General features: G+C 71.2%; 36 protein-coding genes and 2 pseudogenes. 20 read left to right on the top strand and 18 right to left on the bottom strand.

The window, feature by feature from the left end:
- Positions 1 to 170: 170 nt before the first annotated feature.
- The 3 genes from narH to VFO68_RS06865 all read right to left on the bottom strand — a co-directional run bounded on the left by narH (position 171) and on the right by VFO68_RS06865 (position 6,885).
- A complete protein-coding gene (narH, locus tag VFO68_RS06875; protein WP_325157319.1) occupies positions 171 to 1,820 on the bottom strand; it encodes a nitrate reductase subunit beta in 1,650 nt (549 codons plus the stop codon).
- Between the two features lie 140 nt (positions 1,821 to 1,960).
- Positions 1,961 to 5,653: a nitrate reductase subunit alpha gene (locus VFO68_RS06870; protein ID WP_325157318.1), complete on the bottom strand. Its 3,693-nt coding sequence runs from the start codon at positions 5,651 to 5,653 to the stop codon at positions 1,961 to 1,963.
- Positions 5,650 to 6,885, bottom strand: coding sequence for an MFS transporter (locus VFO68_RS06865; RefSeq protein WP_325157317.1), 1,236 nt, complete (start codon positions 6,883 to 6,885; stop codon positions 5,650 to 5,652). Before VFO68_RS06865 ends, VFO68_RS06870 begins: the two co-directional genes overlap by 4 nt.
- A 197-nt stretch (positions 6,886 to 7,082) precedes the next feature.
- Here VFO68_RS06865 and VFO68_RS06860 point away from each other — a divergent pair, with 197 nt between their 5' ends.
- From VFO68_RS06860 to VFO68_RS06835, 6 genes are all read left to right on the top strand, one after another.
- Positions 7,083 to 7,847: an ABC transporter ATP-binding protein gene (locus tag VFO68_RS06860; RefSeq protein ID WP_325157316.1), complete on the top strand. Its 765-nt coding sequence runs from the start codon at positions 7,083 to 7,085 to the stop codon at positions 7,845 to 7,847.
- A 151-nt stretch (positions 7,848 to 7,998) separates the two neighbouring features.
- Positions 7,999 to 8,862: an ABC-2 transporter permease gene (locus VFO68_RS06855; RefSeq protein WP_325157315.1), complete on the top strand. Its 864-nt coding sequence runs from the start codon at positions 7,999 to 8,001 to the stop codon at positions 8,860 to 8,862.
- Complete coding sequence (locus VFO68_RS06850) at positions 8,859 to 9,776, top strand: ABC transporter ATP-binding protein (protein WP_325157314.1); 918 nt, start codon at positions 8,859 to 8,861, stop codon at positions 9,774 to 9,776. The genes VFO68_RS06855 and VFO68_RS06850 overlap by 4 nt, the downstream gene beginning before the upstream one ends.
- Positions 9,777 to 9,798: 22 nt before the next feature.
- Positions 9,799 to 10,512 (top strand): ABC transporter permease, encoded by a 714-nt coding sequence (locus VFO68_RS06845; protein WP_325157313.1) that lies wholly within the window; start codon positions 9,799 to 9,801, stop codon positions 10,510 to 10,512.
- A gap of 77 nt (positions 10,513 to 10,589) precedes the next feature.
- Entirely contained in the window at positions 10,590 to 11,369 is a 780-nt protein-coding gene (locus VFO68_RS06840) for a hypothetical protein (RefSeq protein WP_325157312.1), read from the top strand.
- Between the two features lie 45 nt (positions 11,370 to 11,414).
- The gene (locus VFO68_RS06835; protein WP_325157311.1) at positions 11,415 to 11,882 is read left to right on the top strand and encodes a hypothetical protein; all 468 of its coding nucleotides are present in this window, start codon (positions 11,415 to 11,417) and stop codon (positions 11,880 to 11,882) included.
- On the opposite strand, the gene VFO68_RS06830 is transcribed toward VFO68_RS06835, so the two are convergent.
- The 7 genes and pseudogenes from VFO68_RS06830 to VFO68_RS06800 form a co-directional block, all read right to left on the bottom strand.
- Positions 11,870 to 12,922, bottom strand: coding sequence for an ABC transporter ATP-binding protein (locus VFO68_RS06830; RefSeq protein WP_325157310.1), 1,053 nt, complete (start codon positions 12,920 to 12,922; stop codon positions 11,870 to 11,872). The two genes, VFO68_RS06835 and VFO68_RS06830, sit on opposite strands and share 13 nt — an antisense overlap.
- Positions 12,919 to 13,737: a molybdate ABC transporter permease subunit gene (modB, locus tag VFO68_RS06825; RefSeq protein WP_325157309.1), complete on the bottom strand. Its 819-nt coding sequence runs from the start codon at positions 13,735 to 13,737 to the stop codon at positions 12,919 to 12,921. The genes VFO68_RS06830 and modB overlap by 4 nt, the downstream gene beginning before the upstream one ends.
- Complete coding sequence (modA, locus tag VFO68_RS06820) at positions 13,734 to 14,519, bottom strand: molybdate ABC transporter substrate-binding protein (protein ID WP_325157308.1); 786 nt, start codon at positions 14,517 to 14,519, stop codon at positions 13,734 to 13,736. The genes modB and modA overlap by 4 nt, the downstream gene beginning before the upstream one ends.
- Complete coding sequence (locus VFO68_RS06815) at positions 14,520 to 14,918, bottom strand: helix-turn-helix transcriptional regulator (protein WP_325157307.1); 399 nt, start codon at positions 14,916 to 14,918, stop codon at positions 14,520 to 14,522. It lies immediately after the preceding gene.
- 81 nt (positions 14,919 to 14,999) lie between these two features.
- Positions 15,000 to 15,761, bottom strand: a pseudogene (locus VFO68_RS06810) (sugar phosphate isomerase/epimerase family protein); the annotation flags it as partial.
- Positions 15,762 to 15,863: 102 nt separating this feature from the next.
- Positions 15,864 to 17,765 (bottom strand): annotated as a pseudogene (locus tag VFO68_RS06805) (bifunctional sugar phosphate isomerase/epimerase/4-hydroxyphenylpyruvate dioxygenase family protein); the annotation flags it as partial.
- The gene (locus VFO68_RS06800) at positions 17,752 to 18,636 is read right to left on the bottom strand and encodes a shikimate dehydrogenase (RefSeq protein ID WP_325157306.1); all 885 of its coding nucleotides are present in this window, start codon (positions 18,634 to 18,636) and stop codon (positions 17,752 to 17,754) included. The pseudogene VFO68_RS06805 and the gene VFO68_RS06800, both read right to left, overlap by 14 nt.
- A gap of 177 nt (positions 18,637 to 18,813) precedes the next feature.
- Here VFO68_RS06800 and VFO68_RS06795 point away from each other — a divergent pair, with 177 nt between their 5' ends.
- The 5 genes from VFO68_RS06795 (at position 18,814) to VFO68_RS06775 (ending at position 24,200) form a co-directional block, all read left to right on the top strand.
- Positions 18,814 to 19,467 (top strand): TetR/AcrR family transcriptional regulator, encoded by a 654-nt coding sequence (locus VFO68_RS06795; RefSeq protein WP_325157305.1) that lies wholly within the window; start codon positions 18,814 to 18,816, stop codon positions 19,465 to 19,467.
- Between the two features lie 111 nt (positions 19,468 to 19,578).
- The gene (locus VFO68_RS06790) at positions 19,579 to 20,550 is read left to right on the top strand and encodes a ThuA domain-containing protein (RefSeq protein WP_325157304.1); all 972 of its coding nucleotides are present in this window, start codon (positions 19,579 to 19,581) and stop codon (positions 20,548 to 20,550) included.
- Between the two features lie 13 nt (positions 20,551 to 20,563).
- A complete protein-coding gene (locus tag VFO68_RS06785) occupies positions 20,564 to 22,663 on the top strand; it encodes a PQQ-binding-like beta-propeller repeat protein (protein ID WP_325157303.1) in 2,100 nt (699 codons plus the stop codon).
- 68 nt (positions 22,664 to 22,731) lie between these two features.
- On the top strand, positions 22,732 to 23,553 hold the full coding sequence (locus tag VFO68_RS06780; RefSeq protein WP_325157320.1) for a helix-turn-helix domain-containing protein: 822 nt from the start codon (positions 22,732 to 22,734) through the stop codon (positions 23,551 to 23,553).
- Positions 23,554 to 23,618: 65 nt separating this feature from the next.
- Entirely contained in the window at positions 23,619 to 24,200 is a 582-nt protein-coding gene (locus tag VFO68_RS06775) for a dihydrofolate reductase family protein (protein WP_325157302.1), read from the top strand.
- Positions 24,201 to 24,207: 7 nt separating this feature from the next.
- On the opposite strand, the gene VFO68_RS06770 is transcribed toward VFO68_RS06775, so the two are convergent.
- From VFO68_RS06770 to VFO68_RS06745, 6 genes are all read right to left on the bottom strand, one after another.
- Entirely contained in the window at positions 24,208 to 24,975 is a 768-nt protein-coding gene (locus VFO68_RS06770; RefSeq protein WP_325157301.1) for an ABC transporter ATP-binding protein, read from the bottom strand.
- Between the two features lie 91 nt (positions 24,976 to 25,066).
- Complete coding sequence (locus VFO68_RS06765) at positions 25,067 to 26,857, bottom strand: branched-chain amino acid ABC transporter ATP-binding protein/permease (protein WP_325157300.1); 1,791 nt, start codon at positions 26,855 to 26,857, stop codon at positions 25,067 to 25,069.
- Positions 26,854 to 27,723 carry a branched-chain amino acid ABC transporter permease gene (locus tag VFO68_RS06760; RefSeq protein WP_325157299.1) on the bottom strand — a complete coding sequence of 290 codons (870 nt, stop codon included), beginning with the start codon at positions 27,721 to 27,723 and terminating at the stop codon, positions 26,854 to 26,856. Before VFO68_RS06760 ends, VFO68_RS06765 begins: the two co-directional genes overlap by 4 nt.
- A gap of 8 nt (positions 27,724 to 27,731) precedes the next feature.
- On the bottom strand, positions 27,732 to 28,886 hold the full coding sequence (locus VFO68_RS06755; RefSeq protein ID WP_325157298.1) for an ABC transporter substrate-binding protein: 1,155 nt from the start codon (positions 28,884 to 28,886) through the stop codon (positions 27,732 to 27,734).
- A 42-nt stretch (positions 28,887 to 28,928) separates the two neighbouring features.
- Positions 28,929 to 30,665, bottom strand: coding sequence for a thiamine pyrophosphate-binding protein (locus tag VFO68_RS06750; RefSeq protein ID WP_325157297.1), 1,737 nt, complete (start codon positions 30,663 to 30,665; stop codon positions 28,929 to 28,931).
- A gap of 1 nt (position 30,666) precedes the next feature.
- Positions 30,667 to 32,136, bottom strand: a complete 1,470-nt coding sequence (locus VFO68_RS06745) for an aldehyde dehydrogenase family protein (RefSeq protein ID WP_325157296.1) — start codon at positions 32,134 to 32,136, stop codon at positions 30,667 to 30,669.
- 186 nt (positions 32,137 to 32,322) lie between these two features.
- Between VFO68_RS06745 and VFO68_RS06740 the strand changes: the two genes are divergently transcribed.
- The 3 genes from VFO68_RS06740 to VFO68_RS06730 are packed head-to-tail and all read left to right on the top strand — an operon-like array spanning position 32,323 to position 35,149.
- Complete coding sequence (locus tag VFO68_RS06740) at positions 32,323 to 33,153, top strand: IclR family transcriptional regulator (RefSeq protein ID WP_325157295.1); 831 nt, start codon at positions 32,323 to 32,325, stop codon at positions 33,151 to 33,153.
- Between the two features lie 8 nt (positions 33,154 to 33,161).
- On the top strand, positions 33,162 to 34,379 hold the full coding sequence (locus VFO68_RS06735; RefSeq protein ID WP_325157294.1) for a CoA transferase: 1,218 nt from the start codon (positions 33,162 to 33,164) through the stop codon (positions 34,377 to 34,379).
- Positions 34,376 to 35,149: a citryl-CoA lyase gene (locus tag VFO68_RS06730; RefSeq protein ID WP_325157293.1), complete on the top strand. Its 774-nt coding sequence runs from the start codon at positions 34,376 to 34,378 to the stop codon at positions 35,147 to 35,149. The genes VFO68_RS06735 and VFO68_RS06730 overlap by 4 nt, the downstream gene beginning before the upstream one ends.
- On the opposite strand, the gene VFO68_RS06725 is transcribed toward VFO68_RS06730, so the two are convergent.
- The gene (locus VFO68_RS06725; RefSeq protein ID WP_325157292.1) at positions 35,150 to 36,010 is read right to left on the bottom strand and encodes a peptidoglycan-binding protein; all 861 of its coding nucleotides are present in this window, start codon (positions 36,008 to 36,010) and stop codon (positions 35,150 to 35,152) included. It abuts the gene before it with no gap.
- Positions 36,011 to 36,194: 184 nt separating this feature from the next.
- Here VFO68_RS06725 and VFO68_RS06720 point away from each other — a divergent pair, with 184 nt between their 5' ends.
- The 4 genes from VFO68_RS06720 (at position 36,195) to VFO68_RS06705 (ending at position 40,255) form a co-directional block, all read left to right on the top strand.
- Complete coding sequence (locus VFO68_RS06720; protein WP_325157291.1) at positions 36,195 to 36,629, top strand: NUDIX domain-containing protein; 435 nt, start codon at positions 36,195 to 36,197, stop codon at positions 36,627 to 36,629.
- A gap of 59 nt (positions 36,630 to 36,688) precedes the next feature.
- The gene (locus VFO68_RS06715; RefSeq protein WP_325157290.1) at positions 36,689 to 38,089 is read left to right on the top strand and encodes a TrkH family potassium uptake protein; all 1,401 of its coding nucleotides are present in this window, start codon (positions 36,689 to 36,691) and stop codon (positions 38,087 to 38,089) included.
- 19 nt (positions 38,090 to 38,108) lie between these two features.
- Positions 38,109 to 38,744 (top strand): TrkA family potassium uptake protein, encoded by a 636-nt coding sequence (locus VFO68_RS06710; RefSeq protein ID WP_325157289.1) that lies wholly within the window; start codon positions 38,109 to 38,111, stop codon positions 38,742 to 38,744.
- Between the two features lie 233 nt (positions 38,745 to 38,977).
- Positions 38,978 to 40,255 (top strand): ferredoxin reductase family protein, encoded by a 1,278-nt coding sequence (locus tag VFO68_RS06705; RefSeq protein WP_325157288.1) that lies wholly within the window; start codon positions 38,978 to 38,980, stop codon positions 40,253 to 40,255.
- Here the strand turns inward: VFO68_RS06705 and VFO68_RS06700 are convergent.
- Positions 40,242 to 40,562, bottom strand: coding sequence for a hypothetical protein (locus tag VFO68_RS06700; protein ID WP_325157287.1), 321 nt, complete (start codon positions 40,560 to 40,562; stop codon positions 40,242 to 40,244). The two genes, VFO68_RS06705 and VFO68_RS06700, sit on opposite strands and share 14 nt — an antisense overlap.
- A 162-nt stretch (positions 40,563 to 40,724) precedes the next feature.
- Here VFO68_RS06700 and VFO68_RS06695 point away from each other — a divergent pair, with 162 nt between their 5' ends.
- Positions 40,725 to 42,776: a DNA topoisomerase IV subunit B gene (locus VFO68_RS06695; protein WP_325157286.1), complete on the top strand. Its 2,052-nt coding sequence runs from the start codon at positions 40,725 to 40,727 to the stop codon at positions 42,774 to 42,776.
- A gap of 21 nt (positions 42,777 to 42,797) precedes the next feature.
- Positions 42,798 to 45,275 carry a DNA topoisomerase (ATP-hydrolyzing) gene (locus VFO68_RS06690; protein ID WP_325157285.1) on the top strand — a complete coding sequence of 826 codons (2,478 nt, stop codon included), beginning with the start codon at positions 42,798 to 42,800 and terminating at the stop codon, positions 45,273 to 45,275.
- Positions 45,276 to 45,358 lie beyond the last annotated feature (83 nt).

The raw sequence follows: 45,358 nt of genomic DNA, 5'->3' as shown, positions 1-45,358 counted from the left end.
GAACGTCCGGATCGGGTCCCCGACGGCGGCCGGCAGGCCGTGGGAGGCGGAGCGGATCAGCTCGACCTGCTCGATCATGCCCTCGTCGGGGTAGTCGAGGAGCAGCGAGACCGACTGCCACGCGACCGTCAGCTGGGCCGGGCGGAGGGTCGGCTTCGGTCGTTGCCGGCTCACGAGCCGTCCCCCTTCGGGGGGAACAGGCCGGGCGGCGAGCCCTTGCCGTCCCAGTTCAGCAGGTTGACCCGGGCGCCCTTGTTCTCGGGACCGGCGAGAGAGTCGGCGGTCTGTCGGTCCTGGAGCATCCGGAAGTTCTCGACCGCGATGGGGGTGGGCGTGCCCGAGCCCTCGCCGAAGAGGTCGTGCTGCCCGCCGCCGTACTCGGAGACCGAGCACTCGGTGGCCAGCTCCTCCAGGGAGTGGGCCTGCTCGGCGTGCGCGGTCGGGATGACGTAGCGCTCGTCGTACTTGGCGATCGCGAGGAGCCGGTACATGTCGTACATCTGCTCCTCGGTCATGCCGACCGTGGCCGGGATCGACCCGTCGGGCTCGCGGCCCAGGTTGATGTCGCGCATGTAGCTGCGCATGGCCGCGAGCTTCTTGAGCACCCCGTCGACCGGGACGACGTCACCGGCCGTGAACAGCTCGGCGAGGTACTCCACCGGGATCCGGAGCGCGTCGATCGCCGCGAAGAGGTTGCCCTTGTCCTCCGCGTCCTCGCCGGTCTCGGCGACGACGTCGACGACGGGTGAGAGGGGCGGGATGTACCAGACCATGGGCATCGTGCGGTACTCCGGGTGCAGCGGCAGCGCGACCCGGTAGGTGTTGATCAGCGCGTGGATCGGTGACCGCTGCGCCGCCTCGATCCAGTCGCGGGGGATACCGGCCCGTTCGGCCTCGGCGACGACGGTCGGGTGGTTCGGGTCGAGCAGGACGCTCCGCTGCGCCTCGTAGAGGTCCTGCTCGTCCGGGGTGGACGCGGCCGCCAGCACCCGGTCGGCGTCATAGAGCACCAGTCCGATGTAGCGCAGCCGTCCCACACACGTCTCCGCGCACACGGTGGGGATGCCGACCTCGACGCGCGGGAAGCAGAACGTGCACTTCTCCGCCTTTCCGGTGCGGTGGTTGAAGTACACCTTCTTGTACGGGCAGCCGGACACGCACATCCGCCAGCCCCGGCAGCGGTCCTGGTCGACCAGCACGATGCCGTCCTCGGTGCGCTTGTAGATCGCCCCGGACGGGCAGGACGCCGCGCACGACGGGTTGAGGCAGTGCTCGCAGATGCGCGGCAGGTAGAACATGAAGGTCCGCTCGAACTCGAACTTGACCTTGTCGGAGATGTTGCGCAGCAACGGATCCTTGTCGCCGTGGTCAGGGGCGCCGCCGAGGTTGTCGTCCCAGTTCGCCGACCAGGTGATCTTCGTGTGTTCGCCGCTGATCAGCGACCGGGGCCGGGCGACCGGGGTGTGCTCCTGCAGCGGCGCGTTGGTCAGCGTGTCGTAGTCGTAGGTCCAGGGCTCGTAGTAGTCCTTGATGTTGGGCAGCTTCGGGTTGCTGAAGATGGTCAGCAGCTTGCGCAGCCGCCCGCCGCCGCGCAGCGCCAGCCGGCCACGCCGGTTCAGCATCCAGCCGCCCCGCCACCGCTCCTGGTCCTCGTAGGTGCGCGGATATCCCTGTCCCGGCCGGGTTTCCACGTTGTTGAACCACACGTACTCGACCCCGGACCGGTTGGTCCAGGCCTGCTTGCACGTCACCGAACAGGTGTGGCACCCGATGCACTTGTCCAGGTTCATCACCATGGCCAGCTGCGCCATAACCCGCATTACCGCCTCCCCGGATTTTTTATGCGGTAGTCGCGCTGGCAATGACCATGCCCGAGGTCCGGTTGATTGTGGTCGGCCGCCGTCACGGTCCCCTGAGGTCGAGGTGGCGGGTGGGTCACTGCCGCACAGTTCTTTGGCATTTAGTACTCCACCTCCTGGCTGCGGCGGCGGATCATGGTGACCTCGTCGCGCTGGTTGCCGGTGGGGCCGAGGTAGTTGAACGCGAAGGACAGTTGGGCGTAGCCGCCGATCAGGTGCGAGGGTTTGATCAGCAGGCGGGTCAGCGAGTTGTGGATGCCGCCGCGTTTGCCGGAGGTCTCGGCGAGCGGGACGTCGATGAGCCGGTCCTGCGCGTGGTGCATGTAGACGGTGCCCTCCGGCATCCGGTGCGAGACGATCGCGCGGGCGACGACCACGCCGTTGCGGTTGACCGCCTCGATCCAGTCGTTGTCCGCAACGCCGATCTTCGCGGCGTCCTCCTTGGACATCCAGATCGTCTGGCCGCCCCGGGACAGGCTCAGCATGAACAGGTTGTCCTGGTACTCGGAGTGGATCGACCACTTCGAGTGCGGGGTCAGGTAGCGCACAGTGATGCCCAGCTCGCCGTGTGCGCCGACGGTCGGCTCACCGAACAGCTCGGCCATGGAAAGCGGGGGCCGGAACACCGGGAGCTGCTCGCCGAGCTCGGCCATCCAGTCGTGGTCGAGGAAGAAGTGCTGCCGGCCGGTCAGCGTGTGCCACGGTTTGAGCCGCTCGACGTTGATGGTGAACGGGGAGTAGCGCCGGCCGCCGGTCTCCGAGCCGGACCACTCCGGAGAGGTGATCACCGGCACCGGCGCGGCCTGGGTGTCGGCGAAGGTGATCCGCTTGCCCTCGTGCTCGGCGGCCAGATCCGCCAGTTCGGTGCCGGTGCGCGCCTCCAGGGTGCGGAAGCCCTGGGTGGCCAGATGCCCGTTGGTGGTCCCGGACAGCGCCAGGATCGCCTCGCACGCATGGATGTCCCGGGCCAGCGACGGGCGGCCGTCGGCAGGCCCGCCGCGCACCGCGCCGTTCTTGTTCCGCAGGTACTCCACCTCGCGGCCGAGCTTGTACGTCACCCCCTTGGTGGTCGCGCCGAGCGAGTCGGCCAGCGGGCCCAGCGCGGCCATCTTGGCCGCGATCGCGGAGTAGTCCCGCTCCCGCACGGTCAGTGCCGGCATGGTCAGACCGGGTACCGGCTCGCACTCGCCGGCCTTCCAGTCCCGGACCCGGCCGTGCGGCGTGGCCAGCTCGTCGGAGGTGTCGTGCAGCAGCGGGGTGGCCACGATGTCCTTGCGCACCCCCAGATGTTTCTCGGCGAGGTGGCTGAACTCCTCGGCGATGGCCTGGAAGGCGGCCCAGTCGGTGCGGGTCTGCCACGGCGGGGCGATGGCCGGGTTGAACGAGTGCACGAACGGGTGCATGTCGGTGGTGTTCAGGTCGTGCTTCTCGTACCAGGTCGCCGCCGGCAGCACGACATCGGCGAACATGGTGGTGCTGGTCATCCGGAAGTCCAGCGCCAGCAACAGATCCAGCTTGCCGGTCGGGGCCTCGTCGTGCCACACCACGTCCTTCGGCCGGGCCTCGGGCGGGGCCTCGGTGGCCCGCAGCGAGGAGTCGGCGCCCAGCAGGTGTTTCAGGAAGTACTCGTTGCCCTTCGCCGAGGAGCCGAGCAGGTTGGCCCGCCACACGGTCAGCACCCGGGGGAAGTTCTCCGGCGCGTCCGGATCCTCGCAGGCGAACCGCAGCCGGCCGGCCCGCAGCTCGCCGACCACATAGTCGGCTGGGGACTGACCGGACCGCTCGGCGTCGTCGACCAGGTCCAGCGGGTTGCGGTTGAAGGTCGGGTAGGACGGCATCCAGCCCAGCCGGGCCGAAAGGGCGATCACATCGGCCGTGGTCCGGCCGGCCAGCTGGCCGTCCGAGGTGGCCGCGGCCAGGGTGTCCGCGCCGAACCGGTCGTAGCGGAACTGGTCGGTGTGCAGGTACCAGTACGCCGTCTGGATCATCTGCCGGGGCGGGCGGGCCCAGTCCAGGCCGAACGCCAGTTGGGCCCAACCGGTGACCGGCCGGCACTTCTCCTGGCCCACGTAGTGCGCCCAGCCGCCGCCGTTGACCCCCTGGCAGCCGGTGAGCGTGGTCAGCGCCAGGAACGCGCGGTAGATGGTGTCGGAGTGGAACCAGTGGTTGGTGCCCGCGCCCATGACGATCATCGACCGGCCGCCCGACTCCTCGGCGTTGGCGGCGAACTCCCGGCCGATCCGCGCCGCCGCCTTGGCCGGCACGCCGGTGATCGGCTCCTGCCAGGCCGGGGTGTACGGCTGGGTGGCGTCGTCGTAGCCGGCCGGCCAGTCGCCGGGCAGCCCATCCCGGTGCACCCCGTACTGGGCCAGCAGCAGGTCGAACACCGTGGTCACCAGATGCGGGCCGACCCGCCGGGCCGGCACCCCGCGGCGCAGTTCGCCGGGCGCGCCGTCCGGTGCGTCGAACCGGGGCAGCGTGATCGGCACCGAGTCCGCGCCGTGCAACGACAGTTGCGGGTCGATGGCGCCGAGGTCGAGGTTCCACTGGCCCATGCCGTCCGGGCCGAACCGGAAGCCGAGCGAGCCGTTGGCCACCACCGGCCGCCCGGTCGCGGTATCCAGCAGCACGGTCTTGAACGCGGCATTCTCGGCGTTCTCGGTGTCGTCGAGGTCGGCGGCGGTGAGGAACTTGCCCGGCCGGTAGGAGTCGCCGTGCTCGTCCAGCCGCACCAGGAACGGCAGGTCGGTGTAGCGCTTGACGTAGTCGGTGAAGTACGGCACCTGCCGCTCGACGAAGAACTCGCGCAGGATCACGTGGCCCATGGCCATCGCCAGCGCGCCGTCGGTGCCCGGCCGCGCGGCCAGCCACTCGTCGGCGAACTTGACGTTGTCGGCGTAGTCCGGGGCCACGGCGACCACCTTCTGGCCGCGGTAGCGGGCCTCGGCCATCCAGTGCGCGTCCGGGGTGCGGGTCACCGGCAGGTTCGAGCCCCACATGATCAGGTAGCCGGCGTCCCACCAGTCGCCGGACTCCGGCACGTCGGTCTGGTCGCCGAACACCTGCGGGGAGGCCACCGGCAGGTCGGCGTACCAGTCGTAGAACGACAGCATCGTCCCGCCGAGCAGCGACACGAACCGCGCCCCGGACGCATGCGACACCATCGACATCGCCGGAATGGGGGAGAAGCCGGCCACCCGGTCGGGGCCGTACTTCTTGATGGTGTGCACGTGCGCCGCCGCGACCAGTTCGGTCGCCTCGTCCCAGGACGCGCGCACCAGACCGCCGCGGCCGCGGGCCGACTTGTACTTGCGCGCGGTCTCCGGGTTCCCGGTGATCTCCGCCCAGGCCAGCACCGGATCACCGGTGCGCGCCTTGGCCTCCCGGTACAGCTGGAGCAGCACGCCCCGCACGTAGGGGTAGCGCACCCGGGTCGGCGAGTAGGTGTACCAGGAGAACGCCGCGCCGCGCGGGCAGCCGCGCGGCTCGTACTCCGGTCGGTCGGGACCCACGGACGGGTAGTCCGTCTGCTGGGCCTCCCAGGTGATGATCCCGTCCTTGACGTAGACCTTCCACGAACAGGAGCCCGTGCAGTTCACCCCATGGGTGGAGCGCACCACCTTGTCGTGGCTCCACCGGTCCCGGTAGAACTCGTCCGCCTGCCGGCCCCCGATCCGGTGCAGGGTGCGCAGGTCCTCGGAGACCGCCGTGTCAGTGAAGGGCCGGCGGGTGAAGAACCGGCGGGTGCGCACCAGGGCGTCGGTCAGCCCGCTGTCCAGACCAGGACTACTCATGCGGTCGCCTTTGCGTTGTCACGAGTGACCACCGCGCGGCGCACGGTGGTGGCGGTGAACGCCAGCGCGGCCAGCGCGACGACGCCGAGGGCCGCCAGCCCCAGGGCGTAGGAGGCAAAGGCCCCGTACAGGGCACCCATCACCAGCGGCGGCACGAACCCACCCAACCCGCCGGCGGCGCCGACTACGCCGGTCACCGAACCCACCTTGTTCGCCGGCGCCAGCAGGGCGACCAGCGCGAACACCGCGCCGCTGCCGGCACCCAGCGCGCCCGCCATGGACAGGAACGCGATCGTGCCCAGCGGCATCAGCCCCGGGGTGAACGCCTGCACGAATGCGCCCACGGTGACCACGCCCAGCGCGCCGACCAGCACCAGGGCCGGTCCGAGCCGGTCCGACAGCCACCCGCCGACCGGGCGCATCACCACCGCGACCAGCACGAACCCGGCCATCCGGTTCGCCGCATCGGCCTGGGTCAGCCCGTAGGCCGTCTTGAGATACGCCGGCAGGTACACCGAGAACGCCACATATCCGCCGAAGGCCACCGCGTACAGCGCCGAGGCCTGCCAGGTGACCGGGAGCCGCAGCGTGGCCGCCAGCCGGCGGCCCAGCGACTCGGTCGGCACCACCCGGCCCGGTGCGTCGCGCAGCAGCAGGTACGCCACGACGGCATAGACCGCCAGCACCACCGCGGTCACCACGAACGGCGTCGCCAGGCTGCCGGCGTTGACCAGCTTCACCGTGGTCAACGCGCTGATCGCGGTGCCGCCCATGCCCATGCCGAAGATCCCGATGGCCAGCCCGCGCCGCTCCGGCGGGAACCACGCGTTGACGAACGGCACCCCGACCGCGAACGCCGTGCCGCCGATGCCCAGGAAGAACCCGCCGACCAGCAGCGCGGCCAGGGACGAATGCCCGGCCAGCCCCAGGTACAGCACCGGCACGATCGTCGCCAGGCTCACCAGCGGAAACATCAGCCGGCCGCCGAACTTGTCGGTCAGCGCGCCCACCGGAATCCGCCCCAGCGAGCCGACCACGACCGGCACCGCCACCAGCAGGGCCTGCTGGAACGACGTCAGTCCCAGATCGTCCTTGAACCGCGGTCCCAGCGGGCTGAGCAACGCCCAGGCCCAGAAGTTCACCGCGAAGCCGACCGTGGCCAGCGTGAGCATCAACACCCGTTGACCGGTGGTCGGTACCCGGTCGTCTGCGTCCACCTGCGACACCTGCATCCCTGTCAAAGGTTCCCGCCGTTCCTGATCCTCGCGCTCATGGTCACCGTGATCGTCTCCGCCTGCATGTCGAGACGGCCAGGGACCACTTCCTCCACCTTCGTGGGACCTACGTCCCGCCCGCCTCGACCCTTAAGGGTGAGAATCAGGGAACCGCTCGATGCGGGCGGGCCTGGCGGGGTCCTAGGGTCTGGGCCGTGGTGGTCATCGAGACGGACGCGCTGGAGAAGCGCTACGACGGCGGCGTGACCGCGCTGGCCGGGCTCACCGTCGGGATCGAGCCGGGCATCGTCGGGCTGGTCGGCGCGAACGGCGCCGGCAAGAGCACGCTGATCAAGCTCGCGCTCGGCCTGCTCACCCCGACCGGCGGCGCGATCCGGGTGCTGGGGCTGGATCCGGTCACCGAGGGGGCGGCGGTGCGGGCCCGGGTCGGCTACATGCCGGAGCACGACTGCCTGCCGCCGGACGTCTCGGCCGCCGAACTGATCACACACCTGGGCCGGATGTCCGGGCTGCCGGCCCCGACCGCGCGGGAGCGGGCGTCGGAGACGCTGCGGCACGTCGGCATGTACGAGGAGCGCTACCGCCAGATCGGCGGCTACTCCACCGGTATGCGGCAGCGGGTCAAGCTCGCGCAGGCTCTGGTGCACGACCCGGAACTGCTGCTGCTCGACGAGCCCACCAACGGCCTGGATCCGGAGGGCCGCAAGGCGATGCTGGCCATGGTGGCGCGGATCGGCAGCGAGTTCGGGATCTCCGTGCTGGTGTGCTCGCACCTGCTCGGCGAGATCGAGCGGATCTGCACCTCGCTGGTGGCCATCGACGGCGGCCGGCTGCTCCGCTCGGCTTCGCTGTCGGCCGTGACCCGCCACCAGGACCTGCTGATGGTCGAGGTCGACGAGGACGCCGGGCCGCTGGCCGAGGCGCTGCGGGCCGCCGGGCTGACGGTCCGCCCGGCCTAGCGCGGGCTGCTGGTCGAACTCGACGGCGAGCGGACCTACGACGTCATCCGGGACGCGGTGGCCGACCTCGACCTGTCGCTGCACCGGGTGCAGCGGCGCCGGCACCAGGTGGCCGACCTGTTCCGGGACGCTCAACCCGTTCAGGAGAGCCATGTCGGGTAACGCGGCGCCGGGTGTCATTCACGACATCGGATACCAGCGCTACGCCGGGGTGCGGCTGGGCCGCGGGTACGCGGCGCGCTCCCTGTGCACCTACAGCCTGCGCGCCGCCTACGGGCTGGGCCGCACCGCCAAGGCGAAGATCCTGCCGCTCGGGCTGTTCACCCTGGCCTGCATGGCGGCGGTGATCCTGGTGATGGTCAACACCCAGTCGCCTGCCCCGGTCCTGAGCTATGTCGGCCTGGTGTCGACGTTCTCCTACGCGGCAACGGTTTTCGCGGCGATCGTGGGTCCGGAGCTGGTGTCCCGGGACCTGCGCAACAACGTGCTCGCGCTGTACCTGTCCCGGCCGGTCAACCGGTCGGACTACGCGCTGGCGAAGCTGGCCGCACTGGCCGGCGCGGTGTTCGTGCTGTTCGCCGGACCGATGCTGATCATGTTCGTGGGCATGGCGTTCAACACCAGCGACGGTCTCTCGGGGGTGCTCAGCGAGGCCGGCGGCCTGCTCGCCGGGCTCGCCGCCGCGCTCATCCACGCGTCGGTGTTCGCCGCGCTCGCGCTGCCGCTGGCCGCGCTGACCGGCCGCCGGATGTTCGGCACCGGCCTGATCATCGCCGTGTTCCTGATCCTGGCGCCGGTGTCCGGGGTGATCGGTGCGCTCGACGACGGCGCGCTCGGTCAGCTTGCCGGCCTGCTCGACCCGGTCAGCCTGGTCAACGGGGTGGACCGGTGGCTGTTCGGCGAAGGGCTGGTGCGGATCGGCCCGTACGGCGCGGTGTACGGCCTGGTGGCGCTCGCGCTCACCGCGCTGGGCACCGCCGCGCTGCTGTGGCGCTACCGGAGGGTGAAGGTATGACGTCTACTGTGGAGTTGGCTTCCGTGTCGCGCTGGTACGGCAACGTGGTCGCGGTCAACGACATCACGCTGACCGTCGGGCCCGGGGTGACCGGGCTGCTCGGCCCGAACGGCGCCGGAAAGACCACCGTGCTGCACATGATCGCCGGGCTGCTGCGGCCGTCGCAGGGCACGCTGGCCGTCGGCGGCGCGCCGAGCTGGCGCAACCCCGAGGTGTACCGCCGGCTCGGGCTGGTCACCGAACACGAAGGGGTACCGGGGTTTCTCACCGCCTGGGAGTTCGTGCTCGTCAACGCGAAGCTGCACCGGCTGCCCCACCCGGAGGCCGCGACCCGGCGCGCGCTGGACATCGTGGAGCTCGGTGACGCCGAACGCCGGCGGATCTCCACCTACTCCAAGGGAATGCGGCAGCGCACCCGGGTGGCCGCCGCGCTGGTGCACGATCCCGCGGTGCTGGTGCTGGACGAACCGTTCAACGGCATGGATCCCCGGCAGCGGCTGCACATGATGGACCTGCTGCACCGGATGGCCGACGACGGCCGGACGATCCTGTTCAGCTCGCACATCCTGGAGGAGGTCGAGCAGCTGTCCGGCATCGTGCAGGTGATCGTCGCGGGCCGGCTCGCCGCCTCCGGCGACTACCGGCACATCCGCCGGCTGATGACCACCCGACCGCACGTGTTCGTCATCCAGTCCTCCGACGACCGGCGGTTGGGCACCGTGCTGATGAACCAGGGCTCGGTGTCCGGTGTGGAGCTCGTCCCCGACACCGGGTTGCAGGTGCGCGCCAACGACTACGGCACGTTCACCCGCGCGCTGGCCAGGGCGGCCCGGGACGCCGACATCCGGCTGACCGGCGTGCTGCCCTCCGACGAGTCCCTCGAGGACGTGTTCTCCTACCTGGTGGCCCAATGAGCGAGCCCGCGAGCGAGGCAAAATGAACCTGACGATCGCGACCCTCACCGCCCGCGCCCTGTTCGGCCGCAGGCGGGTGCTGTTGCTGGTGCCCATGCCCGCGCTCCTGATCACCCTCACCCTGATCGCGCGGAGCACACCTGCCGACCTCGACGACTGGGGACCCATCGTGTTCGGCCAACTCGGCCTCGCCGTGGTTCTCCCGCTCACCGCCCTGATCATCGGCAGCAGCGTGCTCGGTCTGGAGATCGAGGACGGCACGATCACCTACCTGCTCACCAAACCGTTGCCCCGCCACGAGATCGTGCTTTCGAAGCTGGCCGTGGCCTGGGGTGTGACCACCCTGGCCGCCGCCGTTCCGATCGCGGTCGCCGGCCTGCTCACCGGTTCCGCAGCCCTCGCCGCCGGCCTCGCGATCGGCGCCACCGTGGCCGCCCTCGCCTACTCGGCCGTGTTCCTGGCGCTGAGCCTGCTGACCCGGCGCCCGGTCGCCGTCGGGCTGGTCTACATCATCCTGTGGGAGAACCTGCTCACCAACTTCATCGGCGGCACCCGGGTGCTGAGCATCCGCCAGTACGCCGCGTCCATCGCCGAATGGATCGCCGACACCCGCTGGCTACCCGCCAACCTGGCCCCGGCCACCGCCCTGATCCTGGCCGCACTCATCGCCGTCGCCGCCACCGCGGGCGCCACCACCCGCCTGCGCTCCTTCTCCCTCGCCGGTGAAACCAGCTGAAGCTGCCACCCCCAACGGGTGTGAAGATTCGGTGCAGATCGGCGCCGCGTCCGGGTTGCCGGCGTTAGTGTGCCGGCATGGGGATGTCCGGGGTCGTTGGTGCGGTCGTGCTGGGGAGTGTCGGCGTGCTGCTGGCCGGGTGTGCGCCGGGGAACGCGGAAACCGACCGGCAGGCCGACACGCTGGGGGTGGCGATCGGTTATCCCCGGCAGAGTTCGGCGATGGGGTTCGCGCGGGCCGCGCTGGCGACCACCCTGGGGCGCAGCGAGAACTTCAGCGTGTTGGAGGCCAAGGACTTCGACGCGACCGGGCCGCAGGATCCGAAGGCGCGCCTGGTGATCCGGATCCATCAGCCGGGTGGGCAGTCCCGGTTCGGGTACCGGGATCCGGTGAACGCCTGCTACGAGCTCACCTTCAACTACTACGGCATGATCGGCAAACCGGACCGGATCAACTGTCCGGCCGGCGCCGTGGCGATCACGCCGCCGCCCCAACCCCGGCACGAGATCCCGCGCGGCCATGACGCCGCCCTGCACGCGGTGCTGTCCGTGCTGCCGGCGAACCCGACCGAGACGGAGGTGCGGGCCGCGCTGGACCGTGGTCTGCCCGCCCCGCCGGTCGACCCGGAGACCAACCTCGCCGGGATCCCTCCGGACGTGCTGTCGATGGTCCGGGGCGGCGACGTCGGCGTGGCGGTTCGCGTGATCAGGTCCGGCGATGTGCAGTGCCTGTTCGGCTCCCGGGTGGGCGGCGACGTCCTGGTCTGGTATCCGCCCCGCGTCCTCGTCCAGCCCGGCGAAACCTCCTGCGACGCCGAGTCCGCCCTGGCCCGGCTCGCCACCCGGCCACCGCACTGAAGCCCGGTAGCCTGCACCCGGCGTAGAACCGAGGCGGAGGAACCGATGCGCAACACCGAACTGGAGAAGCTCCACGGTCTCGTCGGCGAGTGGACCACGACGATGTCGAACGCCTGGTTCCTCGATCCGCCCGGCCAGGAGGTGCGCGGCACCACCACGATCGAGCGGCTGGGCGAGTCGCTCCTGGTCGTGCGGACGACCCTCGGCGAGACCGCGCACCACACCGAGATGAGCCTGGTCATCGGACGCAGCGATCCGAACGACGCCTACTTCGTGCTCTACCAGGACGAACGCGGCGTGTGCCGGCTGTACGCCATGACCTTCGGCGACGGGCACTGGACCATGAGCCGGACGGACCCGGACTTCCACCAGCGCTTCATCGGCGACGTCGAGGCCGACCGGATCGTCGGCCGGTGGGAGGCATCCGAGGACCAGGGCCAGACCTGGCGCAAGGACTTCGACCTGACCTTCGAGCGCAAGCCGGAAGCGGGCGCAGCGGCTCAGGCGGGGTAGGTGGTGGTCTCGGTCGCCTTGACGGTGGCCCACAGCCGGGTGCCGGGGGTGAGGCGGAGCTCGGCGAGGGTGGCCGGGGTGATGTCGGCCAGGACGGCGGGGGTGCCGTCGAGCCGGACCCGGATCGTGTGGGCGTGCTGTTCGATGGCGGCGATGGTGACCGGCCAGCTGTTGCGCGGGCTGCCGGTGGGAGGCTGCGGGTGCAGGCTCACGGCGGTGGGGGGAAAGGCGACGTGGACCGGGCCGGTGGCGGGTTCGGCGATGCTGAACCGGCCGCCGTCGCGCAACTCGACGGTGGTGCCGGTGGCGCTGCCCCGGTAGAGGTTGAGACCGACGAGGTGGGCGACGTAGTCGGTGCGGGGCTGGCGGGCGACGCCGGCGGGCGGTCCACTTTGGACGACCCGGCCGTTCTCGATGATGACCAGGTGGTCGGCGAGCACCATGGCGTCCAGCGGGTCGTGGGTGACCAGCAGGGTGTGGCCGGGATAGTCGTCGAGATGGTGGGCCAGCTCCGCGCGGATCTGGATGCGGGTGCCGGCGTCGAGCGCGGCGAGCGGTTCGTCCAGCAGCAGCAGGGCCGGTTCGGTGGCCAGTGCGCGGGCGAGCGCGACGCGCTGGGCCTGGCCGCCGGACAGGGCACGGGGTTTGGCCTGCGCCTGGCCGGCGAGGCCGACCTGGTCGAGCCAGCGCCTGGCGAGCGCGCGGGCGGTGCTGCGGTCGGCGCCGCGGGCGCGCGGTCCGAACGCGACGTTGTCCAGTGCGGTCATGTGGTTGAACAGCAGGTAGTCCTGGAACACCACGCCGGCCCGGCGGCTTTCGGCGGGGACGAACACCTCCGGCGGCCGGTCCCAGGTTTCGTCGTCGAGGCGGATCCGGCCGGCGGTGATCGGCAGCAGGCCGGCGAGGGCGCGCAGCACGGTCGTCTTGCCGGCGCCGTTGGGCCCGAGCAGGGCGACGACCTGGCCGGGCTGCACGCACAGGTCCAACTCCACGTGGAACCCGGTGTCGCGGGTGACGGTCAACTCGGCGTGCAGGGTCATGACGGCGTGGAGATCCAGCGGTCGCGCAGGCTGACCAGGACGGCGATGGACAGGGCGAGCAGCACGAGGGACAGCACGATGGCGGCGCCGGGATCGGTCTCCAGCGCCAGGTAGACGGCCAGCGGCATGGTGGTGGTCTCGCCGGGGAAGTTGCCGGCGAAGGTGATGGTGGCGCCGAACTCGCCCAGCGCGCGGGCCCAGCACAGCACGGTGCCGGCGACCAGACCGGGCGCGATCGACGGCAGCGTGACCCGGCGGAAGGTGAGCCAGCGGGACGCGCCGAGGGTGGCGGCGGCGTCCTCGTACCGGGGGTCGGCGCCGCGCAGCGCGCCCTCGACGGAGATCACCAGGAACGGCATGGCGACGAACGCCTCGGCGACCACGACGCCGGCGGTGGTGAACGGCAGCGAGATGCCGAACCAGGCGTCCAGGTACTGGCCGAGGATTCCCCGCCGGCCCAGCACCAGCAGCAGCGCCACGCCGCCGACCACGGGTGGCAGCACCAGCGGCACGGTGACCAGCGCCCGCAGCACGCCGCGGCCGGGCAACCCGCTGCGGGCCAGCAGCCAGGCGAGCGGAACGCCGAGCACGAAACAGATCGCGGTGGCCGTGGTGGCGCAGACCAGCGACAGGACCAGCGCCTGGCCGACCTCGGGGCGCAGCAACTGGTCGGTCAGCGTGCCCCAGGGCGCCCGCACGACCAGCCCGGCCAGCGGCACGACCAGGAACGCCAGGCCGATCAGCGCCGGGACGGCGAGGACGAGCGGGGCCCGTGCTCGCCGTCGCCGGTCGCGCCGGGCGGTGGACACGGTCATGGAGCGGCGAAACCGGCGTCGGTCAGCACCGCCCTGCCCTTGTCGGAGAGCACCCAGTCGATGAATGCCCGGGCGCCGGACACGTTGGGGGCCTTCACGACCGGCGCGACGGGATAGTCGTTGACCGCGCTGTCGGCCTCGGGGAAGGGCAGGCCGGTGACCTTGTTCCCGGCGGCCCTGACATCGGTCCGGTACACCAGCGCGGCGTCCACCTCACCGAGGGAAACCTTGGACAGCACGGCTTTCACGTCCTGTTCGAGAGTGTCCGGGGCCGGGGTGACGCCGGCCGTCTGGAACACCTTCTTCGACGCGGCGCCGCACGGCACCTGCTCGGCGCACAGCGCGATCTTGAGCTCCTGCCTGGCGAAGTCGGGCAGGCCGGTGACCTTGGCGGGGTTGCCGGCCGGGGTGGCGATCTCCAGCCTGTTCCGCACGAACACGACCGGGGCGGCGGTGACCGCGCCGGTGTCGGTGACCTGCTTCATGTTGGTGGGCGCGGCGGAGGCGAACACGTCGGCCGGCGCGCCCTGGTTGATCTGCTGGGCCAACGCCGAACTGCCGGCGAAGTTGAACCGCACGTGGGTCCCGGGGTTGGCCGCCTCGAAGTCCTTGCCGATCCGGGTGAATGCCTCGGTCAGCGACGCGGCGGCGAACACCGTGACGTCCCCGGTGACGGCTTCCGGGCCGGAACCGGCCGGCGCCGCCGGGGTTTCGCCGCTGCCGCATCCGGCCAGCAGGGCGGCGGTCGCGGCCAGTGCGACCGCTCGGGACGAGCGCGGCATTCACGCCTCCGGGATCTCGACGACGACATGGGTGGACTTGATCGAGGCGACCGCGACGCTGCCGACCTCCAGCCCGAGTTCGTCGGCGGCCTCCCGGCTCATCAGCGAGACGATCCGAAACGGTCCGGCCTGCATCTCGACCTGGGCCATCACCCCGTCCTTGCGCACCCGGGTGACGATCCCCCGCATCCGGTTGCGGGCCGACCTGGCGATCGAGACCCCGGCCTCCGGCGCCTCGGCCTGCCGCTGCACGAACGCGGCCAGTTCGCTGCCCTCCACCGCCATGCGGTTGTTGTCCCCCTGCACGACCGGCAGCCGCCCCTGATCGACCCACCGGCGCACGGTGTCGTCGCTGACGCCCAGCAGGCTCGCGGCCTCACTGATCCGCAACTTCGGCATAGCCGACGAGTCTAGTCACGCGAACACGGCGACCGGTCCGGCAGATGGGGGTTTTTGCGGATCCTGCCCTGGCCCCGCCGGTCAGGGGGATCCGGTGGGCTGGAGCACGGCGCGGTCGAGGTGTGTCCGGCATGCGGTGATCGCCAGCCGGACGTAGTCCGGCGCGCCCATCCGGGCCGTCCGCACGGCGTGCGGGATCTCCAGGGCGTAGGGGATGCCGGGCGGCAGGGCGGCGAGGATGCCGCGGGTGTCGATGCCGCCCTCGCCGGGCAGCAGGCGTTCGGCGCGGGCGGTGTGGATGAGGCCCGCGACGGACTCGGGCACCTCGGCCGGCGCGTCGCAGACGTGGGCGAAGTGGAACCAGCTACGGGGCAGCCCGCCCAGGTCGGCCACGCTCGAGTCCGAGCGGGCGAAGTGCAGCAGGTCGACCAGGATGCCGGCGTTGGGGCGGTCCGCGGCGCGCAGCACCGCCACGGCGGCGGCGAGGTCGGGAGTCTCGGTCCAGGACGGGAACTCCAGGTCGATGGTGAGCCCGAACGGTTGGGCGAGATCGCACAGCGCCGCGAAGTTGTCCGCCTTGCGGGCCGGGTCGGGGTCGGGTAGCTGGGTGATCACGTGCCGGGCGCCCAGCTCGGCGCCGGTCTGCAGCACCGGCAGGAAGTCGCGCGGGTCGTCGTCCGGTCCGATCCGGGCAAGCTCCACGTCCAGCACCTCGACCCCGGTCGCGGCCAGCCGGAGTTTGGTCTCCCGCAGCAGGACCGGGTCGGTGGTGAGCGGATGGTGCGGCTCGTCCGGGGTGACCCGGGTCAGGCGCAGGCCCACGTACCGGTAGCCGGCGCGGGCGGCGGCGTCCACCAGCCGCGGCGGCGAGAGGTGCAGCGCCGTGAGGTGGGCCAGTGAGTAGTGCTGGCGCCGGGCGACCGGCCGGTGGTCGCCGAGCCTGCCGAGCCGGCGCTGCCGGTGCGCGGCCATCCGGACCGGGGCGCTGGTGGCCGACCCGTAGCCGGCGTAGCCGCCGATCCGTTGCACCACCTCGAAGAACACCCGCGAACCGAAGATGTCGGTGTAGAAGTGCAGGTACTCGCCGTGCTCGTCGCGGTCGTAGAGCACGGAGCTCTCGCGCAGCTCGGCCAGCACGCCGGGCGGGATCGCCAGCCGGGCGTCGAGATCGTCGTAGTAGTTGCCGGGAATGTCCAGTAACGGTGCGCCCATCTCCCGCATGGCCCGGGCGGCGGCGATCGCGTCGGTGGTGGCGAAGGCGATGTGCTGCGGGTTGGGTACGGCCGGCGCCCAGCCGCCGCGGCGCAGCAGCGCGGTGTTCATCGTGATCCGGACGTGCTGGGCGAGGTCGGCGACGGCCTGGCTGCGGATCAGCCCGAACGGTGCGGTGAGCTCGGTCGGCGGCTGCGGTCGCAGGCCGAGCACGGTTCGGTAGAACAGCGCGGTCTGGTCGAAGTCGTCCAGGGACTCGGTGAGCGAGACGTGGTCGGTGCCGGTGAGCAGGATGGGTGCCTCGGGTTCGGCGCCGGTGCCGAGGAAGTCGCGCAGCCAGCTGTCCGGCCGGTCGTCGGTGCGGCAGAAGAAGACCTCGGTGCCGTCCGGGGCGGCCACCGAACACAGTTCGGCCTCCTCGGAGGTCCGCGCCCGGGGCAGGACCGGAGCGAGCAGCGCCTCGGCCCGCCGCGCCGAGGCGGCCGGGTCGGCGCTTTCCACGGCCAGCGCGCTGATCGCGGCCGCACCCCGGTCCGCCGCGGCCGGGTGCGGGGTGAGGTTGAGCAGCACCCGGGCCTGGCCCTGCTGCCAGAGCTGCACCGGCTTGGAGCGGTGCTGGCCGACGTGGGTGAAGCCGAGCGTGCGCAGCGTGTGCGCCAGCGCCGGCCCGGAGACCTCGTCCACGGCCAGTTCGGTGAACACGTGGCCGCCCAGGGGTGGCGCAGGCGGCAGGCCGGCCGCGACCCGTTCGCGCACCGGCCCCGGTCCGCTGGTGGCGACCGTGTCCTCCAGCGCGACCAGCGAGCGCATCGCGTCCACGGCGGCCCGGTGCGGATCGGCCTGCCGGAACACGTCGTTGAACACCTCGAGGGAGAGCGGGCCGGTGTACCCGGTGCCGAGCACCAGCCCGACGAACGTGTCGAGGTCGAACGTGCCCTGGCCGGGGAAGAGCCGGTGGTGCCGGCTCCACTCCAGCACGTCCATGGACAGCTTCGGCGCGTCGGCCAGTTGCAGGTGGAACACCTTGTGCCCGGGGATGACCCGGATACCGGTGGGGTCGCTGCCCCGGGAGAGCACGTGGAAGCTGTCCAGGCACAGCCCCAGGGCGGGATGGTCGGCCCGCCGCACGATCCGCCAGGCGTGGTCGTAGGTGTTGACGAACCGGCCCCAGGCCAGGGCCTCGTAGGCGATCCGCAGCCCGCGCCGGGCCGCCCGGTCGGCCAGGCCGTGCAACTGCTCGGCGGCGAGGTCGTCGTCGTCCACCGCGTCCGGCGAGACCGACGAGCAGACCAGCATCGTGTCGGTGCCCAGCCGCTCCAGCACGTCGAACTTGCGCTCGGCCCGCCGCAGGTTGGCCGCGAGCACGTCCGGCGGCACCGCCTCGAAGTCCCGGAACGGTTGGTAGAGGTCGATCGCCAGGCCGAACTCGGTGCACTGGCGGCGGATCTGCTCCGGCGACCAGGGCGAGACGACCAGGTCGTTCTCGAACAGTTCGACGCCGTGGAAACCGGCGGCGGCCGCGGCGGCGAGCTTGTCGGCGAGCGTGCCGGACAGGCACACGGTCGCGATGTCCAGGCGCGGGCCGGTGCGCGGTGCCTGGTGCGTGAGCGGGGCCTGGGTTTCAGCGGTGCGCATGGGTTTCCCGCCTTTCCGGCATGATCGCGTCGAAGTGGCGCAGCATCCGGTCGACGTCCGGTGCGACGCCGGTGAACAGCTGGAACGCGGCGGCGGCCTGGTAGACCACCATCGGCCCGCCGTCGAGCACCCGGCAGCCCCGGGCCCGGGCGGCCCGGACCAGCGCGGTGTCCAGCGGCCGGTAGACCACGTCGGTGACCCAGAGCCCGGGCCGCAGCAGGTCGGCCGGCAGCGGCAGGCCAGGGTGCCCGCGCATCCCGGTCGGTGTGGCGTGGGCCAACCCGTCCGCCGCGTGCACGGCTCCGGCGAGCGTCGCCCCGCCGTCGTCCAGCCGACCGGCGCCGGCCCGGTTCGGTCCGAAGTGGACGGACAGCGAGTCGGCCAGCGTCTCGGCCCGCTGCGGTGCGGTGTCGAAGATCGTGACGGTGCCGGCGCCGAGGGACAGCAGGGCGTGCGCGACGGCGGCCCCGGCGCCGCCTGCGCCGAGCAGCACCACCCGGTCGAGCGCGGCGTCCGGCAGTCCGACGCTGAGGCTGCGGGCGAAGCCCGGCAGGTCGGTGTTGTGGCCGATCGCCCGGCCGCCGCGGAACACCACGGTGTTGACCGCGCCGAGGGCGGCGGCGTCGGGGGAGAGCGCGTCGAGTTGGCCGAGGACGAGTTGCTTGGCCGGATGGGTGATGTTGAGCCCGTCGTAGCCGGCCAGCCGGGCGGCGGCCAGGATCTCGCCGGCCGGCCGGCCGAGCACCTCGAGGTCGAGCAACCGGTACTGGTAGCGCAGTCCGAGCCGGTCGGCCTCGTGCTCGTGCAGGGCGGGGCTCGCCGAGGTGCCGATGTCCGCGCCGATCAGTCCGATGAGGTACCGGTCGGGCACGACGCACCTCCGCTGCTATTAACTCACTAGATAGTTACTTATACGCCGGTCGAGCCCGGCTGGGAAGAGGCCTGACTACAGTGGGCACCGCTAATGGGGCCAGTCGGCAGGCACGCCGGTTGGTCTCCCGGGTCACCCACCGGGACCGCATCCAATCCCGGGAGAGGGGAGCGGGTCATGGTCGCTCGGCCGTCCGGTGCCACTCCGGCGCCGCCGACCCGCGACGCCGACCGGACCCGGGCCGAGATCCTCGCGGTGGCCACGCGCGAGTTCGCCGACAAGGGGTACGACGGTGCCCGGGTCGACGAGATCGCCGCGCGGATGAGCACCACCAAGCGAATGCTCTACTACTACTTCGGCAACAAGGAACGGCTCTACATCGCGGTTCTGGAGCATGCGTACTCGGGAATCCGCGCCCTGGAACGGGAGCTCGACGTCGAGCACCTCGACCCGGCCGACGCGATGCGGATGCTGGCCGAACTGACCTTCGACCACCATGAGGCGCACCCGGACTTCATCCGCCTGGTCAGCATCGAGAACATCCACCGGGCCGAGCACATCGCCCGGTCCGAGGCGTTGTCGGGCCTGGCCAACCCGGCGCTGGACGTGCTGACCCGCATCCTGGAGCGGGGCCGGGCGGCGGGCGCGTTCCGCTCCGACGTCGACCCCCTCGACGTGCACATGGTGATCAGCGCGTTCTGCGTGTTCCGGACCGCCAACCGGCACACCTTCAACGCGATCTTCAAGCGGGACATGCTGGAACCCCAGCGGCGCGGCCATTACCGCGCGATGCTCGGCGACCTGGTGCTGGACTACCTGACCGCTCGCTGACTCCGGCCGGCGTATTGCGCCCGGGTGAAGTCCGGGCCTATCGTGCGTTCCGTTGAGTGGTTCATATGGTCCGTCTAGCGGACCTCCGCCGATGACGAGAGAGGCGGACCCATGAAGGCCAGCCACAAGTCGATCATCGCTGCCGTGGGCGCCGCGGCCGCCACCGCGCTCGTCATGACCCTGGGCGGGCTGGTGCCCTCCGGCGTCGCCCCGGCGAACGACCACGGGGACCGGGGCGCGCGCAACCTCGGCGAACCCGACTACGGCGTCTGCCGCGGCACCGACCCGCGGTGCTACCACGACTGGAACAACTTCAACCCCGCCAACGGTTATCGCGTCCTGCTCTACACCCGGACCGCCGGCCCCCGGCACGCCAACCTCGGTCCGGCGCTGCCCGCCGGGCTCAACCCGCCGCTGGCTCCGGCCAACGTGGTGCAGAACGCGATCGTCGCGATGGGACAGCGCAACGGTTTCGCGGTCGACTGGACCGAGGACCTCGCCCAGATCGCCACCCCGGCCCGGTTGTTCAACTACAACGCGGTGGTCTTCTACAGCACGTCCCGGGACACCCTGGACGACGCGGCGCAAACCGCGCTGCGCCAGTACATCCGTGGCGGGGGCGGCTTCGTCGGCGTGCACAACGCGTTCGGCACCGAGTACAACTGGCCGTGGTACGAAGGACTGCTCGGCAACGCCAACTTCTACGACCACGGCCCGAACCAGGCCGCCACCGTGCGGACCGTGGACCGGCGCGACGTCTCGACCGCGGACCTGCCGGCCCGCTGGACCTTCACCGACGAGTGGTACAACCTCGTGCCGTTCCCGTCGCAGGTGCGGTTCCTGGCCACCGTCGACGAGGACTCCATGGCGGAACGGAAAACCGACGGTCACCCCGGGCACGGCGACTTCCATCCCGTTGCCTGGTGCCAGTACTACGACGGCGGTCGGGCCTGGCTGACCACGCTGGGCCACGACGCCAAGGCGTTCAGCACCGATGGGTCGTTCCCCGGTGCGGAGCAATTCCAGCGGATGCTGCTCGGCGGGATCACCTCCGCCATGGGCAGGTCCCCGTTCTGCCGCTGACGGAGGTCACAGCATGGCCCGGATCCAACGACGCGACCTGATCAAGGGTGCGGCGGCGACCGCGGTGGGAGCGAGCGTGCTGCCCGCCGCCCTGGCCGCCCCGGCCGCGGCCGCACCGCCCCGGTGCGACCTGCCCGGCGGGCGTGATTTTCCCAAGGTGGGCGGGAATCTGGGCAACCAGAACTACTCCGCGCTCGGCGGAATGCACCGGGGCAACGTCCGGCGGCTCGGCGCGGCCTGGGTGAACCGGATCGAGGGCGGGCTGTCCACCGGCACCAACCAGAGCACGGCGGTCGCCGTCGGCGGCGTGCTCTACATCGAGTCCGCGCCGGGCAACGTGTTCGCGGTCGACGGCGCGACCGGCGTCACCAAGTGGGTCTACCGCCAGACTCGCGGGACGCTGACCCGGCGCGGGGTGGGTGTCGGCGGGGGCAAGGTGTTCACCCACGGCCGCGGAAACTGGATCATCGCACTGGACCAGGAGACCGGCGCGGTGGTGTGGGAGAAGCAGATCACCGGGTTCGGCAACATGGAGAAGGTCGCCGTCACCTATCACGACGGGCGGCTCTACTGCGGGACCCACGACGGCGACCGGGGCGCCGGGCTCGCTCTCGACGCCGGCACCGGAGACGTGGTCTGGCACTTCTGGGGGGCGCCCGAGCCGGGCGAGATCGGCAACGACACCTGGGAGGGCGAGTCCTGGCGGACCGGCGGCGCCACCCCGTGGCTGCATCCGGCCATCGACCCGGAGCTCGGCCTGGTCTACTGGGCGTTCGGCAACGCCCGGGGTAGCCGGTCCTCCCAGGACGGTTCGCAGCGCGCCGGACTGAACCTGTTCTCCAGCTCCCTGGTGGCGATGGACCTGGAGACCGGGCAGTACCGGTGGCATTTCCAGTCGATCCACCACGGCATCTGGGACATGGACAACACGATGGCGCCGGTCCTGGCGGACGTGCGCATCCGTGGCCGGATGCGCAAGCTCGTGGTCTACGGCAGCAAGTGCGGCATGTACTACATCCTCGACCGGCGGGACGGCTCCGCCCCGCTGGGCATCGACGAGCGCCCGGTGCCCCAGGACGAGCGGCAGAAGACCTGGCCGACCCAGCCGTTCCCCCGGCAGGGCCCGTGGACCGAGACCCGGGTCGTCGACCAGCCACTCGGCACGGCGATCCCCGGCGACCCCAACCGCGCCGTTCCCAACTACGTCCAGGGCGCGCTGTACGACCCGCACTGGGACGTCCCGGTGCTGTCCATCCCCGGCCACGGCGGCGGTGCGGACTGGTCGCACCAGTCGTTCAGCCACAGCACCCGGCTGGTGTACACCGGCTTCGGCTATGTCGCCGCCGCGCACTCCCTGACCGAGGCCAGCAACGGCCTGCGCCCGCCCGGCGAGTACCAGACCGGCGGCATCGTCGCCGTCGACCCGAGCACCAACCGGGTGCGCTGGAAGAAACACATGCCCTACTCGCTGGCCCACGGCAACGGCATCCTCACCACGGCAGGCGACCTGCTGTTCATCGGCCAGCCCGACGGCAACCTGCTGGCCCTGGACGCGCGCAACGGCCACGAGCTGTGGCGGTTCCAGACCGGCGCCGCGATCAGCAGCAGCCCGATCATGTACGAAGTGGACGGTCAGCAGTACCTGGCCGTCTACGCCGGCGGCACCGGCATTCCCTACGGCGACAGTGCCCCGCGCGGCGACTTCCTCTGGGCGTTCAAACTCGGCGGCAGCGTTGCCCCCGCCCCCACCCCACCCCCGCCCGTGGTGCGCCGCCCGGTCTCCGGCCCCCCGGTCGACGGCACGGCGGTCAACAACACCGTCGTCATCGGCCGCACCTACAACCCCGCCACCGGCGCCATCGGCGCCACCGAGTCCACCGCCGTCAACGCCATGGCCCCCACCCACCTCCGCGTCCCCGCCGGCACCACCGTCACCTTCACCAACCACCCCGACAACGCCGGCCCGCGCGGCGCCACCCAGTTCTTCGAAGGATTGTTCAACATCCGCCTGATCCCCGGAGAGTCCTACCGACACACCTTCCCGAACCCCGGCGAGTACTTCTTCAACGACCCCGCCAGCCCCCGCTCCACCGGCAAGATCGAGGTCTACTGACCGACCATCCCGGCGCGCGACGCCGGCGGGGCGTCGGCGATGCTGTGGGCGTGGAGTACGTGTCCAGAGTGCCGCGACCGCCGCTGGACGGGCTGATCGACGACCTCTACTACCTGGAGGGTGCGTCGCCCTACGCCCGGCTGACGCTGCCGCCGAGCCCGTCGGCGTTGCTCATCGTCACCCTCGGGGCGCCGTTCCGCATCCGCGCCGGCGCCGACATCGAGACGGCCGAGTACGCCGACGGCTGCGTGATCACCATGCCCACCCGCGCGGTGGAGTTCGGCTATCCACTGCGGACCCGGTCCGTCGGCGCGCACGTCAAGCCGTGGGGGCTGGCGCCGTTCCTGCCGATGCCCGCGGCCGAGCTGTGTGACCGGCCGGTGACGATAGAGCAGGTGTGGGGCCGGCCCGCCGTTGCCGAGCTGCGAGACCGGCTGGCCACGGCGGACGGACCGCACCAGATGCTGACGCTGCTCGAGGAGGAGCTGATGCGCCGGCTGTGCGAGACCGCCGGTCTGGGGCTGGTCCGCCATACGAGCAGAGTCATCGCGGCGAGACGCGGGGCGGTGGCGATCGGCGACCTGAGCGTGGCGGCCGGAGTCAGCAGCACTCATCTGGCACAGCGGTTCAAGGAGCTCGTCGGCGTCACGCCGAAGCGGCTGGCCCGCACCTACCGCTTCACCGCCACCGTGTTCGCGATCGACCCCGTCGGACCGGTCGACTGGGGCGAGCTCGCCGGTGGCGCGGGCTACTTCGACCAGGCCCACTTCGGCCACGAGTTCCGGGCGTTCACCGGGCTCACGCCGACCCGGTACCTCGAAGTCCGGCGGCGGTTCCTGCGCGAACATCCCGGCCACGCGCTGGACGGCTGGCCGCTGCCGGCCGATTGATTTCGTACAAGAGCGACAGCGCACGACACGCTAGTTTGGGGCACCCGCAAGCAGAGGAGAGCCCCGTGGGCAAGGTGGTCATGTACGGCTCGGTGTCGGTGGACGGCTTCATCGCCGACGAGAACGATCAGCCCGGACCGCTGTTCGCCTGGCTGTCCAGCGGCGACGTCCCGTTGGACGAGAGCGGCGAGCTGACGGTGTCGCAGACCACCTACGACTACACCCGGGCGTACTGGGACCAGATCGGGGTGACGATCGCCGGCCGCCACGTCTTCGACATGACCGACGGCTGGGACGGGAAGCCGCCGAGCGGGATCGACCACGTGGTCGTCGTGACGCACCGGCCGGCGCCCGAGGGCTGGGACCCCGAGGCGCCGTTTCACTTCGCCGGCGGCGTCGAGGCGGCCGTGGCCAAGGCGCAGGAGCTTGCGGGTGACCGCATGGTCGAGGTCGCCGCCGGCGACGTCGGTGGCCAGGTGCTCGCCGCGGGTCTGGTCGACGAGGTGCGCATGGACGTCGTGCCCGTCGTGTTCGGGTCCGGCAAGCGCTACTTCGGGTCGGTCCACGCGCAGCACCTGTTGGAGGACCCTGACGTGGTGATCGCGGGCAACCGGGTGCTTCACCTGCGCTACCGGGTGCGCCGCTGACCGGTCGCTACAGCCCCAGGTAGATCTGGCGGACCCGATGGTCGGTCTTGAGGTCGGTGGCGGTGCCGGTCATGGCTACCTCGCCGTTCTCCATGACCAGACAGGTGGCGGTGGCTTCGAAGGTGAGCTTGGCGTTCTGTTCGACCAACAGGAGAGCGTGGCCGGCGGCGCTGAGTTTTTGCAGCACGGTGAGGATGTCGTCGATGAGTTTGGGGGACAGGCCCATCGAGGGTTCGTCGAGCAGGATGAGCTTGGGGTTGGACATGAGGGCGCGGCCCACGGCGAGCATCTGTTGCTGGCCGCCGGAAAGCGCGCCGGCCAGGCGGTGGCGCATGTCGGCGAGCATGGGGAAGAGGGTGAAGACCTCGGTGAGCGTGTCGCGGGTGGAACCCTTCCAGGGGCGGACGTAGGCGCCCAGGAGGAGGTTCTTCTCGACCGACAGGCCGGGGAAGACGTGCCGGCCTTCGGGGACGTAGCCGATGCCGTGCCGGACCACGTCGTTGGGGCGCACCTTGGTGAGATCCACCTCGCCGAACCGGATGGTTTCGGCGCGGCGGGGGACCAGGCCCATGAGCGCCTTGAGGGTGGAGGTCTTGCCGGCTCCGTTGGCACCGATGATGCCGACGCACTGGCCGGCGCCGACGGTGAAGCTGACCGAGTTGACCGCCCGGACACCGCCGTAGTGCACGGACAGGTTGGACACGACGAGGCCGGCGGTCTCTGCCTCGTCGCCTCGCGGGCTCAGCGCCTGGGCACTACCCGATGGCTCGCTCACGACACCACCTCGCAAGCTCGGTGGCGCCGAACCCCATCGCCTCGCAAGCTCGGCGACGGGGCAGTGCCCGATGGTTCGCTCGCACGCTCGCTCACGACACCTCCACTTCGGCGGCGATCTCGGCGGTGTTCATCGAGTCGCCGAGGTATGCCTCGATCACCTCGGGGCGCACGGCGACCTCGGCCGGCGTGCCGTCGGCGATCACGCTGCCGCTGGCCAGCACGGTGACCCGGTCGCACAGCGACATGACCAGACCCATGTTGTGTTCGATCAGCACGACGGTGACCCCACTGTCCCGAATGGACTTCACGATCTCCCTCAGCTGACCGACCTCCTGACCGTTGAGACCGGCGGCCGGTTCGTCGAGCAGCAGCAGCACCGGATCGCCTGCCATCGCGCGGGCGATCTCCACCCGGCGCTGGATCCCGTACGGCAGCGAGCCGGGCGCGGCCTCGGCGAAGTCGGTCAGGCCGAACCGGTCGAGCAGCTCGTCGGCGCGCGTGCGCAACTCCCGCTCGTGCCGCCAGATGCCGACCGGCCACACCACGTACCGCCACACCGACCACATCGACGACCGGTCGAGCGCCACCAGCAGGTTCTCCCGGACGGTCATCTGGCGGAACAGCCGCAGATTCTGGAAGGTGCGCGCGATGCCGAGCCGGGAGATCTGGTACGGCCGGCGCCCGGTGACCACGGTTTCGTCGACCGAGGCGCGCCCGGCCGACACCGGGTAGATCCCGCTGACGATGTTGAACAGCGTGGTCTTGCCGGAACCGTTGGGTCCCACCACGCCCCGGATCTCGCCGGGCGACACCGACATCGACACGTCGACCAGTGCCTTCAGCCCCCGGAAGTGCTTGCTGATACCGGAGATCTCCAGGGCGGCGCCCGGCCGGGGCGCGGACCCCCCGGACTGGAACGGCCGGAGCACGGCCCGTTCGCCGGCCGTCCGCCCGCGGCGCACGACAGCCATGACCCGGGCCGGCACGCCGGCCAGGCCAGTCGGCGCGAACACCACCATGAGCACGACCACCACGCCGAACCCGAGTTGGGCGTAGACCGCGAAGTCGACCAGCACCTCGCGCAGCAGGGACAGCGCGAGGGCTCCGACCACGCAGCCGATGATGCTCTGCCGCCCGCCGATGATGACCATGGCCAGCAGCAGGAACATGTTGGCGATGCTGAACGTCTCCGGCGCGACGTAGCGGATCAGCCCGGCGTAGAGCACCCCGGCCACCCCGCCGTAGAGGCTGGCCAGCACGAAGGCGGTCATCCGCAGCACCGGCACCGGCGCCCCGACCGCGCCCGCGGCCAGCGAGTCGTCCCGCATCGCGCGCAGCCGCCTGCCGAGCCCGGTCCGCACCAGGAACAGCGCGAACGCCAGCGCCAGCCCGAACACGACCAGTTCGACGTAGTAGTACAGGTACTCGCTGGACAGGTCGATGCCGAACAGCGGCGGCACCGGAACGCCGGACACCCCGTCCGCGCCACCGGTGATCGAGGCGTTGGTCACCCAGTTGGTGAACGCCAGCGCCAGGCCGAGCGTGACGATGCCCAGGTAGTGCGACTGCATGCGCAGCGCGGGAATCCCGACGAACAACCCGACCAGCGCCGCCGCCACCACCGCGAGCACCGCCGAGGTCCAGAAGCCGAATCCGGCTTTGGTGGTCAGGATGGCCACCGCGTAGGCGCTCACCCCGAAGAACGCGACCTGCGCCAGGTTGATCTGCCCGCCGATGCCCATCGCCAGCCCCAACCCGATGGCCAGCAACGCGAACACGATGGCGATGTCCACCACGTGGATGCCGTAGAGATCCAACTGATAGGGCAGGTACCAGGCGACGCCCGCCAGCACGGCCACTCCGGCCACACGCAACCTCATGCCCGGTTCACCGTCCGCTCGCCGAACAACCCGGTCGGTTTGACCATGATGATCACCGTGAAGGCCAGGAACACCACCAGTTCGGAGTACGCCTGGAACTTCCCGGCGGCGAACGAGTCGAGCACCCCGATGGCCAGGCCGCCCACGATCGCCCCCGGGATGTTGCCGAAGCCGCCCAGGATCGCCGCGGCGAACCCCTTGATGCCAAGGGATCCGCCGAGCGTCGGGTTGACGTAGAGCATCGGTGCGACCAGTGCGCCGGCCAGCGCGGCCAGTCCGGCGCCGATCGCGAAGGCGATCGCGTTGCTGCGTCCCACATGGATGCCGACCGCCGTGGCCGCCTCGTGGTCCATCGCCACCGCCTGCATGGCCGCGCCGCGCTTGGTGCGCTGGAGGAACAGCATCAGCGTCACGGTCGCCACCGCGGCGATGAGCAGCACGACGAGACTGTAGGTACGGATCCGGATGCCGAACAGGTCCAGGGGAGCGGTGTCCACCGGCGTCGGCACGGCATGCCCGGTGGCCCCCCAGATGATCGTCGCCACCGACTCGAGCACCACCCCGAAGCCGATCGTGCCGATCAGCATCAGGTCGAAGTCCTTGTTCTCCAACGGACGCAGCACCCGCTCGATGACCAGCGCGATCGCCCCGGTGACCGCCATCGCGACGACGATCGCCAGGGCGAACGGCAGGTGCGCGGACATGTAGAACGTCGACGCGGCATAGGCGCCGATCATCACCACCTGCCCGTGCGCGAAGTTGACCAGACCCATCGTCCGGTACACGATCGAGAACCCCATGGCCACCAGGGCATAGACGGCGCCGAAGCTCAGACCGCCGACCAGGGTCTGGAAGAAGACCTCCATCGGTGTGCTCAGCTGGCCTGTTCGGCGACCAGCTTGCCGGACTTGATGATGCCGATCGCGGTGGCGTGGATGCCGACGCCGGTCTCGTCGTAGGCGAAGTTCCCGAGCAGCCCCGGGTACTTGGTTCCCCGGATCGCGTCGGCCAGCCCGGATCCGGTCGCGACGTTGCTGTTCTTCAACGCGGTGAACACGATGTTGGCCCCGTCGTAGGCCTTGGCCCCGTGCAGTTCGGCCTCCTCGTTGAAGGCCTTCTGGTAGGCCTGCGCGAAGGCGCGGGAGGCGTCGCTGGTGTCGTTGCTGAGGTACGGCGAGCTCACCACGGTGCCCTCGACGTTCGCGGTGCCGGCGGTGGTCAGGTAGACCGGGGTGCCCATCGGCGCGGCGCCGGCGATGGTCGCGGTCAGGCCGAGTTCGCGGGCCTGCTTGACGATCAGACCGGCCTCGACCTCCTCGGTGCCGACGAACAGCACGTCGGGAGCCTTCTGCCGGATGGAGGTCAGCGCGGCGCTGAAGTCCTTCTGGTCGGTGGTCACGATCTGGTCGTCGACCGGGGTGACCCCGCGCGCGGCCAGCGCCTTGGTGAAGGCGTCCCGCTCGCCCTTGCCGAACGAGCCGTTGTTGGTGATCAGGGCGATCTTCTTCAGGCCCTTCCCGTCGACCAGGTACTTGGCCAGCGTCTCGTCGTAGGTCGTGCTGGTCGGCCCGTTCAGGAACGCGAACGGGCTCTTGGCGGCCACGATCGCCGGGGACTGGCCGGAGGTGATGTTGGGGATCTTGGCCTGCTGCAGGATCGGGATCATCGCGACGGTGACCGCGCTCTCCGCGGTGCCGATCATCGCGAGGTAGCCCTCGCTGGAGATCTTGCGGGCCAGGTTGGTGCCGACCGTCGGGTCGCCCTGGTCGTCGAACACGTCGAGCTGGATCTGCCGCCCGTTGATCCCGCCCTTGCCGTTCCACTCGTCGGCGGCCAGCTTGGCGCCCTTCCACTCCCACTGCCCGAGGGAGCTCAACTGTCCACTTTGGGCGTTCACCACCGCGATCTTGATCGGACCTTCGGTGCTGGTGTTGGACGACGTGCTACCCGGGGCACTGCATGCGGTGCCCACCGCGGCCAGCAGCGCCGCGCACAGTGTGAACCTTCGCGCTATCCGTGATACAGCCATGAATCGTCACCTCGTTGTGCGGGGGGTTTACTCGGGGAGGGATTACTCGAACACGCCTTGGTAGATGTCCTTGATGTTCCAGTGCCCGGGGGTCGGCACCGGCTCGTTGACCATCGGCACGTCCAGCACGGCCGGCCGGCGGCGGTCGACCGCCGTGCGCAGCGCGGCCGCCAGGTCGTCCGGTGCGCTGATCGCGTAGCCGTCCGCCCCACACGCCCGGGCGTAGCCGGCGAAGTCCGGCGAGTACGGCGCGCCGGACGGGTCCTGGAACTCGCAGCCGTAACTGCGGCCGAAGCTCGCCGCCTGCAGGTCGGCGATCGTGCCGTGGGCCCGGTTGTTCATCACCAGGAAGATCACCGGCAGGCCCTGCTCGACGGCCATCGGAACGGCGGGCAACTGGGCGCTCATGCCGCCGTCACCGACCAGCGCGAGGACCACCCGGTCCGGTTCGGCGAGCGCGACGCCGATCGCCGCGGCCGGACCGAAACCCATCGTGGACAGTCCGCCCGGGGTGACGAACCGGCCCTCCGGCGGCAGTTCGTAGCACTGCGCCACGCCGTTCTTGTTCCAGCCGACGTCGGTGACCAGCACGGCGTCGGCCGGTAGCACGTCCCGCACGTCGGCCAGGATCCGTTCCGGGCGCAGCGGAAAGTCCGTCGCACGACCGCGGTCGCGGCTGTCGGCGAACAGTTGCCGGCGTTGCGCCGCGATCGTGTCGCGCAGCCCACCGCGCCGGGACGGTAGCTCCGCGGCGGCCTCGGCGATCGCGGACACCGCATCGGCGGCGTCGGCCACCGCACCGATCTCGACCGGATAGTTGCGCCCGATCTCGGCCGGGTCGATGTCGATCTGGATCAGCCGGCTGGGTGGGATCCGCCAGGTGTAGTCCGGGTTCCAGGAGCTCGCGTCGGTCTCGGCGAACCGGGTGGCCACAGCCAGCACCACATCGGCGTCCAGCGCGTACTTGTTGGTGAACTCCAGCCCCCAGAAGCCGGTCATGCCCAGCACGAGCGGATGCCGGTCGGCGACCGTCCCCTTCGCCATGAGCGAGTGCGCGATCGGGATGTCCAGGTGCTCGGCCAGCCGCAGCAGCGACTCCCGGCCGCCTGCGCCGCGCAGCCCGCCGCCCACGTAGATCAGCGGCCGGTCGGCGGCGGCGAGCAGCCCGGCGATCCGCCGGGCGACCTCGGCCGGCAGCACCGGCGCCGCGGCCTGGCCGACCAGTGGGTGGGCGGTGGCCGAACCGGCCGGAACCGGGCGGGAGAACAGGTCCATCGGCACGTTGAGCAGCACCGCGCCGGGTCGCCCGGATGCCGCCGTCCAGAACGCCCGCTCGGTGAACCGGGCCAGGTCCTCGGCGCGGCGCACGTGCCAGGCCCGCTTGACGAACGGCCGGAAGATGGCGGTCTGGTCGGCGTCGGCGTGCAGGTTCACCTCCTGGTGCGGGTGCCGGCCGGTGAAGTAGGACGGGATGTCGCCGGCGATGGTGACCAGGGGAACCGAGTCCAGCGCGGCCGTGGCGACCCCGGTGACCGCGTTCATCAGGCCGGGCCCCACGTGCACCAGCAGCACGCCGGGTTTGCCGGTCATCCGGGCGTACCCGTCGGCGGCGTGGGCCGCGGCCTGCTCGTGCCGGGCGATGACGAACCTGATGTCACTGCGCCCCAAGGCATCCAGCAACGCGATGTTGGTGTGCCCGCAGGTGCCGAAGACGTACTCGACGCCGTAGGAGGCAAGCTGGGCCACCAGTGCCTCGGCGGCCGTTCCGGTCGTGTCCATCTCAGCGGCCCTCGCCCCACACGGACATTCCGCGCAGTATCAACGTTTTGATCACCGTGTAGTCCTCGATCATCTGGGCCGGCGACTCGCGGCCGAAGCCGGAGTCCTTGACGCCGCCGAACGGAACGTGGTCCAGCCGGTAGTTGGAGGAGCCGTTCACCACCAGCCCGCCGACCCGCAGGTCCCGCCAGGCGGTGATGACCGTGCCGAGGTCGGTGCTGAACAGTCCGGCCTGCAACCCGTACCGGCTCTGGTTGCAGGTCTCGATCACCCCGGCGAGGTCGTCGAAGGGCAGCACCGCGACCAGGGCGCCGAACACCTCCTCGCGCACCACCGCACTGTCCGGCGACGGGGCGGCGAGGATCGTCGGGTGCAGCGTCGCGCCGTCCCGGGTGCCGCCCAGGACGAGCCGGGCGCCCTGGTCCACCGCCTCGCCGGCCCACTTCTGCACCCGCACGGCGGCGTCCTCGTCGACCATCGAGCCGACGTCGGTTCCCGGATCGAGCGGGTCACCGACCCGCAGGCTGTCCACTTCGGACCGGAAGGCCGCCAGGAACTCGTCGAACCGGGACCGCTGCACGTAAATTCGCTGCACCGAGATGCAGCTCTGTCCGGAGTTGGTGTAGCCGGTGCGGGCACAGGTTCGCGCCGCGTGCGCGAGATCGGCGTCGGCGCACACGATCGTCGCGGCGTTTCCGCCCAGTTCCAGCACCAGCCGGGTGGCGCCGGCCGCACGGGCGACCGCGGCCCCGGTCTCCGGGCTGCCGGTGAAGCTGATCACGCTCACCTCGCGGGCGGCGCACAACGCCGCGCCGACCGCGCCGCCGCCGTGCAGCAACTGGACCGCCTCGGCCGGCATCCCGGCCTCCAGCAGCAGTGCGACGACCGCGGCGCTGCTGGCCGGCGCCTGTGGCGGGGCCTTGACCAGGGTGCTGTTCCCGGCGGCGAACGAGGCGCCCAGCTTGTGCGCCAACAGGTTCGCCGGGGCGTTGAACGGGGTGATGGCCAGCGCCACTCCGGCAGGCGCGCGGTAGGTCAGCGCGGTGTTGCCCACGCCCCGGTCCCACCCGGCCACCGGCAGCATCGCGCCGCCGATGCGGCGGGTCTCGGCGGCGCACACCGCGAAGGTGTCGGCGACCCGGTCCAGTTCGCCGAGCCCGTCCTTGACCGGCTTGCCCAACTCCAGCGCGATCAGCCGCGCGATGCCGGCCCGGTGCTCGACGGCCAGTTCCGCGGCGCGGTCCAGGATCCCGGCCCGGGTGGCCGGCGCCAGCCGGGCCACGGCAGTCGCGTTGGCGTCGGCGAACCGCACGGCAGCGGCGATCTGGTCCGGGGTCGCGGGGGTGAACTGGCTGACCACGGAGCGCGTGTAGGGCCCGGTGCGCGGCGCCCGGGTTCCGTCCGCGGTCCACCGCCCGCCGACGTAGGCGGGGGCCAGTGCGGGCTCCCCGCTGAACAGCTCACGTAACACCAGACCGCTCCTCGGACCACTAAGCGGTACATCTGGACCGCTCTACGGACTGCGTGTAACGTACGGCCAGCCACCATCACTGGCAAGCCTTCGAGGCGAAGACGTTACGGCGGACGACCGCCGCGACCGGCGGGCCCGTCGAACCTGGACGGACCCGAGGGCAAGCGGCAAGGATGTGGGAACGCAGTGGCCAAGGGGAACAGCGCGGTGAAGCCGACCAACCCGGATCGGGCCGCCCTGCAACGGGAGTACACCGCCGGTGACTCCGCCGAGACGCAGGGCGTGCGCAGCGTGCAGCGCGCCTTCGAGATCCTGGGGCTGCTCTCCGAGACGCAACCCGTGATCTCCATCGCCGAGATCGTCCGCGCCACCGGGCTCGCCAAGACCACCGTGATCCGGCTGGTGCAGACGCTGGAACAGAACGGGCTGCTGTGGGCCACCGCCAAGGGTTACATGGCCGGACCCGGCCTGTGGCGCTGGGCCCATCTGGCCAAGGCCACCTGGGAGCTTCCCCCGGAGACCAAGGAGCTCATGCGCTCCCTGGCCCAACGCCAGCGCGAGACGGTCAATCTCTATGTGCTCCGCGACATCTGGCGGGTCTGTGTGGCACAGCAGGAAAGTCCGCAGCCGCTGCGGCACGTGGTCGGCGTCGGCGACGAACTGCCGCTGTGGGCAGGCGCCTCGTCGAAGGTCCTGCTGCGCGACGCCGACCGGGCCCTGCTGGCCCGCGTCGCGCGCGGTTCGCCCTACGGGCCGGGACACGCGGCGACCCTGAAAGACCAGATCGACGAGGCCACTGTGCGCGGCTTCGCGGTCAGCCACGGCGAGCGCGAGAACGGGCTGTCGGCGGTTGCCGTGCCGGTCACCGGTCGTACCGGCGCCGTCGTCGCGGCGCTGTCCCTGAGCGGCCCCACGGTGCGGTTCCCCGACGAACGGGTCGACGAGTTCGTCGCCGCGCTGCTCGAGGTCGCGGGCCACATGTCGGAACGGGGATTCGACCACCCATTCCGAGGCTAGGAGCACGCATGCGCAACCCACCACTGCGCGGTATCCGGGTGCTGGACCTGACCAACGTGCTGGCCGGCCCGTACTGCAGCTACCAGCTCATGCTCTTCGGCGCCGAGGTGGTCAAGGTCGAGGTGCCCGGATCCGGTGACCTGGCCCGGCATCTGGGTCCCGAGCCGGAGCTGAACCGGGCCGGCATCGGCGCCTCGTTCCTCGCCCAGAACGCCGGCAAGAAGTCCATCGAGCTGGACCTGAAGGACCCCGGCCAGCGCGCCGCCTTCGAGGACCTGGTGCGGGGCGCCGACGTGCTGCTGGAGAACTTCCGGGCCGGGGTGTTGGCCCGGTTGGGGTTCAGCGCCGAGCGGCTGCGCGCCCTGAACCGGGGTCTGGTCTACTGCGCCATCTCCGGGTTCGGCCAGACCGGGCCGATGAGCCAGGCGCCGGCCTACGACCAGATCATCCAGGGCCTGTCCGGAATGATGAGCATCACCGGCACCGAGGAGACGGCCCCGCTGCGGGTCGGGTTTCCGGTCTGCGACACCGTCGGCGGCCTGATGGCGGCACTGTCCATCTCGGCCGCACTGGTCGGCCGGAACCGGACCGGCGAAGGATGCTTTCTGGACCTGTCCATGCTCGAGGCGTCGATCTCCGCGATGGGCTGGACGGTGTCCCACTACGTGATCAGCGGGGTGCCGCCGGCCCCGACCGGGCGGGAGAACTCCACCGCGGCGCCGTCCGGCACGTTCCACGCCGCGGACGGGCCGCTCAACATCGCCGCCAACCGGCAGAGCCAGTTCGAGAAGCTGTGCCAGGCCATCGGCCGCCCCGATCTGGTGACCGACCCGCGGTTCGCCGACCGGGAGGCGCGCAAGCGGCACCGCGACGAACTGGGTCTGGAGGTCAACGCCGCGTTGCGGGCCCGCACCGCCGCCGACTGGGAGCGGATCCTGCCCGCGGTCGGCGTTCCGGCCGCGCGCATCCTGTCCGTGCCGCAGGCGGTCGAGTCCGCGCAGTTGGCGCACCGGGGCTTCTTCACCGAACTGCCGTTTCCGGGCGACCCCACCCGCCGGGTGCGCGCCAGCGGCAACGGCGTGCTGGTCGACGGAGCGCCGCTGCGGCCGGGCGGGCCGCCGCCGGCGCTCGGCGAGCACAACGCCGAGACCGGCGCCCTGATCGACCAGTGGCTGCCCGGCTATGACCCGCCCGTGCCGGTTCCGGCGACCGAGGACGAGCGATGACCGGCTCCGAGGCGGCGGACTGGTGGGCCACCGGCATCTGCCGGATGGAGCCGGGAGTGGTGGAACTGCGCGGAATTCCGGTCCAGGACCTGATCGGAACCACCGGGCTGGTGGCCACGGTCTGGCTGCTGACCCGGGGCAGCCTGCCCGATCCGGCCGAGGCGGCGCTGCTGGAGGCCGCCCTGGTGGCCGCCGTCGACCACGGTCCGCAGGCCCCGTCGATCGCCATCGCGCGGATGGCGGTGACCTGTGGCGTCGGGCTGAACAACGCGATCGCCTCCGGCGTGAACGTGCTGGGCGACGTGCACGGCGGCGCGGGGGAGCAGTGTGTCGCGTTGCTCAATGAGATCGTCGAGGCCGAGGCGTCCGGCCGGAGCCTGACCGACGCCGTCGCCGCCGCGATCGCCGGGTACCGCTACGTCCCGGGGTTCGGCCACCGCTTCCATCCGGTGGACCCGCGCCGCGACCCGTTGCTGGCCCTGGTCGACCAGGCCGTCGCGGACGGGGTGGTGGCCGGCCGGCACGCCCGCGCCGCCCGGGCGGTGGAGTCCGCCCTGAACGCCGGCCGGGCCACCCCGGTGCCGATGAACATCGACGGCGCGACCGCGGTCATCTACGCCGAACTCGGTTTCCCGCCGCCCCTGGCCCGCGGCCTGTTCGTCCTGAGCCGAAGCGTGGGCATCCTGGCCCACGCCTGGGAGGAGTCCAACCAGGGGCGGCGCAACAAAGGTCCGATCCCGCCGTCGATCCTGCCGACCTACCGGCCGTGATCAGCCGCGCTGGTAGCGCTCCCACCAGGTGAGCGGGACGCGGTACTGCTGGGGGGTGTTGTCCGCGGCGTTGTTGGCCAGCCCGTTGCGGCCGAAGTAGTAGTCGTTGACCTGGTCCCGGCCGGTGCGGGACATGTCCGGGTCGGAGATGGCGTTGGCGTGGATGTGGTAGGCGAAGCCGTCGCTGGGGGTGCGTAGCCAGGCGGCGAAGCCGACGGTGCGCAGGGCGCGGACCAGTTCCCAGCGCTGGGTGGTGGTCAGGTTGATGACGCGGATGTCGACCACGCCGCCGCCGTCGTGGGTGCCGGCCGAGTCCGGGTTGTCCGAGGTGTAGGAGCCCTGGGTGAGCACGATGCTCGAGGACACCAGCTGGTCGGCGGCGCGGAGCATGTTGGCGGTGCGGGTGTTGACGCGCATGCCGCCGTAGGAGTCGGTGCGCGAGCCGGCGGTGACCAGGTTGGTGACGGTGAACCGGCCGGAGCCCAACGCGGTGAGGCTGGTGCGGCCGGGCACCCCGTTGGCGTCGATGCCGGTGAAGCCGAGGCTGCGCTGCCAGGCGGCGTACGCGCTCAGGGTGGCGACGCCGTAGTGGCCGTCGACCTGTGCCGCGGCGAGCAGGCCCTCGGCCCGGAGCGCCTGTTCCACGATGTTGGCGTGCGGGGCGGCGCCCGGTGTGAGGTCGGAGTTCGGCTTGGGCGGGTCGACCTGGCAGGCCAGCAGCACCTGTTCCATGTCGACCGTGGCCAGCGCGGCCGAGGCCGGCAGGGCGCCCAGCGTCACCGGCACCGTCACCGCGGCGCCCGCGGCCAGTCCCCGGGAGAGCAGCCAGCGCCGGGAATGAGTCCGCAGCGGTTCGTCCATGATCGCTCCGTTCGCTCAGGGTCGGTGCGATCTTGGCACACAAGGTGTCCGATTGGAAACTTTCCGTCTTCACTTCGAGTGTGCCGTGTTCGGAGTCCCCCGGGTGGTCCCGCATCCCGGGAGATGCCGGCGGGCGCCGTCGCACGGATCATGAATCGGCGGACCGGAAGGAGCTCTGATCGAGATGGCTGCCCTTGTCACGGCTGGCACGCTGTTCGTCGATGACGACCGCGTGCTCCTGGTCCACCGGTCCGGCCGCGAGCACGAATGGGACATCCCCGGAGGGCCGGTGCTGCCGGGCCGTTCGCCGGCCGTGACGGCGTCCGCCGAACTGTACGAGGACCTGGGCGTCGACCGGTTCGTCCGGAACCTGCTGGTCGTCGACTGGGTACCGGGCCCGGAGTCCGACGAGTTCGGGTTCGTCTTCGACGGCGGCCGGCTGCGCGCCGCCGACGTGCGGCTGGCGTTGGGGCGCAACGGGTTGGACCGCTGCGAGTGGGTGCCGCTCGACCAACTCGCGGACTACGTGCCGGAGAGTTTCGCCCGCCGCCTCGCCCGGGCCGTCAAGGCGCGCGCCGACGCAACCGTGCTCACGCTGGAGCACGGCGAGACGATCTGAGGCGCCGGTCCCGGTAGCATCCCTCCGGAATGGACGGCGTGCTGCCTGGGGGTGACGACGTGGCGGCTGGAATGGCCGGGCGGCCGCGGTCGCCGGTCGTTCGGGCCGCGGGCGCGGTGGGCCGTTCGCTGTTCCACAGCCGGCATCCGGCGCGCTCGGTCGTGCTGGGGTTCGCGCTGGCCGTGCTGGTGGGCACCATCCTGCTGATGCTTCCGGTCGCGGCCGAGTCGGGCCGGGCCACCGCACCGCTGACCGCCCTGTTCACCGCGACCTCGGCGGTGTGCGTGACCGGGTTGGCCCTGGTCGACACGGCCGGCTACTGGTCCGGGTTCGGCGAGGTGGTGATCCTCGGGCTGATCCAGATCGGCGGGTTGGGGATCATGACGCTGGCCACGCTGCTCGGCCTGCTGGTCGCCCGCCAGTTGGGGCTGCGCATCCGGTTGTCGGCGCAGGCCGAGACCAGGGCGGTGGGGCTGGGGGAGCTCCGCCGGGTGGTCTACGGCGTCATCGTCCTGAGCCTGGCCGTCGAGGCGGTGATCGCGGCCGCGCTCACCGTCCGGTTCGCCACCGGCTACGACCTGCCGTGGGACCGGGCCGCCTACGAGGGCGTGTTCCATGCGGTGTCGGCGTTCAACAACGCCGGGTTCGCGCTGTATGCGGACAACCTGGTCCGGTTCGCCACCGATCCGGCGATCGTGCTGCCGGTCATGCTCGCGTGGATCCTCGGCGGCCTGGGCTATCCGGTGCTGTTCGAGATCGGCAGGCGGCTGCGCGGCCGGCGGCGGCGCTGGTCGCTGCACGCCCGGTTGACCCTGGCGACGTACTTCGGGCTGGTCGGGGTGGGGGTCGTCGCGGTGACCGCGATCGAGTGGGCGAACCCGGCCACCCTGGGGCCGCTGGGAGTCGGCGACAAGCTGCTGGTCGGAGGGTTCCACGGGGTCACGCCGCGCACGGCCGGCTTCAACACGCTGGACGTGGCGCAGCTGCGCCCGGCCTCGTTGCTCGTCAACGACGTGCTGATGTTCATCGGCGGGGGCAGCGCGGGCACCGCGGGCGGCATCAAGGTCACCACGTTCGTGTTGCTGGCCTTCGTGATTCTGGCCGAACTGCGTGGCGAGCCCACCGTGCACGCGCTGGGCCGCCGGATCACCGGCGACGTCGTGCGCCAGGCGGTGACCGTCGCGCTGCTCGGGGTCGGCGCGGTGATCGCCGGCACCCTGGTCCTGCTGCTGACCACAGCGCACCGCCTGGACGCGGTGCTGTTCGAGGCGGTGTCGGCGTTCGGGACCGTGGGGCTGAGCACCGGCATCACCGCCGGTCTGCCGGCCGTCGCACAGCTCGTCCTGGTCGTGCTCATGTTCGTCGGCCGGCTCGGCCCGATCACGCTCGGGTCCGCGCTGGCGCTGCGCGAGCGCGCCCGCCGTTTCGAACGACCGAAGGAGCGACCCATCATTGGCTAGGTCAGCACAGTCCCGCGTGGTGGTCATCGGCCTCGGCCGGTTCGGCGGCTCGGTCGCGCGGGAGCTCGCCGGCCGGGGCTCGGAGGTGCTCGGGATCGACTCCGATCCGCGGATCGTCCAGGACTACGCCGACGACCTGACCCACACCGCGGTCGCCAACACCACCGACGAGGACGCCATGCGGCAACTCGGCGTCGCGGACTTCCAGCACGCCGTGGTCGGGATCGGCACCGATCTGGAGTCCAGCATCCTGACCACCTCGCTGCTGGTCGACTTCCAGATCCGCGACATCTGGGCCAAGGCGGTCAGCCGCCGGCACGGCCGCATCCTCCAGCGCATCGGCGTGCACCATGTGGTCCTGCCCGAGTACGAGATGGGGGAGCGGGTCGCGCACCTGGTGACCGGACGCATGCTGGACTACCTCGAGTTCGAGAACGACTACGCCCTGGTCAAGATCCTCGCTCCGGCGGAGACGGTCGGCCGCACCCTTTCGGACAGTGGGCTGCGCGGCCGGTACGGGGTCACGGTCGTGGCCATCAAACGGCCGGACAAGGACTTCACCCACGCCGCTCCCGACACCGTGATCGGTCGCGACGACATCCTCATCGTCGCCGGCACCCGCGAGGCCGTCGAGGGGTTCACCGATCGGGTCTGAGGGCTGCTCGTTCGGGCGACGATCGCGGCCGAACGGGCACAGTGGCCGGCGCCTCCGGCCGGTCGCCGAGGATTCTGCCGGGCCGCCGCACTGTGCATACTTGGCGGGTTGGCGGCACGGCGGACGTGACCCCGGGTGCAGGCATGGTCACGATCCGCGGAGAGGGAGCAATGGTAGCGACAACGGGTCCGCGCACGCGGCAAGATCAGGCACCGCCGGTCATGGTGGCACGGATGGCGCTGTGGGCGTTCGTCGGGCTCAACGTGGCCATCGTCGAGATCCTGTTCTTCACCGCCGGCACCGGAAAGAACGGTGTGCTCACCGTCGCCAAGTTCTTCGGGCTGCACGCGGCCCTGATCATGATGTTCCAACTGCTGCTGGTGGCCCGGCTGCCCTGGCTGGACCGTCGCATCGGGATGGACCGGCTGACCGTGTGGCACCGGTGGGTCGGGTTCACTCTGCTGTGGACCATCCTGACCCACGCCACGCTGGTGGTGCTGGGGTATGCGGTGCTGGACGGCGTGTCGATGCCGAAGACGTTCCTCGCGCTGGCCGGGGTGCCGGCGTCGCTGCTGGGCATGCTCGCCGCGGCGACGGTCGTGGTGATCGCAGCCGTGTCGATGCGCTATGTGCGGCGGCGGCTGCGGTACGAGACCTGGCACGCCCTGCACCTGTTGGTGTACCTGGCGTTGGGGCTGGCGTTCGTGCACCAGTTGCTCGAGACGACCACGTTCAAGTCCTCCGCCTTCGCGATGATCTACTGGTGGCTGCTGTGGATCGTCGCCTTCGGATCCCTTGTCGTCGGCCGGATCGTGATGCCGGTGTGGCGCAACGCCCATCACCAGTTCCGGGTCGAGGCCGTGGTGCCGGAGGCGCACGACGTGGTGTCCGTCTACGTCGGCGGCCGTGATCTCGCGCGGCTGCCGGCCCGGGCCGGGCAGTTCTGCATCTGGCGCTTCCCGGCGCACAACGGGTGGTGGCAGGCGAACCCGTTCTCGCTGTCCGCGGCGCCCAACGGCCGGTACCTGCGGCTGACCGCCCGCGCGGTGGGCACCACCAGCGCGGGCCTGCGGCACCTGCCGGTCGGCACCCGGGCGTTCGTGGAGGGGCCGTACGGCGCGTTCACCTCGATGCACCGCACCCGGCCCAACCTGCTGCTGATCGCCGGCGGGGTGGGCATCACGCCCATCCGGGCGCTGCTGGAGGAGCAGCCGGCCGGCCACGTGGTGGTGCTCTACCGGGTGCGCAGCGCCGAGGACGCCGTGCTGCTCAACGAGTTGCGGCAACTGGTCGCGGCCCGGGGCGGGATCCTGCACCTGCTCACCGGCCGCAGCGGCGAGGGCGCGCGGCCGTTCGACCCGGTGAACCTGCGCAACGGGGTGCCCGACATCGCCGACCGGGACGTCTTCGTCTGCGGCCCGCCGGCCATGACCGCCGCCGTGCTGGCCAGCCTGCGCACCCTGGGGGTGCCCAACCTGCAGGTGCACGCGGAGAAGTTCAGCCTGGCCTGAGCGGGTCCGGTCCCGGCCCGTCAAGCTCCCGGGCGATCCGCTGGGCCTCCGGGTGCCCGGCGGCGGCGGCCTGCGTCGTCCACAGCATCCACTGCTCCTGGTCGCCCGCCTGCGCCGCCAGCCGGGACAGCAGGAACATGGACTCGACGTGCCCGGCGGCCGCCGCGAAGGTCCACCACCGCCGCGCCTGGTCCACCTCGCCGCGTGCGCAGGCCAGCCTGCCGAGCCGGACCATGGCGTCGACGTCGCCGCGTTCGGCGGCCTGCCGCAGGTCCGGCTCGCAACCCTCGCCGGCCGGCTCAACCATGTCGCCCCCGGTAGCCGTGCGTTCTCCACGTGGATTCGACCAGGGCCCGCAACGGATGCACAACCGTCGCGGGTGTTTCTGCTGGTGATCCTCCGGCCCGACCGCCGCGCCGGTGACCACCGTTGGCCGGGCGGTGTCGGCGCCGGCGGATACGCTCAGCGGGTGAGTGCGGAGGCCCTGTACGGCGCTGATGACCTGACCCATCTCGAGGGTCTCGAAGCGGTGCGCAAACGACCCGGCATGTACATCGGGTCCACCGACAGCCGTGGCGTCAACCATCTGTTCACCGAGATCGTGGACAACTCCACCGACGAGGGGATCGCCGGGCACGCCAGCCGGGTGGTGGTCACGCTGCACGCGGACGGCAGCGTGCAGGTGGACGACGACGGGCGCGGCATCCCGACCGGGGTGCACGCCAAGTCCGGCCTGTCCGGGGTCGAGCTGGTGCTCACCCGGCTGCACGCCGGCGGCAAGTTCGGCGGTTCCGGGTACAAGACGTCCGGCGGCCTGCACGGGGTGGGCGCCTCGGCGGTGAACGCGCTGTCGCACCGGTTCGACGTGACCGTGCGGCAGGGCGGCAAGGTGTACCAGATGTCGTTCGCGCGCGGCATTCCCGGGGTGTTCGACGGTCCCGGCCCGACGGCCGGCTTCACCGAGCGGTCCGGGCTGCAGGTCACCGGAAAGATGAAACGCGGCGAACCGACCGGCACGTCGATCCGGTACTGGTACGACGCCCGTTATTTCGAGGCCGGCGCGGCGCTGGACGTGGCGGTCGTGCGCGCGAAGCTGCGGCACAGCGCGTTCCTGGTGCCCGGCGTCAGCTATGTGCTGCGGCAGGCCGCCGACGGGGCGATCGGCGAGGAGACGTTCCACTTTCCGGGCGGCCTGGCCGACATGGTGGACTTCCTCGCCCCGGCGGGCGAGCGACCGGTGTCCGGCACCCTGCTGCTCAACGGCGAGGGCACCTACCTGGAGAACGCCGCCGACCAGAACGGCGTCATGCGGTCCAAAGTGGAGCGACGGGCCGAGGTCGAGGTGGCGCTGCGCTGGGGCACCGGCTACGAGCAGACGGTCGAGTGTTTCACCAACACCATCCGCAACGTGCACGGCGGCACGCACCGCAAGGGTTTCGAGCGCGGTGTGGTGCGGGCCATGCAGGAGGCCGTGTCGCGCTCGCGCGGCCTGCTCAAGCCGAAGGAGGATCCGCCGGCCCTGGACGACATGCTCGAGGGCATGACCGCGGTCATCCATGTGCGGATCCCCGAGCCGCAGTTCACCTCGCAGACCAAGGACGAACTGTCCACCGCCGGGATCACCAAGGTCATCCAGGGCGTGGTCGAGCGCGAGCTCAAGGCGTGGACCGAGGACCGCAAAACCAAGGGCGAAGCCAAAACCGTGCTGCAGAAGGTGGTCGACGCCGCCCGGGTGCGGCTGACCCAGAAGCAGCAGAAGGACGCCGCCCGCCGCAAGAGCGCGCTGGAAGGCGCGGCCATGCCGGCAAAGCTGGTCGACTGCCGCACCACCGGGGTGGCGCGCAGCGAACTGTTCCTGGTGGAGGGCGACAGCGCGCTCGGCTCGGCGCGGATGGCCCGGGTCTCGGAGTACCAGGCCCTGCTGCCGTTGCGCGGCAAGATCCTGAACGTGCAGAAGGCGAGTCTCGCCGACACGTTGCGCAACGTGGAGATCGCCTCGATCGTGCAGGTGCTCGGCGCCGGCACCGGACGCACGTTCGACCTGTCCGCGATGCGGTACGGCCGGGTCATCCTGATGGCCGACGCCGACGTCGACGGGTCGCACATCCGCACCCTGCTGATCACGTTGTTCGCCAGGTACATGCGCCCGGTGATCGAGGACGGCCGGCTCTATGCCGCGATGCCGCCGCTGCACAAGGTGACCACCAGGGGCCGCAACCCGGAGACCAGGTTCACGTTCACCCAGCGGGAGATGGAGACCACGGTCGCCCAGTTGACCAAGGCGGGCAAGCAGGTGGTCACCCCGGTGCCCCGGTTCAAGGGCCTCGGCGAGATGAACGCCGACGAACTGTGGGACACCACGATGAACCCGGCCACCCGGTCGGTGCGCCGGATCACCCTCGACGACGCGCGGGCCGCCGACGACGCGCTGGAGTTGTTGATGGGGGAGAAGGTGGAGCCCCGGCGCGCCTGGCTCGTGGAGTCGGCGGCGCGGGTCGACCAGGACGCGATCGACATCTAGACCAGGTAAGAGAGACCACACATGGCACGCCGAAAAGGCCCCGTAACTCGGATCGACCCCGCCGCGTTCGACCGCGCGGGCGCGAAGGTGATCGACAAACCGGTGCAGCGCGAGATCGAGGACTCCTACCTCGAGTACGCCTACTCGGTCATCCACTCCCGCGCGCTGCCCGACGCCCGGGACGGCCTCAAGCCGGTGCACCGCAGGATCCTGTACTCGATGTACGAGCAGGGCTACCGGCCGACGCATGCCTACGTGAAGTGCTCGCGCATCGTCGGCGACGCGATGGGCAAGTACCACCCGCACGGCGACAGCGCGATCTACGACGCGATGGTCCGGCTGGCGCAGGACTTCTCGATGAACGCGCCGCTGATCGACGGGCACGGCAACTTCGGTTCCCCGGACGACGGGCCGGCCGCGTCCCGGTACACCGAGGCGCGCATGTCGGCCGCGGCCATGCTGCTGGTCGGCGAACTGGGCGAGGACACCGTCGACTTCCGCCCGAACTACGACGGTTCGCTGCAGGAGCCGGGCGTGCTGCCGGCGGCCTTCCCGAACCTGCTGGTGAACGGCACCTCCGGGATCGCGGTCGGGATGGCCACCAACATGATCCCGCACAACCTCGGCGAGGTGATCAACGCTGCGGTCTGGCTGATCGAGCACCCGGACGCCACGCTGGACAGGCTGATGGAGTTCGTGCCCGGCCCGGACCTGCCGACCGGCGGCTCGCTGCTCGGGCTGGACGAGGTGCGCAAGGCCTACGAGACCGGGCGCGGTGTGGTGCGGATGCGGGCCAAGGCGGAGACCGGCCCGCTGGAGGGCAGCCGCGGCCGGCAGGCGATCACGCTCACCGAACTGCCCTACGGCGTCGGGCCGGAGAAGATCATCGAGAAGATCACCGACGAGGTGACCAAGTCCAAGCGCCTCACCGGGATCGCCGATGTCAAGGACCTGACCGACCGGGAGAACGGCATCCGGGTGGTGATCGAGTGCAAGGTCGGGGTCAACCCGCAGGCGCTGCTGGCCGACCTGTACCGGCTGACCCCGATGGAGCAGTCGTTCGGGATCAACAACCTGGTGCTGGTCGACGGGGAGCCGCGCACGCTGGGGCTCAAGGCGCTGCTCGAGGTCTTCCTGGCGCACCGCTTCGAGGTGGTGACCCGGCGCACCCGGTTCCGCAGGCGCAAGCGGGAGGAGCGGCTGCATCTGGTCGAGGGTCTGCTGCTGGCGCTGCTCGACATCGACGCCGTGATCCGGCTGATCCGGGGCAGTGACAACGCGCAGGCCGCCAAGGAAGGCCTGATGAGCCAGTTCGGCCTGTCCGAGATCCAGGCGACCTACATCCTCGACACGCCGCTGCGCCGGCTGACCAGGTACGACGTGCTCGAGTTGGAGACCGAGCAGGACCGGCTGCGCACCGAGATCGCCGAACTGTCCCGGATCCTGGACGACGAGGCGGTGCTGCGGCAGGTGGTGTCGGCCGAGCTGGCCGAGGTCGCCAAGGATCTGGCCACCGAGCGGCGCACGGCGCTGATCGGCGGCGACCTCAAGGAGGTGCTGGCCGCGTCGGTGCCGGCCGGGCCGCTGGAGGTCGCCGACGACCCGTGCCAGGTGATCCTGTCCGCGACCGGTGTGGTCGCCCGGACCGCGGCCGAGTCGGAGGAGGTGTCCGAGGGCCGCAGGCGCAGTGGCCGGGCCAGACACGACACGGTCGCCGCGCTCGTGCACACCACGGCGCGCGGCCAGGTCCTGCTGGTCACCAGCCGGGGCCGGGCGTTCAAGACCGACGTGCTGCCGCTGCCGGTGCTGCCCGAGCAGCCGGGCACGGTGTCGCTGTCCGGCGGGATGGCCGCGAGCGAACTGGTGCCGCTGGAGGCGGGGGAGAAGGTGATCGGCATCGCGCCGCTCGCCGGGGACGGCCCCGGTCTCGCGATCGGCACCCGGTCGGGTGTGGTGAAGGTGTGCGCGCCGGAGTGGCCGGTGCGCTCCGACGAGTTCGAGGTGATCGGCCTGCGCGAGGGCGACGAGGTGGTCGGCGCCACCTGGCTCACCGACGGCACCGAGACGCTCACCTTCGTGGCGTCGGACGCCTCGCTGCTGCGGTTCCCGGCCACCCTGGTCCGGCCGCAGGGCCTGCGCGGCGGCGGGATGGCCGGCATCAACCTCGGCCAGGGTGAGCGCGTCGTGTTCTTCGGCGCCGTCCGCACCGACGACGACGAGCACGGCCAGCCGATGGTGGTGACCTCGACCGGCCGTAGCGTCAAGGTGACGCCGTTCGACCAGTACCCTGCCAAGGGCCGCGCCACCGGCGGCGTCCGCGCGCACCGGTTCCTCAAGGGCGAGGCCGGGCTCGTCCTGGCCTGGGTCGGCCCCCGCCCCGCCGGCGCGTCATCCACCGGGGTCGCGGTCGAACTGCCCGCTCCCGACCCCCGCCGCGACGGCTCCGGCCACGCCCACCCCGGCCCCGACGTCATCGGTCACCTGATCGAGCGGGGCTAGGTGTAGGCCCGATGCCCGAAACCGGCCGGAGGCCGGCGCCTGCGGCGCCGGCCTCCGGCCGGTTGCGTGCTGGGTCGGGCCGT

The organism is Actinophytocola sp. (genome assembly GCF_035712165.1).
In the GTDB taxonomy this organism is placed as follows: Bacteria; Actinomycetota; Actinomycetes; order Mycobacteriales; family Pseudonocardiaceae; genus DASYTH01.
The sequence above is the reverse complement of the archived record's forward strand: the minus strand, read 5'-3'. Positions and strand labels throughout refer to the sequence as shown.

What these genes read in the sequence shown, in the direction of transcription:
- narH (WP_325157319.1), bottom strand. Translation starts at nt 1,820, where the DNA reads ATGCGGGTTATGGCGCAGCTGGCCATGGTGATGAACCTGGACAAGTGC.
- VFO68_RS06870 (WP_325157318.1), bottom strand. Translation starts at nt 5,653, where the DNA reads ATGAGTAGTCCTGGTCTGGACAGCGGGCTGACCGACGCCCTGGTGCGC.
- VFO68_RS06865 (WP_325157317.1), bottom strand. Translation starts at nt 6,885, where the DNA reads ATGCAGGTGTCGCAGGTGGACGCAGACGACCGGGTACCGACCACCGGT.
- VFO68_RS06855 (WP_325157315.1), top strand. Translation starts at nt 7,999, where the DNA reads ATGTCGGGTAACGCGGCGCCGGGTGTCATTCACGACATCGGATACCAG.
- VFO68_RS06850 (WP_325157314.1), top strand. Translation starts at nt 8,859, where the DNA reads ATGACGTCTACTGTGGAGTTGGCTTCCGTGTCGCGCTGGTACGGCAAC.
- VFO68_RS06845 (WP_325157313.1), top strand. Translation starts at nt 9,799, where the DNA reads ATGAACCTGACGATCGCGACCCTCACCGCCCGCGCCCTGTTCGGCCGC.
- VFO68_RS06840 (WP_325157312.1), top strand. Translation starts at nt 10,590, where the DNA reads ATGGGGATGTCCGGGGTCGTTGGTGCGGTCGTGCTGGGGAGTGTCGGC.
- VFO68_RS06835 (WP_325157311.1), top strand. Translation starts at nt 11,415, where the DNA reads ATGCGCAACACCGAACTGGAGAAGCTCCACGGTCTCGTCGGCGAGTGG.
- VFO68_RS06830 (WP_325157310.1), bottom strand. Translation starts at nt 12,922, where the DNA reads ATGACCCTGCACGCCGAGTTGACCGTCACCCGCGACACCGGGTTCCAC.
- modB (WP_325157309.1), bottom strand. Translation starts at nt 13,737, where the DNA reads ATGACCGTGTCCACCGCCCGGCGCGACCGGCGACGGCGAGCACGGGCC.
- modA (WP_325157308.1), bottom strand. Translation starts at nt 14,519, where the DNA reads ATGCCGCGCTCGTCCCGAGCGGTCGCACTGGCCGCGACCGCCGCCCTG.
- VFO68_RS06815 (WP_325157307.1), bottom strand. Translation starts at nt 14,918, where the DNA reads ATGCCGAAGTTGCGGATCAGTGAGGCCGCGAGCCTGCTGGGCGTCAGC.
- VFO68_RS06795 (WP_325157305.1), top strand. Translation starts at nt 18,814, where the DNA reads ATGGTCGCTCGGCCGTCCGGTGCCACTCCGGCGCCGCCGACCCGCGAC.
- VFO68_RS06790 (WP_325157304.1), top strand. Translation starts at nt 19,579, where the DNA reads ATGAAGGCCAGCCACAAGTCGATCATCGCTGCCGTGGGCGCCGCGGCC.
- VFO68_RS06785 (WP_325157303.1), top strand. Translation starts at nt 20,564, where the DNA reads ATGGCCCGGATCCAACGACGCGACCTGATCAAGGGTGCGGCGGCGACC.
- VFO68_RS06765 (WP_325157300.1), bottom strand. Translation starts at nt 26,857, where the DNA reads ATGAGGTTGCGTGTGGCCGGAGTGGCCGTGCTGGCGGGCGTCGCCTGG.
- VFO68_RS06760 (WP_325157299.1), bottom strand. Translation starts at nt 27,723, where the DNA reads ATGGAGGTCTTCTTCCAGACCCTGGTCGGCGGTCTGAGCTTCGGCGCC.
- VFO68_RS06755 (WP_325157298.1), bottom strand. Translation starts at nt 28,886, where the DNA reads ATGGCTGTATCACGGATAGCGCGAAGGTTCACACTGTGCGCGGCGCTG.
- VFO68_RS06750 (WP_325157297.1), bottom strand. Translation starts at nt 30,665, where the DNA reads ATGGACACGACCGGAACGGCCGCCGAGGCACTGGTGGCCCAGCTTGCC.
- VFO68_RS06735 (WP_325157294.1), top strand. Translation starts at nt 33,162, where the DNA reads ATGCGCAACCCACCACTGCGCGGTATCCGGGTGCTGGACCTGACCAAC.
- VFO68_RS06730 (WP_325157293.1), top strand. Translation starts at nt 34,376, where the DNA reads ATGACCGGCTCCGAGGCGGCGGACTGGTGGGCCACCGGCATCTGCCGG.
- VFO68_RS06725 (WP_325157292.1), bottom strand. Translation starts at nt 36,010, where the DNA reads ATGGACGAACCGCTGCGGACTCATTCCCGGCGCTGGCTGCTCTCCCGG.
- VFO68_RS06720 (WP_325157291.1), top strand. Translation starts at nt 36,195, where the DNA reads ATGGCTGCCCTTGTCACGGCTGGCACGCTGTTCGTCGATGACGACCGC.
- VFO68_RS06705 (WP_325157288.1), top strand. Translation starts at nt 38,978, where the DNA reads ATGGCGCTGTGGGCGTTCGTCGGGCTCAACGTGGCCATCGTCGAGATC.
- VFO68_RS06700 (WP_325157287.1), bottom strand. Translation starts at nt 40,562, where the DNA reads ATGGTTGAGCCGGCCGGCGAGGGTTGCGAGCCGGACCTGCGGCAGGCC.
- VFO68_RS06690 (WP_325157285.1), top strand. Translation starts at nt 42,798, where the DNA reads ATGGCACGCCGAAAAGGCCCCGTAACTCGGATCGACCCCGCCGCGTTC.